Genomic DNA, 57,671 nt, shown 5'->3' with positions numbered 1-57,671 from the left:
CGTGCGGGTTTCAATTTGGCTATCGCTGCCAATATCTTGTGCTGATTTAAGCTCTTTAAAGCTAGCTGTACCTTCGCCCTGTTTTAACGTTATGCTATAAGCAAAGGCATCGGCATCAGTATTATCATAAGCTAAAGACGATAACACCTGCGGTGCGCCGCTAGTTTGGTTGACATAATTTTTCCAATTATCATCAGAATTTTGGTCCGTTCCCGCGATAACATTAATCGCTGGTAATTCTGCGATAGTGAATTTTGCATCAAGTATAATATTGCCAGCGGTTTTTTCAGCACCTTGGATCGTAGCCGCTTCAATCCGGTCAATATATAAGTTTTGTCCGGCACTGATCGTAATGTCATCACCTGACGCGATATTTTGAACATCACGAGCCCATAAGTTGCCACCAGCCGCAATATTAATTGCACCATCGTTGGCACGAACCGATTTAACAAATAGTGAATCCGCTTCATTAATCGTAATAGAGCCACTTAACGTTGAGTTAGCCGTGATAGAGCCAACGAGGGTATTAATATCAATATCACCATTAATAGCGCCGTTAGCGGTAACAGCTAAATCGTCAGCAATAAATACCGATGCGCCGTCCATTGTTAACGACGTTGCTTGTACCTGCATATTGTTAATTGCACCAACAATACCGCCAGTAACGGTTAAAGTTCCCTCAACATCTAACGTGACATTTTGTGCTGAATCATAATTATCAAGGCCACCAATAAAGCCACTTAACACCCAGTTACTGGTTAAACCAACATAAATATCTTCCTTAGCACGTAGGTCAAAATAAGCTGCATCAAGCGATGTACTTTTGATATTAATGTAACCGGTATTTTGTTCTACCACTGTTTTATCAGATGTTTTATTGACATCAACGACTGATGATAATGTGGCAGCGCCCTTTGCGGTAATAATAACGGTGCCGATCTGGTTGTTATCTTTACCTGTAATATCACCAGTCACAATTACACTTTTATTTGAAATTAATTCCAAATGATCTTTTACTGTAATAGTACCGTCTAAAGATAATACTTCTCCCGACTCAATAATAATTGAATCTGACGTTAAGTCGCCTGGTAACAAGCCTGATTGGTTCCCCAAAATGTCAACTGTGCCATTAGTATTAAATGTAGTTGGTGTTGTACCAAATAAGAACTTCTCTCCTGCGCGGTATTCCATTGACTCCGATGCATTAAAGAATTGATACAGATCGACCGTGCCATTAACCGCGCTAAAACCAATGCCTTTTCCATGATTGATACCATAGCTATTAGTGACTGGATTTTTCACTTGAATATCGCCAAATTGACTTTCAAGACGAACATATTGTCCTTGAACTAACGCCGAATTTGTAACCAACAGATTATTTTCTGCGATAATTTCTACACGGCCGTTGCTAGCGATACTAGTTTTTGCATTAAGTACTTTAAGACCGACGGTTTTTTCTAAATGACCATCAAACTCAGTGAGTAAAATATCACCACTATCAGTCTCGGCATTAAGCTCATTTAAGGCTACTTCTAAACCAAAAATTCCAGTACTCGCACTAACATTAAGACGCTTAGCCACAATATCTACCGCTAAGTCAGCGCTGCCCTCAATTACAGAGCCCGTGGTAGAAGTCAGATTAACAATACCGGCTGAAGCAACCGATGTAAGCGTTATATCGTTACTGTATTCAAAGGTAAACGCTGTATTTTTCACACCAGTTACCGTAATTTCTTTCGTTAACTGATCAACAGTAGCAGAGACTATTGATGCGGATTCGACCAGGGAGTGGCCTAATGCATTTAACAAACTCTCCCAGTTAGCTGTAACAATTAAACCGTTAACCGTATCCCCCACTGCTACCGTTACTGGTTCGCCAGCAACATTTACACTCAATGATGTTGTAGCCACAGGAACGTAAGATTCACTAAAACTAATTTTGCTAATCTGCCCCTGATCAATTCCTGCTTGAGTCGTCGTACTGATTTCCTCAGTACTCCCGTTCTCTATAGCACGAGTTTCTCCTTCTTCAAGATAAACCCCTGCCACCAGTGAATTAACTGCTATATCACCAATTGCTTCAATAGTTACATCTCGTGCATCTTTGTTTGAAGCAAGTAAAATACTGTCAACTGTTACCGAACCTGCCGCAGCTAACGTAAAGCTGCCATCAAGTAATTTAGTATCAAAAACGGTTAAGCTGCGAGTGTCTTGCTTTAGCGTTACGTCTCCAGCAACTGTAGTGTTAATACTTACAGCATTAACTTCAGTATTAATATCTATGGGCGCCATGGCATTGATGATTAACTGATCAGCCACAATATTATCTGATCCAACAGAACTACGCGATACCTTACCTTGGGCGCTAATATTTATATCGCCACGCTCGGTCGTTGTTAAGGTACCAATAGATATATCCGCATTTATCGTACTGTCAGAATTGGTATCAAAGGTGGTTAGGTTGATATCATTACGATCGGATGTGCCAGTTGCTTTGACACTAGTTACCGTCAACGCGCCAAAGTTAGTAATGCTTATCGCACCATCTGCTGCTATCACATTACTTAGGGTTAAATTGCCCTGATTGACTAATGAAATATCACCAGAACCTAGCAGCGTTAAATCAACCGTCGTGACATTGCTATTGGCTGTTAGGGTGTTATCTGCGATAACTGATAACTTGTGAGCCGTTATTAGACCTTGTATGTTGACTAAGTTTCCATCTATCAATGTTTGTGAAACTGTTTGTTCAAAGCGTCCTTCTATCGCTGAGATGTTCACATTTGACAACGCACCACCAGCCGTTAACGCCGATTGATCAAGCGTAATATTACCGCCGTAAGTCCCTGCCGTTAACTGAATTAGACTGTCATTTGATGTCGTTACTAGGCTAGCGTGTAAGTTGGCATCGATACCGCCAAATTGACTTACTGACTCTCCTGCTTTTAAATCAATTAAATCATCGGCGATGATCGCCGCTTTTAATGATATTTCACCACCAGCAGTCGCTGTAACAGACAGCGTATTGGTTGTGTCTGATGAGTCTTGCGTGCCAATTTCACCGGCAATAGTCATCGCTTGTGCCGAGTCTAGTGTAATAGTAGCAGCGCTTAAGAAGGCCGAATCAGCCAACACTAAATTATTATTTGTTTGTAAACTCAACTCATTGCCCGCCACCAATTTGGCTTGAGAAGCAATTGCTGCATCATCGGGTAAGATGCCTGAGACAGTTAAGTTATCGTTACTATTAATGGTTAAATTATTTTCTGCACTCAATAAACCACTAACGGTTGATTTACCACCAGCATTGATGGTGATATTACTGGCTTCAATAGAATTATCATTAAATTTTGCACCAGTTCCAGTTATCGTTTTTTCACCTACCACAGTACGATTGACAATTCCGGTGGTCGTTGTCTGGCGAGTTTCCCATACAGTTTGTGACTCTGAACTCTCAACCAACTGCTCTTGAGTTATCTCAGCGTAAATAGGACGATAGTCAAAACGATCATCAGACTGATACGTTATGTTGTACTCTAGCTGAATTCGCTGATCGTAAATATTGTGTAAGTCTGATTTCCACTCATAGGTATAATCTTTAAAGGATTCTGTAACTTTAACTTCTATTTGATCACGGTAACGTACCCAATAATCTTTATTATCTCGTTCGGTCCAGCCTTTTTCGTCAGTTTTTGATCTTGTTTCCACGTCATCATGTTGACTAATAAGAGTTAAAACTGTACCCCAACTTTTCCTTGTTTTCTTATCATCAGTCCAACTCCATGAAGAATAACTATAGCTATTTACATAACCTAAATAATTAGTTGTGTAAGCAGTCCAATATTTGAAACCAGCAGCGTTCTCTTGGTGAGAGCTCTCACTTAGCTTAGTTAAACTCGCAGTATCATATGCCAAGGCATCAAAGTACTGATTATCTGCAGTTATATTGTTAGTAAAATAGGTGCTTTTAAGCCCTTGATATACACCGTCTTTATACCAAGTAGCGCTAGGAGCGACTGTCGATGTAAAAGATGCGTCAACGGCCGGATTTTGAGTTACTGTTGTGGTCGATTTCCAAGTCCATGTCGGATCGTACAGCATTGTGCCGCTTTGATCTGTCGCTGCCATGGTAAACACACGATCACCAGTCTGCCAATCATAACTAGTCTGCCAAATAGCATCACCATACTGATTTTTAGAATCAACATCACTATAACCGCTAGCCAACGAGTTTAATTGACTTGCAGTAAAACGAGAGCCTTGTTGATCATAGCTAACATTGGCATTATCCCGATATTGACCGACCCACTCTCCTATAGTGCCAGAAACATACGCTGAAGAACTCGCCTCAACCCATGAACCGGAAGTGTCGCTACCTGAGACATTACTATCGTTAACTAAATATTTTGCAACACTACTTGAGACCAAACGTAATATATCTGTTTGTGCGCCTTTTGGCATCAGGACATATTTATCTTTCCAGCCATCAACATCAATATGGTAATACTGTTGATCATTGGCATTAGCAGTCCATTCAGGACCATTCCAAACAACTCCCCAAGGGGTCGTTTCACCAACATTGGTGGTATAAGCCGTGCCGTTATAGCTGCCAGTTAATTGCAAATTAGTGTATGCCATTTGGAATACTGGCATATACCCAAGATGGTTTAAGACCGCTTGTTTTTGGGCATCATTTAATTGAGAGAAAGTACGGTAGTCCATCGATTTGTAATCGCCAGTAACAGAGCTGGCTGATCTATTTCTAATTTGCTCGTCAAGACTGCTTGATATGCCTGCGTTTGCCCAAGTAACGTTTTCATTAAAGTAGTCGATGCCTTCAATGAAGAACTCGCGGAACTCCATGCCAGCACTGGCATTAGGGTTGTAATAACCCAATTGTTGCAGCGTCACTGACATTGAAACAACTTCATTACCAACAACAACTTTTTCTTCACCAATTTGTTCAATCGTTGATGTCGTTACCCATTCGATAACAGGCACCTGAATTGTGCCAATCGCGACCTCACGACTACCAGTTACGATATCAATCTCTTCAGAAATCACTTGAATAATCGGTCGTTTAATATCAACTAAACCGCTTACTTCGGCTGAGGCTTGGAGTTCAAATTCGCCCCCCGTATTAATCGTGACATCGCCCTCTGCATCAACAGTTCCAGCAGCAAGCAACTCAATGTGGCCATCACCTAAACTTGCAACATCAATAACACCTTCTAATACATTGCGCGCAGCACTGGTATTAACTCCGGCTTGCAGACGAACATCTCCTTCAGAAGTAACGTTCCCTGTTACTGTCAATTGTGAATCTGCATTTAATAACAATAAGCCATCTGCATTATTCACCTGTATAAGGCCAGCTACAGAGATTAAGGGGGCCGCAAGGTGAACCAGCATATTGCCTTCTATAATTGCTTGATTCTTTTCAACTGGCACATCTGCTGCTGACGACAAAGAAATGGCATTGCGCGCTTGAATAAATACTTGTGATTGATCGGCTGTTGCATACGCATAACCACCCGCCAAGATATTAACTTGACCACCCGAAATTTGGATATCGTCTTTAACATCAATAGTACCGACCAAGGTCACATCGCCCGAACTTGATTGGATAGTTGCAGTGCCGGTTACTGATGGTTCACTGACGTTTGACAGATCAATTTGACCTACTCGACCTTGAATATAAATACCATCGTTGGCTAAAATTGAAATATCACCATCAGCGGCAGTATCTAATAAACCGCCTATGCTGCCTAACACGCTTGGCTTAACCCAAACGCCAATTCGAGAAGAATGCGTTCCGCCAGAAATGGTCAGCTGATCATTTGCATAAATACGATTATCAATCATGACAAGTGAATTAGAAGAAAGGGTGATATCTGCCCCCGTATCTTCAGCGAGGATAATACCGCTTAGTTGTAACTGACCGGTCGAGTTTATCTCGATTGAGCTATCGCTAGTATTCGCCAAGTCATAAAGATTAGCATTGGCTTTTATTGAACTCTCGTCTGAAACCGTAACCCCGACACCGCTGGCATCTTTTCCGGCACGTAAAACGATATCTCCCGTCGCCGTTAGGTGACCACCAAATGCTATTACTGCCTTTGAAGTATCTAGACCTTGACCACCAATATAAGTCGCTTTATTTGAACGTAAGTCCAAAGTAGCATCGTTACCGCTCCAAACAATCGCTTGTTCGGCTGCAGGATTGTGATCGTAATAAGCACCAGCTTGAATACTACCAATCAATTGTAACGTTGAGGCTTTAAGCTTGATCTTACTATCATCGGCCTGAGAAAATAACTGGGCATCAGAACCCAGAATAATTTGACCCGATGCTTCCATTTCTAATAAACGATCAGCTTCAATGATGGTGCCATACGATTGGGTATCACCAGCCGTTGGCTTAGCATTACCTAACAATATGTCTTGACCGGCTTCAACGGTTAAACGCTGATTAGCTGCCGACGTTGCTATATTGGTATTAAAAATACTTAAATCGCGGCCAGCTTTTATTAGCAATGAGCCAGCAAAATTTAAACTACCAGAAATAGATGCATCTTGAGATGCTTGAATTGTTACTTCGTAATCAGCTAACGAATCCGTCGCACGTAAGCTATTTAAGACACCTTCAATAACAACATTTTTACCCTTAAGGTTTAGCTCGCTCGTTGTTTCGATGTCACCAGCTTCTTTCGCTAAAGTTAAAGTGCCCGATTCCGCGGTAATCGTAACTTCGGTTAATCCTGTATTGTCTTTACCAATATTAGAATTAATCGTTACATCATTTAAACCGGTTATAACAATACGGCCTGAATCACCCGTTGATTGCAAGACTGAAGATGAGTGAGTATAAATACTGATTACGTCGGCTTCAACGCCAGTGCCCGCATTAATAATAATGTCACGGTCAGCGGTAAGATCACCACGAACATCGATTGAACGGCTGGCATTAATAATAATATCGGCATCACGACCTGCGGCAATTAAGCTGCCTTTTAAGATTGAGTCTCCAACAGGGTTTAATTCAATGTTACCGCTGCGGGTTTCTAAGGTACCTAATATTTGTAACTCAAGACCATCACCGGTTGAACCCGATAAAAAGTTAACCGCATCATGACCAACAACGTGATTGTTAATCGTAACTTTACCACCTGTTGCTCCTGCTTTGCCCAGATTAACAACAGAGCCTTTGGCACTAGCATCAAGTGCGTATGTACCGTTAGATGCAACATCATTACTCGTGGCCTGAGTAAAACCAAGTCGTTCAAGACCAACTGAACCGCTGTGGTTAAGGCTAAATTCTTTGACGATTTTGGCGCTAGTCAATTTTAAACGACCATCTTCTAAACGAACTTGCAACTGAGTATCATTTAATGTTTGTTCAGTGCCGACAGCCTGAGCACCAGTTAACGATTCAACCACGGTAAATTGAGTCGAATAAAGTGCAGATTTAATATCCTCTTTTAATGTGCTCGTACCCGTATTAGTCGTGGTCGCTGATTTCGGTATCGTGACTAAACCAGAGACCTTGTGAGTGCCCAAGTCAACGGTCAAACTCATAACAACGTCAGCGCTTAAATCTCCATCAGCAAATTCAACGAAAGCATCTGCAAAAATTTCATTGGTCCATGCACTGGCTAAAACAGTTAGGTTGCCTGCTGAACTTAAATTAATTTCGGAGTTTTCAAGGCCAGTTTTAAGTTTACTTGAACCATAAATAACAATACCTTGGTCCGCATAGTTATCAACAGCACTTTGGGCTGCAATACCACCACGTACATCAATAAGGCTTCCTGCATACAAGTCACGACCTAAACGTACCTGACCTTTAGTTGCTTCGACCGTAATGGTCGACGCGCCATTGCCATACTCACGAGTTGTACCAAGATACAAACCACGGCTATCATAATGATCAACTACTTCACCACCAGAAACGATTAAACCAAATAATTGGGCATCATCAGCCGACTTAATCTGAATTTCACCGTCGCTATTGCTCGTCGCAATACGGGTACCACCAGGCATTTTAACCCCGATGCCGTCGCCATCACGGCCCGCGCCACCTTCCAGCTGAATTAATTGATTAGCACGAATGGTTGCGCCAATTTCAACTGAACCGCCTGACTCGGTGCGTGCCTGACCGCCTAGATACAACTGGCCAGAGGCTGTTAAACTAACCTGTGAATCTTCATCGAACCATTCGATAGTCGAGCCTTCACCGGTAAATACGGTATGGCCACCTGAAATAACAGAACCAACTAACTCAACATGACCTTTGGCATCAACAATCACTGAACCACCAGAATTGTCTGAGGTTAAACCCGCAGCCGTCAAGCCACCAGCAGAGGTTACTTTAATCGATACGTCATCGTCTGCACCAGCAACAGAGGTCGTTGTTAAGCTAACGAGTTTACTTGCGGCAATCGCGCTATTAACATAAATGCGTTGGCCAGCAGTTACAGAGACTTCGGAGTCACCATCGCCAAGCCAAGTAACACCAGTACTGCCAATAATACCACCGGCAACAACCGAGCCATTAATGATCGCGTCTTGACCGGCATGTAAAATAATACTTGAGCCCGCTGTTAAGGTATTAAGTCTTGCAGTTTCATGAACGAAAAGACTTACACCTTCAGAGTTAGCGCCACCAGCAGCACCAATCGGGGTGCCATCTAAAGCAACGCCAGCTTGCATTGTAATATTACCGGTGACTGCCGCATTACCTTCCCAATAGATCCAGCTGTCTGACTGTAAGGTCAGGTTAGCGTTAGCGCCGCGTAAATCAATATCACCTCGAACAATAATATCTTGCTCACCAGTAACAGTTATACCTTGTCCATCACCTAGCGTTATCAACGTACCGGTTAACAAGAAACCATAACCACGTTGACCTACTAATTCATGAGGTTGTTGGATCTGAATTTCATCAACAACACCATCAAAGGTTTCATCGTAGGCATAAACTAAATATTCATTGGTGCCATCGTTGATTAACCAACGATTTTCTTTTAATTCACTGGTTTGTAAATTAAGGCTGTCATTTTGATAATGTAGATCCGCGGTAAATCCGCTCATTACATGTTCTTGGAACAACGCAGTGTCTGGTGTTGCATTAAAGTAAACAGGATTTGAATACCACTCAAGTCCTAACGCATCTAATACTCTAAACTGTTGATCTGCAGTTAGATCTATAAACTGAGGTTGTTCGTCTAAGTCTGTAAGTTCAGGAAATTGAACTGCAGTCCACTGCAGTTCTGAATTGCGGTAGTCAAATGCATCAGAACCATCTTGTTGAACTAATGCATAAATGTCTTCATTGGTCGTTTCATCAAGAGTTTTAGATAGCTCACCTTGCACAAACGTTAATTTGAAATCTGCGCCTTTGCTCCACACTTGGCCGTCAAAACGTACGTAACCTAGCTTCGCTAAAATAAGATCCTGCTGCTTGATTGTTAAATCAGCCCATGCTGTTGAGGCAGCAGCCTCTGGTATTTCGCCCCAAGTAATATCAGCAACTTCATAATCGCCAGAACGACCTTCGATAAAGTCGGTGCGAATTAAGGCCTCTCCATTGTCAACATCAGCATTTGCGTTATATAAAACCTGATGTTGATACAAGGTATAATCTAAAGATTCAGCAATAAACTGACGCTGGCTAAAGCCAAGTTGTTCAAAGCTCGAAAATTCGTCCTCAGGCTCGCCAACGCCGCCCCAATTAACGAGGTCGTAATCAACTTGATTGGCAACCACAAAGCCAGTTTTGATCTGTGAACCGATAACGGCATCAGCTTTGTAGTAATTTGTGCCAGTGTATTGTTCATAACCTAGACTGGCCGCTACAACACCTTTTTGTTCAGCGTTTAGAGATTCAAAACTTGCATTTTCACTAGGCACGGTAACATCGCCCCAGAAAATATTATGATTTTGATAATCGGTAACAACACCTTGCTCAAATTCAGTAACAATACGTTTTTCAGGATCTGAAGCACCGAGGTTAGTAAAGTAATAACCAGTTATGGTTGAACCAAAGCCTAATGCATTTGCCACGACTTCTTTTTGCGCAGTAGTCAGATTTTCAAAACTACTGTCACTATCAGGCGTCGCTAAAATACCCCAATCTAATTCGTTGATATCGTATTCAGGGAAGTAAGATAGATATTTAGCTGCATCTATTTTTTGATTGATCGTCAATTGGGATAATGTCGCGTCAGCTGCAGGAGCGCCATCGTCTCCCCAAACAGCGCCAGCATCGAAGTAATAAGCACCAAATGTAGAACGGTTATCATCCGCTTCACCAGTTGCTACGATACGCTGGAATTCAAATGATGGTTCAATGCTATACCCTAATGATTTAGCAACAGCTTCCTTTTGAGCCTGCGTTAAGCTAGCAAAGTTTGCATTATCACTCGGCGCTGACACACCGTATTCAGCCCAATCAATTTGCTGATTACTATAATCAGCCGAGTCACCTTCAATCAAAGTAGACTTTAATGTTCCGGTCACATCATTAAAGAAGTACGTTCCATTAAGCTCTTGATAACCGAGTGTTTGTGCATAAGCTGTCTGTTGTGCTTGTGCTACAGTACCAATTGAAATGTCATCAAAAGATTGATTCGTGCTTGGGTTATAGAACAAACCGTCTTGATAGAAAGTGTAACCTAGCGTAGTGGCAACTTGCAGTTTAGCCTCATCTGACAGCGCGCTAAATGGTGTAAAATTGGCAATCGAAGTAACGCTTGCACCATTTTCCAGTGTCAAACCTTCACCGGCCAGTACTGCCGCTAATTCAGCTGAAATAGTACCTGCTTTTAGGGCATTAATGATCAAGTCATTAGCGTTATCATCTGAAGCCAGGGTCTTACCAGGGATAGTATCGAAGTAAGCGGCGTAATCATTAAATGTTTCGCCATAATTTAAATTCATTTCACCAGCAGTTACCATGAAACCACCTAGGCGTAATTCACCTGCGGTGTCGATATTTAGCTCGGTGTTAGTACCTGAAATAACCCAGTTTTCATTTTCTTCACGCGCACCAACAACAATTGATGCACCAGAATCAAGGTGTAAATAATTATCTGAACGCAAGGTCATCGACGCATTATTGCCTTGCGCTGTTAATGCAGCGCCTTCTAGCAAGATCATGCCAGTGCCAGCGTCCACATTTATACTGGCGCCAGCGCCTTCAACGAACATTGCTGTTGCACTGATAATAGACGCAGATGTATTCATCACAATGCGACCATTATCAGCAGAGGTCATTACTACACTGCCTTTATCTGCAGTAATTGAGTTAGCTTCTTTACCATAAGTAACCAAGGCATCTTGACCGGTCGAACCTTCAACGTCTATTTGAACTAGGTCTTGTCCTTTAATCCAACCCGTAATAACCAACTGTTCCGCTAGATTAATATAAGTTTCTTGAGCTGACACACCTGAGTCAGGAGAGCCCATTGGATCATGAATGTTGGTGCGTAGCACTTCCATTAAACGCGCATTAAACGTTAACGACTCAGTTGACTGAACATCACCAACAATATTAATACGATCGGCATAAAGCGCTGCGTCATCATTAAAACGGGCGCTGAAATCGAAGCTGCCAACGGTAGCATCTTCGACATCACCAATGTACATCACAACACCAGCCGCCTGATGACCAATTTCAACTAAGTTAAAGCCGCTGCTCAGGGCTGCTAAGTCGCCCATCCCTAATTCCATTGCTCCGGTATTACCGCTGACAGAGAAATCACGGCCATAAGTTGACTGACCAGCACCACCAATATTGTAGTTTTGAGATGCGTCTTGAGCTCTTAACAATAAGTTGCCGCTACCACGGACAGCATTTGCACCAGACCGGAAATCGACATCATCAGCAATTAAGCGAATATCACCACCATTAACGGCTGCAATGACACCACTGGCTAAGTCAAGTAATGCCTCTCGGCCAGCAAGCTCGATGTCAATCTGACCACCATTGGCTGCATAAATACCACCTTTAGCACCTCGTTCACCGTCTTGAATAATCAGACTATCAGTTTCACGAATCACAACATCGGCGTTAGCACCCGCACCGGTATTAACTAAAGTAAAGCGCTCAAGTGTGGTATTTAACACGCCGTTAATACCAACTGATTGAATATTAAAATATCCCGTTGGTGCAGTTAGCTCAGCGTTAGTAACATCTAAAAGGCCACTTGCAGTCAATTTAAGACCTGTTGCCCCCCACGAGTAACCAGCATCAGAACGCATAATCGTAGAGTTTGAGATATCTGTTACTTCGATTGAATCAATGTCATTATTGAAACTAATTTGACGATCACGATAAAGGAAAGCAGAATCTTTTAACTGTAAGACATCTGTAGAATTAATTGCATCTAAAACAATACGGTCATAACCCGAGCCCCCAGTTATATCGAGTAAACCACCGAGATCGGCTGTAATTAAGTTATCACCACCTGTCAGTGTTAGCTCAGTTTTAACAGAACCTTCGACCCGAATAGTATCGTTACCTGAACCGGCAATAATGGTGTTTTTACCCGAGCCCATATTGATGCTTGATGAACCAGTACCACCACGGTATTCGTCATTGCCTGCTCCGCCAAGGTAAGTCAGACCACTAACGTCACCACTAACAAAAGTATCGTTACCAGCACCACCAGTTATGGTAGAACCTGAGGCGCCACCTAAAATGATGAAGGTATCGTTACCTTCGCCACCATCAAAATCAAGTAACGCATCGACGCCCTGACCAACAAAAATTGAGTCATTGCCCTTGCCGCCGACAGCGACAATTTTACGTACTCCGGTATGTATAACCTCGACGCCTAAGGCGTTAACTTTTACTTCACCTGAACGGTAAGTGATAAGACCCGAATTTTCATCCGCATCATACAGCGACTCGATGCGGTAAGACTCATGGTAAAGATCGCCATATAATTTACCACCAGAATCACCATAACGGGCAGCTTCATCTCCCATATGCAAATAAAGCACATCATTAATTTGGTTGGTAATTACCGGAGGTTGTCCCCAGCTCCATGAATAACCAGCAGAAATACTAATGCCAGCGACGGTTACCTTAGCAGCTAAAGATGCACTGGCAGCCGTTAATTCAATTTCGCCACTAAAGCCAGCTAGCGTAGTATTAATTTCAAACAAGCCCATATCAAGGCTAACATCTAGTGAGCCATAGACGCTGGCTGCAAATAACTTATCGCTAAATGTCATCGACATTCCGGCTTTAAGCTCGATCACGCCCATATCAATATTTAAATCAACTGAGCCCTTGATTTCGAATTCACCGTTAGAGCGTAAATAACCACTAACATCAACATTTAACACACCAAAGAAATCTAAACCAGCGCGATCAACACGGATTTCAAAGACATCATCAACGATGCTCATGCCACCCTTGAAGTCGATATCAAACGCTAAGATTTTAATCGCGCCATCAAGCTCAAGGTTAAAGATTGTATCTGCCTTGATGACATCGCCGTGAAGCGTGGTGTAATCATCTGAGCCAGTATTAATTTCTAGTATCGCCGCAGCATTAATGCCGATTGCTGCAATACCTAGTTCAACATTAGTTGCTGCACGTAAAGCAAAGCGATCTTGGGTAATCGCTGCTGCCCCTTCAAATTCAAGTTCACCAAAGGCACCTAAGTCAAGCGTCATATCTAAAGCCGCTTCAATACCAGTAGAGTCGACCAACAGGTCAACTCGTCCTGTTAAGATAACTGCATCGGCGATATTGATTTCGCCAGCGCCTGAAATACGTAACGTTGTCGCTTCTATTTCGACATTTTCATATTCGCCAGGAACCACATTGCCATCAGAGTCTAACTTAAGTGCTCTGACTGATTGTGCGGTCGATGTGGTATTAATTTGCAACATTGCAAACGCGCTAATTTCAAAAATACCGGCGCCGTCAATAATGGTCGAGCCGCCAGGTGCGCCCACTTGCAGTCCGCCGTATAACCCAGCGTTTGCGCCAGTTGCAAAACCTAAAGTACCAGCAACAGATACAGGCTCAAGCAATATGTGATCTAGCGTCATATTAACGCTTAGTTCGGTACGTTCAGTGCTTAATAGGATAGAGAAACCGCCATCCATTTTTAAAGCACCACCTAATAAATTAAGATCGCCTTGGCCTTCGAGTGATAAGTAAAAATCTTGAGCAGCTGATTTACCCGGCGGAACATTTGAGATGGTAATGGTTTCAGAACCGATTCGCGCTTGGAATTCTTCTGGCACCTCATAAATGATATTTTCGCCAGTTGCATTGAGGATCAGTTCCATATGATCAACATTTAATTGCGCCACATCTCCAAATCCAATACTGGCGTTTTCTAGTAAGGCACGAGTTGCTACACCGTCACTGTTTGCAACAAGAAGAACCTGTGCTTTTTCAACATCTAAGCCAAAGCCATCAGGGCCAATCTTAGCTGATGCATCAATAAATAAGTTAAATTCTTCATCGGTGATCTTAAGTTCAAATACACCATCAAGCTGCAGTAAATCGAATGCATTGAACTCTGCTTCGCCTTGCACACGTAAAATACGTTCGTTAAAGTCAAGAATAATTGGTTTGGCATCGTCCCCCGTCTCAATTAAATAACCGGTATTAATTGGACCGTCTTCGGTTAACTGATAAGTCGATTTAGAAAAATCGACCACAGCACCATCGCCACTAATTGTTTGGTTAAGGTCAAGCATCGCTTCGCTCAACTCTGCGGTTACCCCGTCGATACCCACTAATCCGGCTTTAGCTAAATCGACTTCAGCTGCAAAATAAGCAGCAGGATCTAGAGGATTGATGTCGAGCATAAATACCGCGCCAACATCAAGATCTTCGACTGCGAATCCAAATGCGTCGCTGTTTGTAACACTTCCGTCAATCCGATCAGTTGACGGATTCTCTTGCCAATAACCACCTACCCCAACAAAACCGTAAACGTCGGTCATGCCTAAAGATAATGAAGTCACTGTACGTGTGTCGCCGTTGGTTAGCGTAACGGTTTCAGTACCACGTTTAGTAAAGGCCATAGAACCGGCAACTTGCATAACACCCGCTAGATCGCCCTGGAAATACTCGACTTTAGCTTGAATTATTTCATCACCAAAATCCAAGTACACTGGATTATCGTCATCGCCAGTATCAATTCTTAAACCTTGCTCATCCCAATTACCAGTAATTGGATTAGTATTAAGCACATTTTTAAAATCGATATGTGGCATTGGCAAGAATAAAGCCATTTCAGGTGTAATAAACTGACTTGAGCTGGTATTGATATTAATTTCAACGCCTTCAACTCGCGCCTCTAAAATAGCATCCATACCAATCAGTTCAGCTGAATCAACCGTTGCTTTAGCTGCAAAATAGGTTGGCATCGCGGCTTTTATTTCATTCGGTATTTTAAGACCGGCAATACCATTTGGCTGCATAACAGCGAGACCAAAATTAGTATTACCTAATTTAAGGCCGATACCATTATCAGAACCACCAACACCGGCGAAACCAGTTAGATTAGCGCCACCGATGGTCATGACTTCGACATCATGAATGATAGTCTCAGGTAAACCAAATTCACTCAATAAACCAGTATCTGCCGCGACTAACTCATACGTTGTCCCTTTAGATATCGCTAATGAACCATCAAGCTCTAAGCAGCCTGCCATATTTAAATGCGCATTTTCAATCCGGGCTGCAATCTCAAGTTTGTCATCAAACTCCAGTGCAATAGAGTCTCCACTTAACGTGGTTAAGACTAAACCATCTTCGCCATAAGATTTGATGTAATCGACGTTTGGTGTTGAAAGATCATAAGGAGCATTGGTTGCAGCGCCAAAATTTGATGCCACGGTGACATTTAATAGAGTCGCTTCTAGAACGTCCTCCATTCCGATAAATCCAGCTTGTTCGATATCTAATTTTAAAGTGCCCAAGGTGTAATCTTGATTACTGAACAGTGCTAAGCCAAAATTTACATTACTTGCAAATACGCCAACAGCATCTGTTTCACCAGTGCCAAAATACGGGGTGCCCATGCCGACGAACGCATTTAAATTAGCGCCCATTAATGTAAGGTAGGTAAATTTATTCGTTTCTTTTAACAGTCCTTGTGGGCCAGTTCCTTCAATAACTAAATCATCTTTAGTACCAACCTGAAGGGAAATATCACCTGACAAGTACACAAAGTTCTCAACCGAAAGCAACGCGCCAGCAAGATCAACGCGTAACATTTGGCCGAGATCACCGTCAATATCAATGGTAATTGAGTTACTATTGCCGCCAGCACTTCCTTCCAAGCCACCAACATTACCGCCAACTCCTATCGGCACAACTAAATTCTTGGCTGAGTAATCAATGACTCGACCAAATGCATCAGCGGTATTAATTAATAGTTGAGCTTGTTGCACTTCAAGATTTACTGAAGGTACGCCGACCATTCCAGCAAAATCAGTGCTGCCTTGAACGGTTAACCATGCCTGTCCACTAAATGGGCTATAAACAAGTGCCATGGCGAAATCAATATCGTCAATCGCTACACCAACGCCATCTTCTCTGGTACCTGAACCAGCAAAAATATCTAGATCTGTATAAGCAAAAGTGAAATAAGTAACATCTTCAACCGTGCCGTCACTCAATACCAAGGTGTCAAATTCAAGGACAATTTCAAAATCATCTTTTGCTTGTAGCAAACCATGCACATCGACATCAAACTCACCAGTAAAGTTAAATATACTGCCTTTACCCGGAGATAAGTCACCTGGGTTAAAGTCTAAATCTAATGAGCCAAAGTCAATATCTGACGTATCAAGATCAATCCCAACTAAATCAACCGGTAGCTTGTAATAAGAAAGATCGAGATCAGTTGCATTTAATTTAACATCGTCTAGGCCAACAAAATCAAATGTGTCGACATGTCCCTGCATCATCGTCCACTGACGAGACGCATCATTACGGTCAACAAACATGCCTAGACCAAAATCAATGCCTTGTGCTTTAAAGCCAAATTCATCATCGGTTTTGTAACCAAATCCGACAAAGCCAACGGCGTCTTCAGCAGTAAATGTCATCGCATTAACAGAAGTCGTTATGCCAGTGTCTAATGTAATATCTTGGATTGATTTTTCGAAGGAGAAATCACCTTCGACAGCCATAACACCAAGTAAATTAACGTTTAGTTCGCCAGCTACTTTAATCGTTTCGCCGCGCATATCAAAAGTGATATTAGTGTCAGAACTAGAACCTACATCAAGACCGCCGACTTTCACGCCAAGCCCGCTCGACAGAGTCAGAGGCGCAACAGAGTAATCTATTGAACGGCCATTATCAGAAGCAGTATTAATCACGACTTCCATTTCATTGGCAGATACTTCCAAAATATCAACGCCAACAAACTCTACGCTCGATGTGGTGGCTTTTGCGCTAATCCAATATTGACTAGGATCAGCCATTGCAATTGCAATACCCAAGCCAAATGAAGCATCCTCTATTTCAAAACCGACACCATTTGCACCAGCAAAGAAGTCTAAGCCTTCTTCGGCAAACGTCATCAGCGCAACGGTAGCCTGCGAGCCATCATCTAAAGTGACATTAAAAAATTCTTGAGATAGGTCAACATGATAAGTTAAATCAATAAAATCGAAAGCGGATAAGGTAAGATCACCTTCGATGCCAAACTTCAACTGTTCGCCATAACGTAAATCAAAATCAGCATCAGTAATTGACGCGGTAAAATCAGTTCCTAACGTGAAAGACATATCGAAATCCACCGCACTAGCGACTAAATCGCCACCGTCAGTAAAGAACTCAATATCACCACTAATTTCTACCACATCAAAAATATTAGCCTGAAGGTTTTCCACGTCAAAGCTAACATCAACGTCACCGACAGTACCTGACACGCCGTGCTCAAAAGTATAACTAACGCCAGCTAAGTTTAACTCTCGTCCAGCAGCGACTGTAATCGCGCCATAGCTATACTGCAACATGGCAGAATCAGCAGTAACGTCCGCTAAATGTTCTATTTCAGCAGAAAATTTGCCATTTTTAGTTTCAAGCGCATAGCCGCCGTCGCCCCAGATAACTGCAATTTCAGCGTCTTCTAAGCGAACATTAGCGGCGCCAACATCAATGCCAGCGGTAACGTCATTACCTACCGCATATAACTCTTGACCAACTTTAGCAAAACCAAAATCGCCTTGCAGTACGACATTATTCGCTAAGTTAACGTTAAAACCATACACTGAAAACGCAACTGTATCTGCTGCTATATCTTGACTAAATTCATAATTAACATCACCAACACTTAACGTGCGACCTTTAGCAATGTTAGTGGAAATATTGGTAAACTGCACGGCTACCGAATCAAACGGTAATAACTCAAATCCATCAATCTCGGCTGATAATTCGCCTTGCGTCAACTCGAACGCCATCTCATTACCGTCAATCAACAGACCAAAGTTAGCATTACTTAAAGCCAGCTCATTCGAGTCTCCAGCACTTAACGAAGCGCTTACATTATTGCCAACAGCTATCATAGCGTCGTCGACTTTCTTAAAGCCTAAGTCACCGCTTAACGTAACAAAGTCAGCCACATTGGCATTAAAACCTTCTACTGCAAATGCCACAGTATTAGCAGCAATCGCCTCTTCGAAGGTGTATTCCACGCTGCCGATTGCTATTTTTCGGCCAGCTGCAATGGTTGTATTCGCCGAGCTGTATTGTACAAAAACACTTTTTGCACTAATCGCTGCTAACGAAGCAACACTGGCAGAAAAAGAACCTTCAGAAAGTTCGAAAGCGGTTTCATTACCGCTCATGAATAAACCGAAGCTTGCATTCATTAAGCTTACTTGAGCCAATGACCCTGCATCGAGGATCGCTGATACATCATTACCGATAGCAACAATATCTTGGCCTGATTTTTTAAAGCCGATATCACCGTCTAAGCTGACAAAGTTTGAGACATTGGCATGGAAGCCTTTCACGGCAAAAGCAACTGTATTTACAGCTATCGCTTGGCCAAAGGTATATTGTACTGAGCCAACATCAATTGTGGTATTAGTCGCAACAGAGCCTGTTGCGTTGCTGTATTGTACTATAACTTCTTGCGCTGAAATCTCGTCCATTCCAGCGATGCTTGCAGTAAATGAACCTTGACTCAATTCAAATACAGTACTTCCCGCATCTGTAATTAGACCAAAAGATGCATCTTTTATACGTACATAATTATCTTCACCAGCTTGTAATTTAGCATCAACATTGTCGCCCACGGCAACAATTTCAGTGCCAACTTTCTTAAAGCCAAAATCACCTTCTAAACTAACAAAGTCAGCAACGCTGCTACTAAATCCTTTAACAGCAAAGGCAACGGTATTAACAGCTATCGCCTGATTAAATGTGTATTGTATTGAGCCAACACCAATAGTGGTATTGGCAGCGACTAGGCCTGTTGCATTAGTGTATTGCACCATGACTTCTTGTGCTGAAATTGCTTCCATTCCAGCGATACTTGCCGCAAAAGAGCCTTCACTTAGCTCAAATACCGTATCACCAGCACCAGTAATCAAACCAAATGAAGCATCATTTAGATACACATAGTTGTCTGCATTAGCTTGCAATTTAGCATCGACATTATTGCCGACGGCAACAATAGCAGTACCTACTTTCTTAAAGCCTAAATCACCTTCTAAGCTAACAAAATCAGAAATATTAGCGCTAAAGCCTTTAACCCCGAAACCAACAGTATTGGCTTCAATTTCCGTTTCAAATGTATATTCTAAATCAAAAATGCTAAAACTAGTGTCTTGAGCAATTATCGTTGTTGCATTGGTATACTGCACCACAACTTCAGCGGCGCTGACACCTGATAAACCTTCGATGCCAGCGGCAAAACTACCATTTTTCAATTCAAACGCGACTTGATTGTCAGTATCAACCAGCAAACCAAAATCAGCGTCATCGAGGCGAACATAAGCTGAGTCTACTTCTAAGTAGGCATCAATATCATCGCCTAAAATCTGTAATTGTTCTGTTTCACCCTGAGAGGCTTTGCTAAAGGCAAAGGTACCTGATAAGCCAACAAACTCAGCAACGTCAAGTTCAACGTCCCCTGCGGCATAAATAATTTCACCGAGTTGGCCATCGATATTTAATTCAAATTCAACACCTGAAACAATTTCAGCGGTTAGTGCATTAGCATCAGAGAAATCAAGTACGCTACCATCTAAATCACTGGCTTGGTTTACCATAACCTGCATGTCACTGCCTGCTAATGTAAAGCCATCAATACCATCTAAACTCAGTGAACCGGCATTGGCCTGTAGTGCAGTCCAATTCCGCTTATCAACTAACTCATTATCGGTACGTTCAGAGAACAGACCCAAAACAAAGTCAGTTTGTTCTAATTGCAAGCCAACCTGATCTTCGGTTCCGCCTTTGACACCAGCAAAAGCATTAACCCCACCACCAGCAATAATAAGCTGGTCGACTGAAATATCGGTGCCGGCGCTGTCGGTCACTTCACCGATTGACTTATCAAGGTAAAACGCACCATCAACCTGTAAAAAACCAAAGACATCTAGTGTCATTTGTGCGCTAATTCGAGTTAACTCACCTTCAGAGCCATCTAGGTTTAAGGTAAATTCACTTTCAATTCCAGTCGCGACATTTAATTCTGTTACGGCAAAATCAACCACTAAATTAGGATTAACATCACCCACTAAATCGGCCTGTTCAACGACCTCACCCACTTGTTCAATTCTTAGTTCTGTATTGGCCTCTGGTACAGTGGCAGTAACAGATAACATCGACAAGTCATGACCAGACAAGCTGCCTTTGAAAGTAATATTGAAAATGCCATCAGCTTTGCCGATAACTTGAACATCGGCATTTTCAATTGACGTTAACGACGTCAGTAGCGCTGCTTTAATATCACTTGAGCCCGCAGAAAAATCAATCGCTGCTGTAGTATAGATTTGGCCTAAATAATCAAGACTTAAAGTGTAAGTTCCAGTCGCTTGTGTTTGCACAGATAATTGCTGGGTTTCACTAATGGCTGGAGATGTGACAGTCGTTGCAACATCACGGGTCAAACCTTCTTGCACACGTTCAAGTGCAACTTGACCTGTAATCGCTGAAATATCACTGTTCAATTGAGTGATGTTTTTACCACTTAATTGACCAATGAAACCGATATTCCATTTGCCATTTGAGACCGTTACATTAAATGTTGCTGTGCTAAAATCTGTTGTAACCGCAGTCAATAAGGCTGATTCAATTTGAGCCGCAGTTGCGCCAAATTGAAGAGTTTGCGTTGTGTATGACTTACCATCAATATCAAATGATAACGTCAAGTCAGCGTTAGCATTAGTATCTAATTGCAACTCTTGCACTTCAGAAACTGATTCAACAATTTCTGTTTTGCTCGCACTAGAACCTTCTTGAACTGTAAAAATAACCACAGTCACGCTGTTTGCTGAAGCCACTTCAATTTTAGGCACATCTTGGTATGCCATCTGTCCGATAAAGCGAACAAAGTAACTTGGACTCGCCGATGTCGATGACTGATCAAAGCTAACTTTAACTTTGTTTTTTCCTAATGCTTTATTTAACGCTTTTTGTAATGTGGTGACATTTTGGGTTGGGCTATTAGCCGAAAAATCAATTTTTGCAGTGGTTATCTCACCAATTTTTAAACTGTAGTTTGTAAATGATTTAGTCGCATTAGAAAAGTCAATTCGTTGCTTTTCACTCGTATTAACACCGGTGCTATCATAACCAGTAACTTTTATTTCACCATCGTTAAGCGTTACAGAGCTTACAGTAGGACTTGGCAATGTTAACGACACGGATAAATCATTTACTGCTTTACCCGCAAGCGAGCCAATAAATTCGATATCAAAGCCCAACGCACGGCTGCCACTAACACTTACATTTCCTAAACCAACCGCTGAAAACCCTTCATAAGCCGAGACAATAGCCGACTTCATTTGAGTGTCCGTCATCGCTGACGTAATGCTAATTTCTGAACTTTGCTGACCAGAACGGATAGTTAACACACCATCGCTGACGTCCATATTTAAATGGTATTGAGCATTTTGCTCGACAATATCCAAGCTGACATTGTCGTAAGCAGCTTGTCCTTTTGTTACTTCGGTTAATTGCGTTGTTACATCTGGCGTACGGGCACTGACACTAATACCAGAGAAGTCTTGCCCTGACAATTCGCCGTTAAATGTAAAGGTAAAGCCTGTCGCTAACGAGCCGCTAATCGCAACATTACCTTCAGCATTAGCTACACCGGAGTCGGTCAATAAGGTTTCTAGTTTGCTTTTTATTTCATTACGCACATTGGCATTACTGCGAGACAGTGCCACAGCAACAACAGCTTGCTGTCCCATATAATCAAATACGAGTTCGCCAGATGTTAAATCTGTTTTTAATGCTAAAACGGTATCAAGTATCAAATCAACTTGCGGTACTGACTCGCCAGATGTACTCAAGTTGCGATTAATCGCCACATTAAGCTCTTGAGCTGATACGGTTAAGCCATCGACACCTATAAACGCAGCAGAAGCAACATTTGATTGTAACGTCATCCATTGACGAAGAGAGTTACTGCTATCAGTCATTAACGCAAGTGCCATATCTGCACCGGTTAAATCAAAACCAAGTGCATCATCACTACCAGCGTTTACCCCAGCAAAAGCGTTGACTTGAGATGTACCCAATGTCAATAAGTCGACTTCGACTTCACTACTGTCTGATAATGTAACGGTTGTCGTGGTTTTTTCGATAGCGAATGCGCCATTAACCACAAAGAAACCAGCAACGTTGACATCTAAATTAGCGGCTCGAACCGCGGTAAAATCAACAGTAGTGCCATAATCGATAGTACCAAAGTCACCACCAAAATCGATGACCTGCATACCCGTTCGGTTATACAATAACTGGAAGGTACCGCTTAATGTAACGTCCGTAACGCCTTCTAATGCTGCATCACCTAATGCATACAATGCATACGTTGTGGTCGTTGCATCAATTTCAAAAATAGCCATCGCTAAATCAGCGTCGGTTATCCGGGCACTTAAATCATCAGTGCCTAGATAAGCCATGACATTTTGACCAGTCATCATCATGACTCTCGTGCCACTAGGCTGAGTCAGTCTAGTAAAGCTAAAGTCACCTGCTAGGCCAACAGCACCTTCAATTTTCGCGCTAAAACCATATACATTTAACGCCATCATTGGCGATCCCACGGCACCGGCGGCCATGGTTAAAGTCTGGCTAATATCGCCAACAGTTAAGGTGCGGTTATTGTCACCACTGTAATCAATCAAACTGGTGTTGTATTGTAAACGAACAGTATCGGCCCAAACCGTATCGGTAATAAAGCCAGCACCTTCTAAGACCAAATCACCAGCAACATCAAGTGCAATAGTAGAGTCTGACTTGATCAATAATGCTAAGTCGCCATCTGTCACACCCGCTTGGAAATCACCAATGCCAAACAATGCTAAGACTTGGTCTCCAAGAATTATGATTTCATCATTAAGTTTAGAGAAACCTAAATTCCCGCTAAACTCAAAAACATCGGCTAATTGGAAATCTACCTCACCATAGACTGAAAAGCCTAACTGAGATAGATCAAAGTCAAGTGCAACTCCCTCAACTGAAACATCTGGGAATGAAAAATCAGGTAAGTTGATATCAAAGAAACTTAGTTCTAAATTAGGAATATTCAACTGAGGTAACGCAAAAATGAAATCAGCTAAGCTCAAGTTTTCCCAATCAATATCGAGATCTGGAAAAGCTGTACCTAAGTTTGGTAGGGTAACATCTGGCCAGTTTAACCCCAGCGCAGGTAAATCAAAATCAAGACTAAATCCAGTTAAGTCTAGCTTTGGCAATGCAAAGATTAAGTCAGCTAACTCAATGTTTGGCCAATCTAAGTTTAATTGTGGAAATTCAATTGCCAAGCCAGATAAAGTTACATCTGGCCAGTCTAAGTCTAACGTTGCTAAATGAGCCTGTAAATCAGGCCAGTTCATATTAGGCCAATCTGCATCTAGGCCTGGCAAATCAAAGTTGAAGTTCAAGCCGGTCAAATCAAGGCTCGGCAGTGCAAACATTAGTTCTGGCAAAGTTAAATTTGGCCAATCGACAGTTAGTTCTGGAAATGCTGCGCTAAAGTTTGGTAACGACAAACTCGGCCACGGTAGTGTTAAATCGGGGAAACTAACGTTAAGACCTGGTAAATTCAGCCCATCTAATGCAAAAATAAACTGCCCAAAATCTATATCAGGTAAGCCAGCATCTGGCCAATCAGGAAACGCTGTGTTAAAGCTTGGCCATGATAAAGACACGTCTGCAAATGTAATCGACATGCCTGGTAATTCAAGCATCTTGATTGCTAATAGCAGATCTGGCAGCTTCATATCACCCCATGAAAAATCCAAATCGGGTAAATCAAAATCAGGTAAAGCAGCACTAATAGCATCAAAATCGAAATCAGACCAAGCAACATCTGGCCATGGCAAGTCTAAAGTTGCCAAATGAGCGGTTAAGTCAGGCCAGCTCATGTCGGCCCAGTCTGCATCTAAGCCGTCAATATCAAAGTCAAACTTGAGAGCAGGTAACTGTAAACGCGGCAACGCAAACATCAGTTGCGGAAAAGACAGGTTAGCGAAATCTAAATTCAATTCTGGATAAGCGAGCGTTAAATCAGCCAAATCTAAATATGGCCATCCCAAGTCGACATCAGGAAAGCTAATATCGATATTAGGCAAACCTAATGATGGCAATACAAATCCCAGTTCAGGAAGTGATAAATTAGATAAATCTAGATTTGGTAACAATCCTGCTAAATCTAAATCAGGTAAATTTAAACTAGGAAGTCCAGGTAAGCTCAAATCAATATAAGGGAAAGCGGCTAAGTTCAGATCAATTTCAGGAAGATTTAGTGACAAATCTAAATTAGGATCTAAATCAAACAGGTTAAAATTGAACGGTAAGTTCAAAGGCAACATGCTTAAATCAGCAACTAAAGGCGTTACACCATCGGCTTCGGTTAAGGCAACAGCACCAACTGTCATCATGCCCACAGCACCAAATTGGTTATCAATATTAGTGATTAAACCGGCACCCTGTAAACCAGACAGTTTTACCATTGCGCCGCCAGGCGCACTACCAACGGTTAACGACGTTTCACCATTTAACACAGACATTAAAATAACATCTTGGGCTGGCGCGCCAGTAACGATCTCCATTGCTGTTTTAGTAAAACCAAATTGACCCGATAAATTATAGGCAACTTCGCCAACCGATAGCCCTAAATCTAAATTCGCGTTTACCGCGAAGAAATCATGAAACTTGCTGTCTGAGTAATCAAAGTATGTATTACCAAGTGTCTCTGTTACTGCCTCTCCGGTTGTATTAAAACCAACACTAACCGAACGAATTTCATTAATATCTAAACCGGGTAATGCTGAGCCATCTAACTGTTCAAGGGATAATTCACTTGCTTGCAATACGCCAGCGATACCTCTGCGGTCAATTAACAATGCGCCATGAATATCTTCAACACTCAGGGCTAAACCGGTGCTGCCGGTTCCCGCTGTTATATCCAATTCACCATTTTCAATATCAACTCTAACTTCGTCCATAACTGATGGATTAAGTGTCAAGTTAATGTCACTTAGTAGAGTTTGGCCAGCTATGTCTAATGACGCTCGACCTGACAGTCCTAAGCTACTTTCGCTGTCTGCGTTGTTAAGAGTGAAATCACCCACTGTAATTGGGTTGAGGCTTAAATTCAGTACATCTGCACTGGTGTCATGGATTGCCTGAGAAAAATCAAACTCTAAATCTGTAGCCTGAAAACTAACACTATCTAGTAAACCACTGCTAGCCGATGCTGCCTGACCTTTGGCAAAAAACCAACTACGATCATCACCGAGATCATTAGTCGTTAAATAACTTAAGCCAAGATTGAAATCTGATAACTCAAGAGTAAAGACGTCATCAATCTCAAATGTAGCGCTAGCATCTGTTACATTTAAGCTCCAAAGGGATAAATCTGTAGGTATACCTTGAGGGTCTAGCAGAGAATAATTTACGTCGTAGCTGACTGAGATGTTGCCGTTTATTTCAAAGCCTGAGAAGGCAAGATTACCGAGGAAGTCGTAAGAGGAAGTGCTATTAAAATAATCAATATTGAGCAATTCCCCATAGGTATTTTGCTGCTCGCTACCTAAAATCTCACTTAAAAAAGTAGAACCACTGTCGATTGATTTAGTAATCAATTTCAGTTCCGTTTCACTTTTTTCAACATCGAGATACAAATCTGTACCACTTATCGCTAAACCCGCAATGCTATCAAAGCTACCAGCAGAAGAACCATAAGTCATAATACTAAACTCATCCCCGACTTCAGGAATAAAGCCATTTAATAATTCAATGCTAAGCGTACCATCGAACACTAAATTATTAGCGATATTAATTTGATCATATTGGCTGCCTGCCGCCAAACCACCGAGTTCAATTATAATTTCAGAAGAATCTGTATTGGTCAAATTGTCAAAATTCTGCACACCAGGGGAATAACCTGGGCTTAATTTACCAATATTAGTTACATCAAGGTTTACAGAGCCACTTCCGCCAAGGGTATCTGCTGCACCGATAATAAAATCACCACCAGCTACATACAGATCATTCGTAATATTCGCCATATCAAACGCCGCATCATCGACTACAAAATCGGTGTCAGCTTCTGGTCTTTCATAGCCAGAAGTTTGTTGCGCAACATCATTAAACTTTTTGAAACTAGATAATGTGTATTGTTCAGAAAAAGCATCAAGTGGCGCATTAGGCTCAACTAAACGAGTGGTAGCCACCTGCATGGCCCCAAATACGGGGTCACCTGAGAGTAAAATTCTAGGCTCAAGAGCTTCGACTTTAAAAGCATTTCTAATCAACTCTGAGAGTTTAGTGCGCTTTTTGAACATGTAATGATATTCCTTGACTTACTGTACGTAATTGACGGATTTGATATCTCAGCATGAAGCAAAACAATAGCTTCCATGATGATCATAATAAGGAAGTGATTTTACACTTGATTTGACCAAAATGAAAATTTCAGTGCTCTATTTCGTTAAATAGAATTGAAATATCTAAATAAAATTATTAAAAAGAGTAAATTACGCGCAATGCCGCTGTATTAGTGGCATTGCGCCAGTGTTGGTTTGATTAATTAAATATACTGAAAGTGATAATAAGGCAAATTACAGAGAAATATTAGCTTAAAAGACACGACAATATGACAAGTTTACCTGTACAAAATACCAGCAATAATTTAAGAGCAATAAAATTATAATTTCTAGTGCCCTAGGCGGCTTAAATTAACGAGCATTTGTATAACAAACAAACGATAAGGTTTGGTTTTGACGGATCTGAACGAAAAACGTACCAAGACTGTTAAATCAAAGAGTTACAAGTTTTCCAAACTAGAGAGCTAGAGCGCGAACAAATTATTTCAAAATAAATTTTACAGAGCCTTACCCACAAACCAGATTCCACCATAAGATACTAATAACAAAGATAAATAACTTCACATCCAGCTTGCAGATATACGATAAAAACCTCTTAAATCATCAAGTTTTTGATTGTATTATGACCATCTCCATAAAAACAGATAGTTTAATCTCCCCCACTTCTTTAGGCTCAAAGCCACCTTGATATATTCCATCAAAGTAAGCTTAATACGGTAAGGATATAGAGAAAGGCTGAAGGTTAATGATAGGTTATGGACGAAATTTTCTCTATCAAAATCAGGTCGGTTATCTGCCCGATAACAACCGGGCTAAGCCATAAATAAATGCGCATAAAGCCTAACAGCTCAGCATTAGAGCTACATTTCATGTTATCATTATAATAATTTTTAGATGCTATCTTGAGTAAAAGATGCCTAGAGTATTGCTCTGAAATTGATAATAACACCTCAAGATATTGATAGTATTAACAATTCAATTGAAGTGCTATCTATACACAGCAAATAGGTATTAATTTCGTATGGTAATTCGTTATATTGATATAAAGATATAACTCATAACAAAAATCTGTTTAAGCGTCCATTTTATACACTTAAGCAATTCAAAAAGATTTAAAGGATAAGTAATGTTTACTAAACTAACCCCTATTAATAAAGCAGCACACGCTAACCACAAAGTAAAAACTGTTGATAACTTTAATTTTGCAAGTAAATTCCATATTGCATCAGTTATGGTCCACGAGTTTGTTCGTGCCGCTTCTGTATACCCAATCGTTTTTTTAGAAGACAAAAATCAGGATGAGTTTCGCCCTGTAACTCTGCTAAGTCTTGATGCTGGTGAAAACTTATTCGTTGGCGAAGACGGAAAATGGCAGGCATCTTATGTTCCTGCTATTATTCGCCGTTATCCTTTTGCATTGGCTAAAATGCCAGAGCAAGATAACTATACCGTTTGTATTGATGAAGATAGCGAGTACGTTGGTACTGAAGATGGTCAACCACTATTTAATGAGTCTGGTGAGCCTACTGAAGTTATCGAAAACGTTAAACGTTATTTAGGTGAATTGCAGCAAATGGAAGCTTTTACCAAAGAATTTTGTAATTTCCTTGCTGAAAACAATTTATTTACCCCGCTAAACATGCGTGTTCGTGCTTTAGACCAAGTTAAAAATGTAACAGGTTGTTACGTTATTAATGAAGAACGCCTAAATAACTTATCTGATAACAAATTTTTAGATATCAAAGCAAAGCGTTATTTAGCTCCTATTTATTCTCACTTAACATCGCTATCTCAAATCGAACGTTTAGCTTTATTAAAGCAAGATGTTAAGGGTACTTCTGAAGCTGAAGCTGATCAAACTGCTTAATTAGATGCGGATCGTTGATAAAGCTGTTCAATACAAATTGATATGTAACTAGTCAATCTTTATCAACGTATAGTCTTCATACTCAATGCCGATTTCTTATCAGGAATCGGCATTTTTATTTCCTAAACACATAAGTATTCGCCATATAACTCGCTGTTAAATAGCGTTAGTTCAAACATGTATATTGTATTGCAGTGAAGTTACACTACATTTTTTAACCGCCCCCGAATCAGCAAAAAAATAAAATAGCTGCCGCCAATGATTGAGACCAAAATGCCAGCCGCCAATTGCGCCGGATACAATACAACCTGACCCAGCCAATCCGAAAATTGTACTAACAGCCCGCCGACTAACGCACTCAATAATAACTGCTGTTTAACACTACGCGCGCCTAACATCGCAGCCATATGCGGTGCCAGCAAGCCGACAAATGCAATCGGGCCCATAGTCGCGGTGACAAATGCAACTAATATGGCGACCAAACAAAGCAAGAGTACAAAGGCAACCGACCCATTTAAACCTCGCGCAAAGGCCATTTCTTTGCCGGCTGAAATAAGGGTTAACCAGCGCGATAACACCATTGCCAGCACGAGCAACAGAGCGACACTGATTGCCAAAATGACTGCTTGCTGCGCGCTCACTCGGTAACTCGAACCTGCTAACCAGGCTAATATGCCATACACATCGTCATTGCCCCGTGCTAATACAAACTGTACTAACGCTTCAATTAAGGCGGTTAATGCAAGACCGGTCAAAATTAATTTCGCGGGTGAATAATCGTGTTTTTTCCCCAACAGCAAAATTACCACTAATGCGGCCATCGCCCCCATAAAAGCAACCCACGGCCCGGCCTCAAAAATCGTAATGCCCCAAAACATGCTGGCCATCACCAGTGCTAAAATGGCCCCTGCTGAAATACCGAGAATGTCAGGACTGGCTAATGGGTTATGAATTAAACGTTGTAAGATAGTACCCGCCACCGCTAATCCGGCGCCAGCCGCGAGCGATGTCAATATGCGAGGCCAACGGACCGACCAGGTGAATGCATCTGGCCAGGCGATAAACCAACTGTTTTCTTGCATCACAAACACACTGGCTAAGATAATTGACGACACGATGCTGACACAAAGAATAACAAAAACTCGCAGCTTCAAATATGGCAGGCCTTGGGGTAATCTAAACACCATTTGGTCATGAGCGGTTAAAGTACAGCGGCTAAACCATATCAGCGCTGGCGCGCCAATGACCGCGGCAGCCGTACCACTGGGAATAAAGTCGAGCGTGAACAGACTTAACCATGCGGCTAAACCATCGGTTAATACTAAAAATAGCGCCCCTAACAATAAGCTATAACACAGTTCATCACGTGCGGTACGCGCGCCCAAGAACCGCGCGACATTCGGGGTTAATAGTCCGACAAACCCTATCACTCCAACCGACGTTATCGCGCACGCGATAAGCCACACGCCCAACACTAATAGCGAGACAAATGCCGGCATAATATTTAAACCACGGGCACTTGCACCTTGCTGACCAATGCGCATCAAGGTTAACAATCGTGGGGCAAACGCAATAATAACTACACCAACAGCTATGCGCGGCAATAACCAGAGCACCCAATCCCAGCCGTTTTGGGCTAAGTCTCCTGCCCCCCAAATAAACAAGTTTTTAGCATATTGATCGTTTAATAAAATAATGGCGGTTGCTAATGCACCCAAAAACAAATTGACCGCCATACCAGCCAAAATTACCGGTAGCCCAGCAATATTCTTAATCCCGGTTATCAAGAGTACCAGCGTCATTGCCAGTAGCGCGCCAAGCAAAGCCATCAGGCTACTGTGGTCACTGTCTAAATCGGGTAAAAACACCGCGGTAACAACCAACGCCAACCAAGCCCCTGAAGAAGTACCGAAGGTTAATGGTGACAGCAAGGAGTTTTGCGATAATTGCTGCATTAAACTACCTACCAGCCCTAACACCGCCCCCACTAACAGCGCGATCACTAACCGGGGTAATACCGCATAAACAAAGTTCACCTCAAAAAACTCAACCGCTTCTTGACCACTGAGCAACGAAAATTGTTGTGCTAGGCTTAAGTTCGTTTGTAACTGTAACGATAAAAACAACGCTAACAATAATGCGAGCACTGTAATTAAATACCTCAACATCCTCTTTCCTATCCTAAAAATTTAATCTAATGACTATTTATCGACACTTGCTGGCGCTAACGCCAATAAGCTGTCGGTAATTGCTTGGGCAATATAGCCAATTGACATCGCGCCGCCGTAACTCCAACTAGGGGCAATGCTATTAACCCGTTTTGCTCTGACAAACGGCATCGATTGCCATAAGCGAGAACGCGCTAACGCCTGCTTACGCTTAAAGGGCTCGAAATATAAGGCGGTGCTATCGGCAAGCGTATGCAAATCTGACATTCGTTTTTGCACCACCCCCCACTGGGTTGAAGGTAAATCAAGTGCTGGCTCAATGCCTAACTGCTTTAACGCATACTGCGGCATTGAATTGCCCCCATACAAATAGACCGAAGTAGTACTGGCAAAACGCATGGTCATTACCTTAGGCAAGCTTCCTTGATACGCTTGTAATAACTGCTGCTTTAACTGCGCTATATTATCATTCATTGCCGTTAACTTTTGCTTGGCAACTGTTTGTTTATTAACGACCTCGGCCAAGTAACCAAAGTTTGCAATCGCCGCTTGGGCATTATCATGCGACGCGCTAAAAGTTTGGTAAAACAATACCGGGGCTATTTTTCCTAGCTGACTTTTTAAATCAACCTGAGGCGATGCAATGATAATGACATCGGGTTTAAGCATGGCGATTTTTTCATAATTTGGTTCAACTCGGGTGCCGATGTCTTGCACTGAAGCTGGCACTATTGGCCGACCAACCCACTCTTTGTATCCGCTAATATCAGGCATGCCAACAGGCGTTACCCCGAGCTCTAATATCTGCTCTGCAATGTCCCAATTTAGCACCACCACTCGCTTAGCATATTGTGGTAACTGATGTTGGCCTAAACTGTCAGTTACCGTGACTTGGGCTTGGGTTGAGAATGTCGCAACGAGCAACATGATAAGATTTGGTATTAATCTATTTTTAATTAACATACAACGGCTACCTTTTCATCCCGATAGGGGTGGTCAATTAATGTAATATTGGTTCGATACAAAGCGGATAATCGCTCGGCATCAAGTAATAAATTTTTCTCGCCAGCAAAGCTCACCTTGCCTTCGCTTAATGCCACCACTCGGGTGGCAAACCGCAGGGCTAAATTAATATCATGTAAAATCACAGTCACCCCTTGTCCGGTTTGCTGGTTAAGTGATTGCAACAAAGCCAACAACTCATATTGATGGCCAACATCAAGCGCCGAGGTCGGTTCGTCTAAAATCAAGACTTGCGACTGCTGGGCTAATAACATGGCAATCCAAGCTCTTTGCCGCTCACCGCCCGACAGGTTATCGGCAATTTGGTCACAAAATTGTGAAGTATCCGTTTGCTGCATCGCGGTTGCAATAATGTCGGTGTCTTGTTGGTTATACCGGCCAAACGTACCGCGCCAAGCAAAACGCCCTAATCGGACTAATTCCTGCACCGTTAAACCGGCAACATCAGGCAAACGTTGCGGTAAAAATGCAATATTTTTTGCCAGTAATTTAGTCGAAAACTTAGCCATAGGCTGACCACAGAAATGAACATTTCCCTTATCTGGGGTTAACTGCCCCGCCAAAACCTGAGCGAGGGTCGATTTTCCTGAACCATTGTGGCCAAGGATCACCGTAAAGGCATTTGAATCTATTGTTAGCTCGTTAATAGATAAAATGTCACGGCCCTGGCGATTGACAACAATGTCATTTAAGTCAAACATTTAGTTCCTAGTTGATAAGCGTTTTAGCGCGAGGCGATTTCAACTTAGGGCAATTACTGCATAAGTCCCCGTCGGCGCGACGATAATGCATGCAGCAGCTGATCCGTTTCACAGCCCAGCGACCATCGGCGTTAGTCGGTTGATATAATGCGCTTAAGTGTTTGTCCGATAAGCCTAACGCCACCATCCAAGCTTGTGCTTGTTGATAAACGTTAAGATCAAGACGTAAGGCCTGGAATGAAATTAGGTTAACCAGTAAGGTATCGGCCAATAAATGCGCCACAAATCCGGGTCGGATACGGTATTGCAGGTCAAATTGCGCTCGTAAATCGTTAAATAACAATTGCAATTGCTGGCCGCTATAAGTGACTAACTGCGCGCTGTCAGCTTCCAATAAAGGCACTTCGGGCAATACATAACCTGAAATTAAACCGTTTTCACCACGAAACTGGCCAACAGCGCTTAACTTAGGCATGGTTTGCGTGGCATATACCCCAACAAAGGCTAAATATAGCGGCTGCCATATTAGCATGGTCCAAGTACGGGTTAACCAATACGACGACCCCGCCTCGGGGTGCTGCTGTTGCCAGTATTGATACAATGATTGAATTGCAACTTGGCTGTCTTGTTGTGGTTTAAAGTGAGATGTTTCAGGCGTGCCAATTCTGCCATCAAGTAAAGGCGTGATCGAGATTGCGGTTTGAAAAAACTGGCTATATTTATCTAATGACATAATCTAATTTCAAGGTGTTACAAAACTCTTATTCAGAACTCAGGTTACATAAAAAGACCAAGCACTCGGCTTGGTCTTTTTAAGGGATAAAAGTTAAAAATTAACGGTTAAATTGGCGGTGATATTACGCTCGGCACCAAACCAACAATTGGTCGTGTCATAACAAGAGTAATACTCTTTACCCAATAAGTTACTTGCTGCAACTGAAATACGTGAGCCATCGAGACTGTGACTCAAATAAGACAGGTCATAAGCAACTGACATGTCCAGTAAGGTATATCCAGATACCTGATCGCTATTAAGCGAATCTAACTGGGTTTTACCTACATAACGAACACCAGCGCCGATAGTCGTTCCTGCTGCAAGGCCGCTATCAATATAATAATTTAACCAAGCACTGGCGCTCTGTTTAGGCACCCAAACCGGTGTTTTCCCTTGCAAACCGCTGTTGTCTTTGGTTATTTCCATATCCATATAGGTGTAACTAGCCGCCAAATCAAGGTTAGCCGTTAACATGATATTGGCTTCTAGCTCGAGACCTTTAGAAACAGTTTCGCCTGTTTGAATTTTATCGTAAGCGGTGCCAGTAGGATCTCTAGTCACGTCATTTTGCTTGGTAATATCAAACAACGAAACAACCAAAGTTTTAGCCATGTCAGCCGACTCATATTTCAAGCCCACTTCCCACTGTTCACCCGTTGATGGCACAAAATTATTGCCTAGCCTGTCTTGACCAGCAACAGGCTCAAAGCTTTGGGCGTAACTGATATAAGGCGCTAAGCCGTTATCAAAGTTATATAAACCACCCAGACGCCAAGCAAAATTGTCTTGCTTGATTGATTCGGTATCATCGACAATGCCAGAGGCATGATCGGTACTTGTAAGTTGATACTCATCGTAACGGCCACCAGCAATGACCACCCAATTGCCCACTTGTAACTGATCTTGCACATAAAGGCCGACTTGACGACTTTCTAAATCAAAATCAAGGTTATAGTTAAAGCTAAGTGCGCTGCGATCTATTTTCTGATGATTAGGCGCAAAAATATCGATGGTCGCAATTGAAGTCGCCGCCTGATAAATATAGGTATCTTTATAGATAATATGTGAATCAAGCTTTTGGTAATCAAGACCTAACAAAACGTTATGCTCAACAGCGCCGGTCTTAAAATGACCAGAGAGTTGATTGTCTATCACAAAGCTCTTTGACGTTTCATCGGTCAGGTAAGCATTACGCCCTAAGGTCCGCATGTCGGCATACAATAATGTACTGTAGGTATTTTCTTGATAAGCCTGCCCGTCCATATAACGTGCATTGATTAACAAACTCCAATCGGCATTAAACTCATGATTGATTTTAGCCCCCAGCATTAACACTTCGCGCTCGTAGGTATTCCAGTTTTCATCACCAGTAAACGTACTTGGATCTAGCTTGCCGTTGGCATTAGGTAATACACTGCCCGCTGCTGGTGCTGTGTTATAAATGCCAGCCGATGGGTCGTTTTGATAATACAGATTAAAGTTCACTAACGTTTGATCTGACATTTGCCAGTCGAGCGACGGTGCAAAAACATAACGTTCTTCTTCTGATGTAACCGCTTGACCTTCTTTGTGACTGCCCATTGCCACAACACGGTAAGATAAATTACTGTCAGAAATTTGCCCGGTTGAGTCTACAGACAACTCTTTGCGCTTAAAATTACCAGTACTAATCGTGACATTGGTGCTCTGTTCTTGCTGCGGCGATTTAGCAATAAGGTTAACCATGCCGCCCGGAGGGATGTTGCCATACAATACCGAGGTCGGCCCTTTAAACACCTCAACCTGCTCTAACGCTATTGAGTCAATTTGTGGCTGCAAATTCCAGCCATTGAACATTAACGGTAAACCATCATAAAAATTCTGATAGTTAATAAATCCGCGAATATTAAATAAGTCTAACCGCGATACCGCACCACCGCGCAGCTCAGTATTAACGGCTGGCACATAACGTAATGCTTGCGCTACTGATTTTACCCCACGTAAATCGAGCGTTGCCCGGTCGATATCAGAAATAGCTTGCGGGGTATCGCTCGGCGCTAGCGCCGTTTTTGTTGCGGTATGACGGTAAGTCTTGCCAAAAACAGTCACTTGTTCGACAGTGCTATCAAGAACAGCATCAACAGCACTAGCCTCGTCTGCTATCGCAGAATTAGATAAAGCGCACAAAACGGCAAATGCCACAGGGGATAATAAACGAGCCGGTTGGTATAACATTAGATCTCCAAATATCAACAACAGATGATAACAATTATCGTTCGCATCATATACAAAGATTTAGAGAAAAAATTAACAATTTGGTGCAAAGTTCAAATAATTACAATTTTTTAAGCAATCGCTTTAATCGGTAACCAATACTCCATCTGAGACTCGGGATCTTGCGAATTATAGTTTGCAGGGTATATTTCTAGTTCATAACCATCAATACCACAGTAATTAGACTGAGGTAACCAACACGACAGCAACCAAATAAGCACTTTGTCTAGTTGATTAATCGGACCAACAACCGGAATAACAGCGTATTCTTGCGCAGGTACCGTTAACTTTTTCAAGTTTGATGAAGCTAAATCAGCGGTACTGCCGGCCCAATAAGGGATCGCATCGACATTGTCATTTGCACTTCCCACGCCAATAACTCCCACCAGTTCAGTGTCAGCATTTACTGCTGTTAGATTCAGTGCCGGTACTGGTTCAAGGTTGACGGCCTGGTGAAATTGCGACCAAATCATCGGTACTTCATGTTGATAATTGGGTTGCTGAGAAAAAATACCTGAGATTAAGCCTGAAACACAATCTACGGTGAATTGGGAGCGGCTTTCAATGCGAATTTGTAATAAGCGTGCTTCTAAATTAAAGCTCTCGACAATACTTGAGCACAGTGTCAGTGGGGTGCGTAAGCCAAGGCGTTGACCGCGCTTTCGATATGCCACAGGTGAACATGCGAACATATTTTTGAACGCTCGACTGAAACTAACCTCAGAGCTAAAGCCAAGGTCTAATCCAATATCGAGCACTTTATTACGCGAGCCCAATAATTTCTCGGCGGCTAAACTCAGTTTTAATTCACGCACATATTGCGCCAGATTCAAACCAGTTTCATGGTGAAATACCCGTTGTAATTGCCAGCGTGACCAACAACTATTCTCTGCTAACTGCTCAACTGACAGTGGCTGGTCGATATTTTCATTAATAAAATCGACTAATTTTCCGATGCGCGTAAAACGATTTTCTTGTTTTTGTGTATGTTGCATCGTGCCTACAATACCTTTACTTTGGCCGCTCCTACAGCAAGAACGTCGTCTAGCTAGCATTATAAGAATAATTCTCATTTATGCAATCAAATGGATAACGCCATTTTGTTATTCACCGATGACGTTAAATCGCTTGCCTGCGATCAATGCACTCCTAATAAGGTTAATTAACCTTGCTCGGGTTGATTGATTACCTGCAACGTAAAATTTGGCAACAGTATTCAAGACAACCCAGTATTATTAAGAATATAGCCATGCGATTAAATCGACTATACATGCCAGTTGCGTTTAAGCGCACTTGACACTACTTTTAATACAGCAGGTATTACTAACAAACTATTAAACATCGAGTAAAAATTTCGTTGAACGCATGACGTTTTAGTTATGCAGCACATAAAAAATGGATTTCATTATGGCTAATCTCATTAAACAGCAATACCCACGCATTACTAAACTACGTGCTATCACCACCGGTACTCATCAAAGTCTGGACGACAAGGTGATGTCGTACCAACCTTTCGAGAGTAACGAAAACTATATTAAATTCTTAAAATTTCAGCATCAATTTATGAATAAAGTGGCTCCGCTTTATCAAAGCCAACAATTAACCAAGGTATTTTACAATTTACAATCTCGCTGTCGCTTGAATTATCTTAAACTAGATTTAGCCGACTTTAACCAATCAGTTACTGCGGTTAATGATAACGAGATGAATACACTTTCATTGCCCGCCGCGATCGGTTGGTTATACGTTATTGAAGGGTCAAAATTAGGCGCTGCAATTTTAGCAAAAGAAGTTGGCAAGCTTAATTTAACCGGTGAGTATGGCGCGCGATTTTTAGCAGGCCCTGGCAATGGTCGAGGCAGCGCGTGGCGTGAATTTATGCAGTCAGTTGAATCAATTGAGCTATCAGACCAAGAAGAACAAATGATGCTTGATGGTGCGCTAAACGCCTTTATGTATGTGCACTCATGTGTTGACAATGTACTAGCACGTAATTAATGCGGCCATTTATCGATTTAAAACAACAGCTCAACCACTGCAAAAAGTCTTTATATTTAGCGCTTGGAATTATTATGGTCGCATGCGGCATTATTGGCATTATGCTGCCAGTAATGCCGACCACTATTTTTTTCATTATCGCTTTGGCGTGTTTTAGTCGTTCTTCCTCACGAATGAAGCACTGGTTGCTAAATCATCCTAAGTTTGGCAGTAACTTAACCGCTTGGACTCAATACCAAATTGTACCTATAAAAGCAAAGTATTGGGCAACGGCTTCAATGGTAGCGAGTGTCGTTATAGTAGCATTAACAACCCAATCAACCCCATTAACCCTGCTGGTAGCCTATAGTATCTTGCTAGTGATTGTTTACTTACTCAGTAAACCAAGTTCGATTGAAACAGCAATAAGGACGCAACAAAAACCTGCGTTATTTACCCCATGGAAAGCAACGATCTGTTCGGTAATATTTCTCTCTTTATTATTTATTAATTGCCCATATTTAGTACAAAACATTTCATAAATACACTTCGAGTATAGCCAATTATAGAACTGGTATTAAATTATTGAGGTCTAGACGCTGAATGAGCAATGGCGAGAAAATAATTATACCAATTCCGTTAAATTAGTGGCCAATTTATTATCGAGGAAAAACGAATGAGAACAAGGCATTTATATACGTCTGTAGTCATTCTACATAGAAAATAAATAACGCGGTTATCATTTGTTTTAACCGTTAAGAATGATCAGTTAATTATCGGAATTGGTATTATTATAGGATCGATTTTTTGCCATAAAAAAAGGTAAGACGGTTAGGTCTTACCTTAATATCGACAGTAATTTACTGTGGTTAGCGCAATGCTAACTTGTCACTTTATAGCGCGACGATGTTCTCGGCTTGTGGACCTTTTTGGCCTTGACCGACTACAAATTCAACTTTTTGACCTTCGGCTAATGTTTTAAAACCGTCACCGCTGATTTGACTAAAGTGAGCGAAAACGTCAGGACCGTTTGCTTGCTCGATGAAACCAAAACCTTTAGCTTCGTTAAACCATTTTACAGTACCAGTAGTTGTATTAGACATAATAAATCCTATTAATTAAAGAGTAATTTTATAACCTCAGTTGAGGTTGACGTGCTGAAAGTGCTATTACTTATAAAAACAGGACGAAGTGCAAATTGAACATCGTTGTTTTAACCATAAATATAGGTGGTGCCTTAAAGCTGGGCAAATTATAACCAAATATTTAACCAAGTCAACACCCCTGTTCATTAAATGACCAAATGAGTGATCTGGTTAGCAAAATTTTGGTGCTGATGGTCTTGGGACGATATTAATAGTTAGCAATATTAATATATTTATTAACCATTGGGTTATCGAGTCGATTAATGCTGATCTTATCAATGATATCGAGTGTTTTAATCGTATTAGACATGTCGACCTTGTCCTTGAGCTCCATCTCGCTAAATGCGGTGCTATTTAACAGTTCAGTCAACGTTTGCTTGGTGGTTGCTAAATTGGACTTAAAATTAGGCTCTTTTTTGGCCTGCTCAATATCATCAAATATAGTACTCGCGTGCTCAAGAGCCTGCTTAAGCGCGACAACGCTACTATTGTCTGAATCTTCATAATCGTCAATATTACTGAGTCGTTGATCTAAGTCGGTTAAATATTGACTAAGGCTTTGGGTCGATGTTTGCTCGTCCTCGGTAGTATCTGCAATACCATAGTTGTTATCCGTAAGCGTGGCATACTCTTTGTTAGACATTAAACCGTACTCATAAACTCGGTCAATTAGGCCAGCAGTATCGACAGATGCAAATGATGTACCGCTAAAAAATTCACTGGTAATTGCGCTTAGCTTTTGTGCTCTGGTTGAAAGCGACAGGTTGCCTTGCTCTTGCAACTCTGAATTGGCAACAACTTTAGCTTCTTCAATCTTAGTAAGTTGCTCTGACGCGTTGATATTCGCAGATTGGTTGCCAAGCAGCGAATTGTACATACTAATATTACTGAGCATAGAGAGTTCCATTCAAATTATTGACGACTACTATACTTAAGCAAAAACTAGACCATTGTGCTCATTGAATGAAATGGGTATTACTTTATTTCTAACAACAAAAAGCCCGCACGAGGCGGGCTTTTAAAACTAACTAGATAAGCTTGTGCTTACCAGCCGGTTTTATCTTTAAGAGCGATACCAATGTCGGCAAGGCTGCGTACGGTTTTAACACCAGCAGCTTCTAGTGCAGCAAATTTCTCATCTGCAGTACCTTTACCGCCAGCGATAATTGCGCCAGCGTGGCCCATGCGCTTACCTGCAGGTGCAGTAACACCAGCAATGTAAGAAACAACAGGCTTGGTCACGTGGTGCTTGATATATTCTGCTGCTTCTTCTTCCGCGGTACCGCCGATTTCACCAATCATTACGATTGCTTCAGTCTGTGGATCATTTTGAAACATTTCCAAAATGTCGATGAAGTTAGAGCCAGGAATAGGGTCGCCGCCAATGCCAACACAGGTAGACTGACCGAAACCAGCATCTGTTGTTTGCTTAACCGCTTCATAAGTAAGCGTACCTGAACGCGATACAATACCTACTTTACCCGGCTTGTGGATATGGCCCGGCATGATCCCAATCTTACTTTCACCAGGTGTGATAACACCTGGGCAGTTAGGACCAATCATGCGTACGCCAGTTTGTTCAAGCTTAACTTTAACATCAACCATATCGAGCGTTGGAATGCCTTCAGTAATGGTGATGATTAGCTCAATGCCTGCATCGATAGCTTCTAAAATAGCATCTTTACAAAATGGCGCCGGCACGTAGATAACAGTTGCCGTGGCACCTGTCACTTCGACGGCTTCACGCACGGTATTAAATACCGGTAGACCAAGGTGAACTTGTCCACCCTTGCCTGGGCTTACGCCACCAACCATCTGTGTGCCGTATTCCATCGCTTGTTCAGAGTGGAATGTACCTTGACCACCAGTGAAACCCTGACAGATTACTTTCGTATCTTTATTAATTAATACAGACATTATTTGCCCTCCGCAGCAGCAACAACTTTTTGTGCAGCGTCGGTTAATGACTCAGCCGCGATGATGTCTAGACCTGAGTTTTTAAGCACTTCTCTACCTAGTTCAGCGTTGGTACCTTCTAAACGAACAACAACAGGAACCTTAACGCCAACTTCCTTAACAGCGCCAATGATACCTTCAGCAATCATGTCACAACGAACGATTCCGCCAAAGATGTTAACTAAAACAGCTTTAACGTTTTCGTCAGACAAAATAATCTTGAATGCTTCAGAAACACGTTCTTTGTTCGCGCCGCCCCCAACATCTAGGAAGTTAGCGGGCTTGCCACCATGAAGGTTGACGATATCCATCGTGCCCATCGCCAGGCCTGCACCGTTAACCATACAACCAACAGTACCATCAAGAGCTACGTAGTTTAGCTCCCATTGTGCTGCATGAGCTTCACGTTCATCTTCTTGCGAAGGATCGTGCATTGCGCGGATTTTAGGTTGACGGTATAACGCGTTGCCATCGATGCCTATTTTGCCATCAAGACAATGTAAATTGCCTTCATCTGTAATAACTAATGGGTTGATTTCAAGTAGTGCAAAATCAAAGTCGTTGAACATTTTGGCCAGACCCATAAAGATCTTCACAAATTGCTTCATTTGAGTCGGATTAAGACCCAACTTGAAACCCAGCTCACGTGCTTGGTATGCTTGAGGACCAACTAACGGATCAATCGTGGCTTTGTGTATTAGTTCTGGTGTTTCTTCAGCAACGGTTTCAATATCAACCCCGCCTTCAGTAGATGCCATAAATACAACTTTACGAGTGCCACGGTCAACAACAGCGCCTAGGTATAATTCGTTAGCGATATCGGTACAGCTCTCAACTAAGATCTTTGAAACAGGCTGACCTTTTTCATCTGTCTGATACGTAACTAAATTTTTTCCTAACCAGTGTTGGGCAAATTCTTTTATCTCTTCCTTTGATTTTACCAGCTTAACGCCGCCAGCTTTGCCGCGTCCACCAGCGTGTACTTGGGTTTTAACAACCCAGGTATCTCCGCCAATTTTGTCGGCCGCTTCTGCAGCCTCTTGAGGGGTGTCGCACGCGAACCCTTCAGATACCGGTAAACCATATTCTGCGAATAACTGCTTCGCTTGATACTCATGCAAATTCATGATGATTTTCCATTCCGTTAGTTAAATACTTCAAACCAAACCCAAAGGTTTGGCAACCATAGCACCTGTTACAAGGGCCAATTCTCTACTACTTGTCTAGCTACACTTCTAATACATCCACTACTAAACTTTTGGCTCTTCTAATATGTAATACTTTTTCCTTTTAATTACTGACCATACTGTACTCGTTAAAATCGACGATAACGTCGTTTCTTACGTCGCACAGCAAGATCATATAATTAAGGAAATTGTATAAATCGTTTATACGTCAAGTAATAAACGAGCTGGATCTTCAAGTAACTCTTTAATCGTTACTAAGAAGCCAACTGATTCTTTGCCGTCAACAATACGGTGATCGTAAGACAGGGCTAAGTACATCATTGGTAAAATTTCTACTTTACCGTCAACCGCCATTGGGCGATCTTGGATTTTGTGCATGCCTAAGATAGCACTTTGTGGCAGGTTAATAATAGGGGTTGAGATCAAAGAACCGAACACACCACCATTAGTGATGGTGAAATTACCACCGGTCATTTCGTCAACAGTTAACTTACCATCTCGACCTTTGATTGCCAACTCACGAATTTTCTTTTCGATGTCAGCCATGCTCATCTGATCAGTATCACGTAATACTGGCGTAACCAGACCACGAGGAGTTGATACCGCAATGCTGACGTCGAAGAAGTTATGATAAACAATATCATCGCCATCGATTGAAGCATTAACGCCAGGGAAGCGTTTAAGCGCTTCTGTAACCGCTTTAACGTAAAACGACATAAAGCCTAAACGAGTATCGTGACGCTTTTCAAAGGCATCTTTGTATTGCGCACGAAGATCCATGATTGGCTTCATGTTGATTTCGTTAAACGTCGTCAACATAGCTGTATCGTTAGTTGCTTGCAGTAAACGCTTAGCAATTGTTTTACGCAAACGAGTCATTGGTACACGTTTTTGTGAACGTGCGCCTAAATCAACTACAGGAGCCGCAGCTACAGGTGCAGCAGCTGGAGCTGAAGCAGTTTTGATGAAAGCTTCAACGTCTTCTTTAGTTAAACGACCACCAACACCAGTGCCTTTGATTTTATCGGCTGACAATTTGTGCTCTGATAATAAACGGCGTACTGACGGGCTAAGTGCGTCGCTAGCTTCTTGATCCGCCGCAGGCGCAACAGTTGAAGCAGTTGTATCGTTAGATACTTCTTGACCCGCTACTGGGCCAGGTTTAAGAATAGCAATAACGTGCTCACCTAATACGGTTGCACCTTCGTCTTCACGAATTTCAATAATTACACCGTTGTCTGGTGCTGGTACTTCTAGTACTACTTTGTCTGTTTCGATATCAACTAAGTTATCATCACGTGATACAAAATCACCGACTTTTACGTGCCATGTTGCAATTGATGCGTCTGCCACTGATTCAGGTAATACAGGAACCTTAATTTCGATATTCATCGATTTTTCCCTTAAATTTAAGTAATCGACCTAAGCCAGGTTTAGCAATTGTTTTCAATCACTAAACCAAACTTAGGTGTGCCGCAGCACTTATTTAGTAGTTAGAGCTGAAGCGATCAGCGCTGCTTGTTGTAATTTATGCATTGCAGGATAACCACAAGCCGGTGCTGCTGATGCTTCACGACCAGCATAAGTCAACTGTGACCCTTGCGGAATCGCGTTCCAGAAATGATGTTGGCTACAATACCAAGCGCCCTGGTTTTGTGGTTCTTCTTGACACCAGACGTAATCAGTAACATGAGCATATTGCTCTAGCAACGTCGTCACTTCTTCATGTGGGAACGGATAAAGCTGCTCAATTCGGATAATCGCGACATCAGTCTGATTATTCTCACGACGTTTTTGCAGCAGTTCGTAATAAACCTTACCGCTACAGAATACGATGCGCTTAACCTGTTTAGGGTCAAGATCGTCGATTTCACCAATCACGTTTTGGAACGTACCGCTCGCTAGCTCTTCAAGCGTTGAAGTACATAACGGATGACGTAATAGCGATTTCGGTGTCATAACCACTAACGGACGACGCATTGGGCGTACAACCTGACGACGCAACATGTGATAAATCTGTGCTGGTGTTGATGGCACAACAACCTGCATATTATGATTAGCACACAGCTGTAAGAAACGCTCTAAACGGGCTGATGAATGCTCAGGACCTTGGCCTTCATAACCGTGTGGTAGTAACATAGTTAGACCACATAAACGGCCCCACTTCTGCTCACCAGATGAAATAAACTGATCAAATACTACTTGAGCACAGTTAGCGAAATCGCCAAATTGCGCTTCCCAGATATTTAAACCAGCTGGCTCTGCTGTGGTATAGCCGTACTCGAATGCCACCACTGAATTTTCAGATAATACTGAATCGAACAGTCTAAACTTACCTTGATTTTCAGATAAGTTTTTCAGTGGCGTATAGGTGCTGGCATCTTCTTGATTATGCAATACAGCATGACGGTGGAAGAATGTTCCACGCGCACTGTCTTGACCGATCAAACGAATATTTGTACCTTCATCAAGGATCGTGGCATATGCCAAGTTTTCAGCAAAACCCCAATCAACCGCTTTATCACCATTAGCCATAGTGACACGATCGTTATAGATTTTAGCGACCCGCGATTGCAGCTTGTGTTCTGCTGGGTAGTGACACATTTTATGGGCAAGCTCAGTCACTTTATCAAGTGGCAGCGTTGCATCATAAGGAATGTCCCAATCATGACCAATGTAAGGTGCCCAATCGGTTGAATGCAACGTCATTGGACGCCATTCATCAACCACACAATCACCGTGATCTAAACGGTCACGGTAATCATTAATCATACTCGACAAATCCGCTTGCTCAACCAAATTGGCGGCCAGTAACTTGTCTGCATAGATCTTACGCGGGGTAGGATGACGTTTAATTTTCTGATACATCAACGGCTGTGTTGCATTTGGCTCATCAGCTTCGTTATGGCCATGGCGGCGATAACAAACCAAGTCAATCACGACATCGCGCTTAAACTTGTTACGATAATCAACCGCAATGCGTGACACAAAAGCAACCGCTTCAGGATCATCACCATTGACGTGGAAAATTGGTGCCTGGACCATTTTCGCAATATCAGTACAATACATCGTTGAACGGATATCTTCTGGGTTATTGGTGGTAAAACCAACTTGGTTATTGATCACGATACGAATCGTACCACCGACCTTAAAACCACGGGTTTGAGACATATTAAATGTCTCTTGTACCACGCCCTGACCTGCAATAGCACTATCACCATGAATGGTAATTGGCATCACTAACTTGCCATCTTTACACTCTAATCTGTCTTGACGCGCGCGAACACTACCGATAACAACAGGGTTAACGATTTCAAGATGCGATGGATTAAAAGCGAGTGCCACGTGCAATGCACCATGGGGAGTTTCATAATCGGCCGAGAAACCTTGGTGATATTTAACGTCACCAGAACCATGCACTTCGTCATGGGTGCCGGCAAACTCATCGAATAATTCCGACGGTTTTTTACCCAGCAAGTTAACCAGGACGTTCAAACGGCCACGATGTGCCATGCCCAATACGATTTCTTTCGCGCCATGTTCGCCAGCTTTGTATAAAATCTCGCGTAACATCGGGATAAGTGCACCGCCGCCTTCAAGAGAAAAACGTTTTGCACCAGGAAATTTAGCACCGACATATTTTTCAATACCTTCGGCTGCTGTTAAGCCTGCTAAGAAACGGAGTTTTTCATCTTTGCTGTACGCGGGATTACTTTGTACTGACTCAAACTGCTGCTGTAGCCATCGCTTCTCATCGGTATCGGTAATGTGCATATATTCCACACCGACACTGCCACAGTACGTTTGTTCAAGCGCGTTATGAAGATCACGAAGTTTCATCGATTCTTTGCCAACAGCAAAAGAACCAACGTTAAACTCGGTATCCATATCGTCTTGAGTTAATGAGTGAAATGCTGGATTTAACTCAGCTACCTTGTCACGCTGCCACAATCCTAATGGATCAAGGTTGGCGTGTTGATGACCGCGGAAACGATAGGCGTTGATCATCTGTAGTACTTTTACTTGCTTAGAAGCCGTTTGCGGATCAATTTCGCTCGCTGGACCACCACGGGTCTCTTTTGCTGCTCGGCGGAAGTAATCACGAATTTTGGTATGATTTACATCTTGAACGTCACTACTTTCAGGACTAACAGCTAACTGTTCAAAAACAGTTCGCCACTCGTCTGAAACAGCAGTTTCATCTTCAAGATATGCTTCATACATCCCTTCTATGTAGCTTGCATTAGCACCAGCCAGATGAGACGACTCTAACCACGTCTTCATTATGCCTTCATGCATTTTTTGCCCTTTTTTATAAAAACGCTATTTTAATAGTTATGACTTTGAATGTTGTTATAGAAAAACATTCTAAGTCACCCAATTACACTTTTCAATAACCTAACGTATTAACAACATAATGTTTACAACTGTTATGTCTAATACGAAAAAAGCCACACTCCCTTGTGAGAGTATGGCTCTATATCTTTTATGCTTTTAGTGCTTGATCAAGGTCCATAATGTTAAACCGCTCGGTTTAACAACATAGATTTAATATGACCAATGGCCTTAGTAGGATTTAACCCTTTAGGACATACACTTACACAGTTCATGATACCGTGACAACGGAATACACTAAATGCATCATCAAGATTGCTCAAACGCTCTTCTGTTGCTGTATCGCGACTATCAATTAAGAAGCGGTACGCATGAAGTAACCCAGCAGGCCCGATGAACTTATCTGGATTCCACCAAAACGATGGACAAGAAGTTGAACAACAAGCACATAAAATACACTCGTATAAGCCATCTAACTTGTCTCGTTCTTCAACCGTTTGCAAATGCTCACGTGCCGGTGGATTCTTACCGTCATTAATCAGGTAAGGTTTAACCTTTTCATACTGCGTATAAAATTGGCTCATGTCGATGATGATGTCACGAATAACTGGTAAACCAGGTAACGGACGCAACACAACTTTTTCACCTTTAAGGTCTGATAATGGCGTGATACATGCCAGGCCATTTTTGCCGTTCATGTTAACACCATCACTACCACAAACACCTTCACGACATGAACGACGGAATGATAACGTTGGATCTTGTTCTTTTAACAAAATCAACGCATCTAATACCATCATGTCAGAACCGTCTTCGATTTCTAACGTGTAGTCTTTCATGTAAGGCTTGCTATCAACGTCAGGATTGTAGCGATAAATTGAGAATAATTTTTTCATCACACTCTCCTTAGTAAGTACGAGCTTTAGGTGGGAAGGCTTCACGCTTATGCGGCGCGAAGTTAACGTCACGCTTGCTCATTGTTTCAGTAGCAGGGTGATAAACACTGTGACATAGCCAGTTTTCATCATCACGATCTGGGAAATCTTCACGTGAGTGAGCGCCACGAGATTCTTCACGGAAGTTAGCTGCTACTGCTGTTGCAAATGCTGTTTCCATCAAGTTATCTAATTCTAGACATTCGATGCGCTGGGTATTGAACTCAGCTGAATTGTCAGACAACTTAGCGTTTTTAAGGCGCTCGCGAATGCTCTTCAGTTCAGCTAACCCTTCTGCCATCGCTTTACCTTCACGGAATACCGAGAAGTTAAGCTGCATACAAAGCTGCATATCTTTTTTGATTTGAACGGGATCTTCACCGTCTTTGTTGTTTTCCCAACGGTTCAAACGCACAAGTGCGGCATCAATATCGGCTTGAGACGCATCTTTATGGCTTAGTTCGTCCGTCAGGTATTTACCCAAGAACTGACCAGCACTACGACCAAATACAACCAAATCAAGTAATGAGTTACCACCTAAACGGTTAGCACCGTGAACCGATACACAAGCAATCTCACCAACAGCAAACAAACCTTCAATGACACTATCAGTACCATCTTGATTACGTTGCAGTGCTTGACCGTGAATGTTGGCTAATACGCCGCCCATCATGTAGTGACAAGTTGGCAATACTGGGATTGGTGCTTCAACGGGATCAACGTGAGCAAAGGTTCGTGATAAATCACACACACCCGGCAAACGAGACTCTAGCGTTTCTTTACCCAAGTGATTAAGCTTTAATAATAGATGTGGACCTAAAGGACCATCGAGACCACGACCTTCGCGAATTTCGTTCATCATAGAACGAGCTACTACGTCACGCGACGCTAAATCTTTAGCGTTCGGTGCATAACGTTCCATGAAACGTTCGCCGTCTTTATTTAATAAGTAACCGCCTTCACCACGACAACCTTCAGTAACTAGTACGCCAGAACCAGCGATACCTGTCGGGTGGAACTGCCACATTTCCATGTCTTGCATGGCGCAGCCTGCACGAATAGCCATGCCAACACCGTCGCCAGTATTGATATGAGCATTAGTGGTTGAAGCATAAATACGACCCGCACCACCAGTAGCCAGTACTGTTGCGCGACCTTTGAAGTAAACGACTTCGCCAGTTTCGATGTTCATTGCGGTACAACCAACAATGGTACCATCTTCGTTTTTAACCAAATCTAACGCGAACCATTCGCTGAAAATATTGGTTTCATTTTTTACATTTTGCTGATAAAGCAAATGTAACAACGCGTGACCAGTACGGTCAGCTGCTGCTGCTGTACGTGCGGCTTGTTCGCCACCAAAAGACTTCGATTGACCACCGAACGGACGCTGGTAAATTTTACCATTGTCTAAACGAGAGAATGGTAGCCCCATCGTCTCAAGTTCGATTACCGCCGCAGGACCGGCCTCACACATAAATTCGATAGCGTCTTGGTCACCGATAAAATCAGAACCTTTAACGGTATCGTACATGTGCCATTGCCAATCATCTTCGTGGGTATTACCAAGTGCAACGGTAATACCACCTTGAGCAGATACGGTATGTGAACGCGTTGGGAATACTTTTGAAATCAACGCACAAGTTTTACCTTCTTGCGTGATTTGAAGTGCTGCGCGCATGCCAGCACCACCGGCGCCAATAACAACCGCGTCAAATTCTAAAACAGGAATAGCCACTTTTAGACTCCCAATAAAATAGCAACGCCAGCGATAACATAGCTAAACGCCATGACATTTAGTGCTAGCTGAAGAACAAAACGAAGACCAACAGGTTTAACATAATCTGTTAGTACCTGCCACATACCAATCCACACGTGAGCCAGTAATGACAACAAGGTGATGATGGTAAAGACCTGCATTGCAAGATTGGAGAATAACGATGTCCATGAGACGTAAGTAACATCATTAGTCAGAAAGAAACCTAACATGAAAAATGCGTACACAGCCAAGTTAATGCCTGCGACACGGATGATTATGTAATCATGAACGCCACTGCGCCCAAGTGTTGCTGCGTTAGCTACCATACCCATACTCCTGCTAAAAACGATAGAATTGCGGAAATGATCATGGTTACTTGTGCTGATTGGGTGGCAGTATCAAAATCTTCACCGTAGCCTAAATCCATAACGATATGTCGTATTCCGACAACTAGGTGATATGCTAATGCGGTTAATATACCCCAGAAGACAAACTTAGCCAGAAAACTGCTCATTAATTCCTGCACGTGTGCGAAGCCCAATGGCGACGATAACGATTCAGCAAGGAACCACATCAAAATACCAGTAGCGAAAAACATAATAACGCCACTAACACGGTGTAGGATTGATGCAATTGCAGTTAACGGAAAGCTGACAGTCTGTAAGTCAAGGTTTACAGGTCTTTGCTTTTTCACGATTTGCTCTCTTAGCTCTAAGAAATTGAAGCCCATTATTTTTATTGATAGAGGAGGTCCCGGACTTCGACAGGAATAAAAATTAGCTAAATCGTTGACCGACCGCCATTTCCCCTTTCATTTGGTTATCAGATTGTGACAAAAAACTCACCCTGATTAAACCCGACGAAAGTATACTGGGACTAAGGAGCAAATACAATTATTGTAATAATCTAAATTAGTTATGAGCCGAGTTTTATTCGTCGTTAAACGACAGTATTTGACGAAAAATATTTTAACAACAGCCGAAACTGCTGAATTTTACAACTACCGCTCATTAAGCAACCAAAAATTAAATAACTTTTTAACAAAATTTATCTTAAACACTCATTTAAATTGACAAGTTATGTTCTTTTTAGGTTAAATACACGCTTTTATTATCTGCTATTAATAAAAGCTGAATAAGAATATTCAATAATTGAGGAGCAAATCGTATGACACAGCGTCACGCCACCCTAATGGTCGACGGTAAGGAATTAATTGAATTACCAATTAGCTCAGGTACTGCCGGCCACGATGTAATCGATATTAGCAAGCTTGGTGGCACAGGCCATTTCACGTTTGATCCTGGCTTTATGGCAACTGCATCTTGTGAATCAGAAATCACTTACATTGATGGCAATAAAGGCATTTTATTACATCGCGGTTACCCAATCGATCAGTTAGCTAAAAACGCTGACTACTTAGAAGTGTGTTACATCCTTCTATACGGTGATAAGCCAACAAAAACACAATACGAAGAATTCGTAAAAATTGTCAAAAACCATACTATGGTTCACGATCAGTTAATGCATTTCTTTAAAGGCTTCCGTCGTGATGCTCACCCAATGGCCATCATGTGTGGTGTTGTTGGTGCCTTGTCATCGTTTTACCACGATTCACTAGACATAAATAATCCACGTCACCGTGAAATTGCCGCGTTCCGCCTAATTTCAAAAATGCCAACACTTGCCGCAATGAGCTACAAGTACAGCATCGGCCAGCCATTTATTTATCCTAAAAATGAGCTAAATTACGCAGAAAACTTCTTGCACATGATGTTTGCAGTACCAACTGAAGAATACCAGGTTAACCCTGTTGTGGCTCGCGCCATGGACCGTATCTTCACTTTACATGCAGATCACGAGCAAAATGCATCAACATCAACAGTGCGCCTAGCAGGTTCATCTGGTGCGAATCCATTTGCTTGTATCGCAGCCGGTATCGCGTCTCTTTGGGGCCCTGCTCATGGCGGTGCTAACGAAGCATGTTTGGCGATGTTAGAAGAAATTGGCAGTGTTGATCGTATTGAAGAATACGTTGCAAAAGCGAAAGATAAGTCAGATCCATTCCGCCTAATGGGCTTTGGTCATCGTGTTTACAAAAATCACGATCCACGTGCAACGGTTATGCGTGAGACTTGTCATGAAGTATTAACAGAGCTTAACGTTAATGATCCTCTATTAGACGTTGCGATGGAACTTGAGCGTATTGCGCTTGAAGACCCTTACTTCATCGAAAAGAAACTGTACCCTAACGTTGATTTCTACTCTGGTATCGTTATGCGAGCAATGGGCATTCCAACGTCAATGTTCACCGTAATTTTCGCATTATCACGTACTGTTGGTTGGGTTTCACATTGGAAAGAAATGTTAAGTCAGCCAGGCCACAAGATTGGTCGTCCTCGTCAGTTATACACCGGCGAAGCAAAACGCGATTTCACCTCTGAAGTTAAGTAAACTTTAAGACGTTTAATCGGATTTTAAAAGCGGCTAATTAGCCGCTTTTTTTATGTTCAGGATGAACGGTATATCGCGGTGCCATGGATGGCAAAGAGCGATGATGTTTAGGATTGATGTTGCCGCCCAATGTTAAGTAGCGACTTTAATCAAAACCCTGATCTTATCAAGCTCTGCCGGTCGCTTTAGCGGCAGCTTCAAGAATAGCAATCGCTTTTTTGTTGCGGTCCGATTTCGCCGCTTCTTCTTGCCACAACTCCTTAGCGGCCTCACGTAAGCGAGCGGAGTCTGCTTCGTTTAATGAATTAAGTTCAAACACGCCGCTATTACCCGCGTCAATCGAACCACTGATCATCCAGGTATGCATTTTGCTTGCATGTTTGGCAAACGACGTTTCAATTACAGCCTGTTGTGCTGGGGTCAACGATTTCCACGTATCCATATTGATTAACATTTGGTCGGTATAACCCGGACTAATCATATTAAGCGACGTGTAGTGCTTGGCGGCTTCGTAAAGCTTCATACCCACATATTCATTAGTACCCGCATAGATTACGCCATCGATCAAACCAGTCGACAACGCCCGATGTAGCTCAGAGCCTTGAATGAAAATAGTATCTATACCAAATTTATTAAGGATTTTAGCAACACTTGGGGTAGCACGGATCTTCATTGCTTTCAAATCATCTAAGCTGTTTACCGGTTTTTTTGTTAGAAGATCAAACGGTCCCCCCATAATAGCGCCAAGGTAGTGTACATTTTGCTCTGCATACGCTTCACGGATAAGCTTACCAAGACCTTTGGTTTCCATGATATACATTGCTTCATCATAACTGGTCCATGCGCCAGGTATGCCTGATTCGATGGTCGCTATATCGAGCTGTTCAGGCCAATAACCGGCATAGCCTTGACACATATCTAGCGTGCCTTTACTCACAGCTTGCAACATTTCGGCATCAGGAACCAGAGTGCTGCCAGTGTATTGGTCAATAGTTAATGATTTATTCGACGCATTGCTAACGTCAGTCGTGAACGTCTTAAATATTGCGTCAGCTTGTTCGCCCCAGTAAGTTTGCATCCGCAGTGTCTTTTTTCTGACCTTAGCACTTACAATATGCGCTACTGGCGCTGTCGCCAAACCTGCGACTGCCGCTTTGATAAAATTCCGTCTTTTCATCCATAATCCCTTATTATATTTAAGCCAACCACTCATTATTAAGTCTTAATATATCACTCGCTATCAGTTAAAGAGTCCATTTCCCTTGTGAGTGTTAATACATAAAATGTAATCATATTGTTAACGAAGATAAAGCTTACTTTCAATCGATGCAAGTGAGAATAAAATTAAATCACTGCGCTAGAAACTCAACCCGCCCTTGGCTGACACTCGCTAATTACCCCATCAAACAGCGACTACCAGCCGACAAAAGTAAAGCAGGTGCTAACGGTTGTAACGTGTTGGCTCTACTGTGTTTGGTTAAAAATCTCATAATCTAAAATGTCATGCTTGCTTTCAACACTAGGAGATAACCACTTGGATAATAAGAAGAATAAACCTCAACAAGGGATCAACCAACTCTATCAAAACGATCCAGTTAAAGCCGTTTTAGCCGTGTTTGGCCGCTTTATGCCAGGCGGGTTAATTCCTGCCGCCTATGCCGGTACCACTGAAGATTTCACCATTGCTGGCAAGCACCCAGGTTTGACCATTCTTAACGATCGACCGGTTAATGCCGAAGTGCCACCGCACTTATTAAACGACTTAATTACCCCAGCAGATCGGCTGTTTGTCCGTAACAATGGCATACCGCCACAACAGGTCGATGTTGCTAACTGGACCCTTACCATTGATGGCGAATCGGTAAAAACCAGCAAAACCTATACCATTACCGAGCTAAAATGTAAATTTAAACACCACACTTATCAACTCACACTTGAATGTGGTGGCAATGGTCGTTCTGAATTTAATCCACCGGCGAAAGGCAATCAGTGGTCGACCGGTGCGGTTGGCTGTGCGCAGTGGACCGGGGTCCGGGGTCCGGTTACGCGATGTGCTAAAAGATTGTGGCATTAAAGACGATGCGGTTTATATTGGCTACCACGGCGCTGATTCGCATTTAAGTGGCGATCCAAATAAAGCAGCCATTTCTCGTGGTGTCCCCATGGGTAAAGCGCTTGAAGATGAAGCTTTAATTGCTTGGGCTGTTAACGGCGACGACATTCCGGCAATGAACGGTTACCCATTACGACTGGTTTTTGGTGGTTGGCCCGCGTCGACCTCGGGTAAGTCGCTAACGGGTATTTCAATTCGTAATAAGGTTCACGATGGTAAAAAAATGGGTGGGAAAGCTTACCGTACCCCCTGTAAACCCGTCGCGCCAGGCACTAAAGTTCCAAACGAAGACATGTGCATCATTGAGCAAATGCCGGTTAAATCATTAGTTACCTACCCTAAATCAGGGGTTTTACATCAATTAAAGCAACAACTAACCGTTGAAGGTCACGCATGGGCTGGCGATAAAACCGTTGAAAAAATGGCGGTGTCCATCGATTTTGGTCAAACTTGGCAAGAAGTGAAGCTATCGAGGCCTGCCATTCGGCGGCATTGGTGACCCAAATAGAATGAGTCGTGATACTTGGCTTGAAACCATTCGTTGGATGCAGCAAACCCAAGGTTTTTGGCCTCTAGGCACCAATGATCCCATTATCTTGGATTATTTAGCCAAGCACTACAGCCCAACGGATACGGGCCGGCGAAAGAGTTTACCCAATCATTTAATGCCACCGGAATCAAATGAATAACAGTAAGATAATAACCGTAAAATGGCACAGTTACTCAACAGCGTCACCGCCTTTGCGGTGACGCTGTCTGTTATATAAGTTTATCACTAAAACAAACGCGTATTAACGTAGCTCCTGCCAAAAAACCAGCCGATCATTACCGCGATAGCGGCCAAACGTTGCATGCCCTTGCGGGTCGTCTTGGTCGCCATCATTGTCCCAATCAAACTTCAGCCAGACAGGTACCGGTAGTTCCACACTTACATTGCCTACTGTGGTTTGTGGCGCTGGCAGCAACAAACTATTGACACCGTTAGTCACATGATCAAGTTCGCCAAAGGGTGATGGTTCTAACGTTGCGCTGGCTGCGTTGTAAGCCGTACATTGGTCTGCGCTATGCAATTTAAACGCGCCGTCATCAAAATATTGGACCTCAAGTGGCATTCTTAACGCTTCAAGCTCAGAACCAAAGGTATTACTGAGCTTTACCCGGCCGTAATAAAAGCTAATCGGGGTATTATTGAGTTTCTTCGCATTACAATTGCCCCCGATGCAATCTTCTGTAGTAAATGGATTAAAATCGAGCGAGCTTAGCGTAATATCGACACTTTCTTTTGCGTCAATCATTAAGCCAAAAGTCGTGCTCGGTAAAATATCAGGCGGGCTAGCTCGACTTATTGCTAAGCCATAGGCCGTTTGATCATATATGCCCTTGTCCCAAGTAATTGTCACCGGCAGCACGGCACTAAAACGTGGTGCGAGTATCTGCCCACTATTACTCTCTTGAGCAACTAGGCTGACTATTGCCTTCGCATGCCCTCCTTGATAATTTTGGGTAACAACACCTTCTTTATTAACCGCGCTCACTTGATACTTCGCCGAAAATGGTTCGCCCATATAATTATAATTACGGTCCGTACACGCTGGGTTGAGGTTGATGGCGTCAACGTCAGCAAGCTTAAAATGATCAGGCACAAAGCGGCCAATGTTGTCGAGCTTACCTATTACATCACCAGTACCTAAGTAATCACTTACCACCGCATCGAGTCCGATGACGCCTACTTCACTCCACGTTCGGGTGGCCTGTGCAATACTATTGGTGAATGACTCAGTGCCCGGTAATAATACGCCGACTTCACCACCACTCGGGCTAATTAAACGATGAGTTAGTACTAATGTCTGACCACTAAAATTCCCTGCTACGGGGTTACCGTTCAGCGCTAACAAATTAACAGGCTGACCGTCGTTACCAATAGCTTGTCCCTCAACCCATTGAACAGCTGTCGCGGTTAGCTTAAAATCTTCGCCGGCCTTTTTAAATACAGTGCCAGTACCTGTGATAATCGGATCTGTTACAAAACCATTGCTAGCATTCGGATCCGATGCCAGCGATAGCTTAAGTCCAAAAGGTCGCACCACAAATTGATTCGAACTGCCTTGCAATAAGCTGCTTGTACCATTGCCTAAATCAACCGACTTTTGTACCGCTAGCTGTAACCGGCCGACATCAGGGTAGTGAAGCGCTATCTCGGCAGTCGAATCGCTGCCAAAGCGTAATGTCTTTGAGGTAAAGTATTTAGATATCGACTGGCCATTGTTGTTATTGGTTAGGGTTAATCGATCATCAGCGCAACTATTGGGCGAGATACATTGGTATTTAACCTCAACATCAACATCGCCGCCATTCGTAAACAAATTGTCGCAAATTCCGGTGGTGCTATTAGTCTTTACCGCCTTAATGATGATATGTTTTTTATTGTAACCTTGATCTGACCGCTTACCGGCAAGCTGTGTTGGAATAGTAGGGGTAGTACCCTCTACATTGCTAATAATAAAGCCGCTATCAGAGAAATCAATTTGGCAAGTATTGTCTATTACCCCATTGTTGTAACAAACATAATCAGCAATCTCCGACATATCGCTTAAGCCGAGTGTTTCCGAAGTCACTGTTGTACTGGCCAAATTATAACTAGCGTTCTCAGTGAAATTAATGGCCATGCCATCAACCCAGCCAGTCGTCGATAATAAGTTTCCGCTCACCAGCTGGTCAAATTCGTTGTCACAGTTGGTGTCGGCACAAGCTGTCACGGTAACTGTGGAGGCCTGACAGGTTAAGCCGGGACTATTGTAAGCGATGCGATAATGGTCAACTGTTGGCACACTTTCACACATCGTGGAAAAGTCGGAGTCCTTTACAAATTTTGAATTACTGGTAACAGTGAGGCCTGTAGGATGAAATTCATTTGCAACAATAGTCCCTTCTATTACAGTAGAATTATGAGTATGAATTTTCGTTTCACTATATAAAAAGCCGTTAAACGTTACGCCGTTTCCTAAAGAAATATCGTGCTTACTGACAATAATTAAGTTCTTATTATTATAATTTATTGTCGAGTCTTGTTTGACATCTAATTTGCTATTTAGATAAATTCTAACAGCCTCATTAGGGGACTGGTTATTTATTACTTCAACCTTGCTTTCCTTGCGGAGAGTAAGCTCTGTGATAAAATAATCGCCTGGAGAAAAATTCAGTTTTGAATTAACATTTTTAGTCTCTATTTTTTTTATATAATAGGTGCCACCAACCGTATCAAATGTCAACGTGTCACCTGCTGATACGGTGATTGTATTGTAATACTTACCCGCCTCTACTACAAAATCACCATCAGTGACAATATCATTGATGTTAAGTGAACTATCCTTAAACGTCGGAATATTAAAGCCTGGATTCAATCCGTTTTTATCATTAGGAAATAAATTATAGCAACCAAACGCAAAGCCCGCCGCAGAGTAACCTGATAACAACAAAATGAAGATACAATGAAATAAGCGCATTATTCAATCCCTGAATTTGTATTAAATAACTCTGCTGGTTATCTTTGTGATGTGGCTAATGTTGGAAATTGTAATGATGAACAGCATAGACACTTTAAGTATGCACTAATGAATATGACGCTATAGACAATGCCGCTATTGAATATGGAGCAGGTGAATATGAACTCGTTTATTTTAAGCTACGTCAGCGGTGTGATAAGTGCTCTATATCAGTAGAATAAACAGTCGGCTAAATAGAGTCAATTGAATAAAACGACAAAGATTTGACAGTATAGTGTCAATAATAGACATGGCTATTTTAGATATAACAAGGTTTAGTTTACGATGAACAATTTTTAACTCGGGATAATAATAACAGATGTGTAACAAGAAGAGTTGGTGCCCGGAGCGAGACTTGAACTCGCACACCCAGAAGGCGAGGGATTTTAAATCCCTTGTGTCTACCGATTCC

24 protein-coding genes and 1 pseudogene (1 of these 25 running past the window's edge) are annotated in these 57,671 nt (G+C 42.3%); 6 read left to right on the top strand and 19 right to left on the bottom strand.

Features of this window, described 5'->3' with window-relative positions:
- On the bottom strand, window positions 1–27,030 hold part of the coding region annotated (locus HRU23_17585) for an LEPR-XLL domain-containing protein (GenBank protein ID NRA55953.1) (this coding region is incomplete at its 3' end). The annotated region extends 9,110 nt beyond the left edge of the window; 27,030 of 36,140 annotated nt are visible.
- A gap of 1,168 nt (window positions 27,031–28,198) precedes the next feature.
- Here HRU23_17585 and HRU23_17580 point away from each other — a divergent pair.
- Window positions 28,199–28,939 (top strand): SapC family protein, encoded by a 741-nt coding sequence (locus HRU23_17580; GenBank protein NRA55952.1) that lies wholly within the window; start codon window positions 28,199–28,201, stop codon window positions 28,937–28,939.
- A 200-nt stretch (window positions 28,940–29,139) separates the two neighbouring features.
- Here the strand turns inward: HRU23_17580 and fhuB are convergent, their stop codons facing one another.
- The 6 genes from fhuB to HRU23_17550 all read right to left on the bottom strand — a co-directional run bounded on the left by fhuB (window position 29,140) and on the right by HRU23_17550 (window position 36,854).
- Complete coding sequence (gene fhuB, locus HRU23_17575) at window positions 29,140–31,107, bottom strand: Fe(3+)-hydroxamate ABC transporter permease FhuB (GenBank protein NRA55951.1); 1,968 nt, start codon at window positions 31,105–31,107, stop codon at window positions 29,140–29,142.
- 33 nt (window positions 31,108–31,140) lie between these two features.
- Window positions 31,141–32,070, bottom strand: coding sequence for an iron-siderophore ABC transporter substrate-binding protein (locus HRU23_17570; protein NRA55950.1), 930 nt, complete (start codon window positions 32,068–32,070; stop codon window positions 31,141–31,143).
- Window positions 32,064–32,831, bottom strand: coding sequence for an ABC transporter ATP-binding protein (locus HRU23_17565; protein NRA55949.1), 768 nt, complete (start codon window positions 32,829–32,831; stop codon window positions 32,064–32,066). Before HRU23_17565 ends, HRU23_17570 begins: the two co-directional genes overlap by 7 nt.
- 7 nt (window positions 32,832–32,838) lie before the next feature.
- Window positions 32,839–33,564, bottom strand: a complete 726-nt coding sequence (locus tag HRU23_17560) for a siderophore ferric iron reductase (GenBank protein NRA55948.1) — start codon at window positions 33,562–33,564, stop codon at window positions 32,839–32,841.
- 93 nt (window positions 33,565–33,657) lie between these two features.
- Window positions 33,658–35,820 carry a TonB-dependent siderophore receptor gene (locus HRU23_17555; protein ID NRA55947.1) on the bottom strand — a complete coding sequence of 721 codons (2,163 nt, stop codon included), beginning with the start codon at window positions 35,818–35,820 and terminating at the stop codon, window positions 33,658–33,660.
- A 110-nt stretch (window positions 35,821–35,930) separates the two neighbouring features.
- Window positions 35,931–36,854: an AraC family transcriptional regulator gene (locus HRU23_17550; protein NRA55946.1), complete on the bottom strand. Its 924-nt coding sequence runs from the start codon at window positions 36,852–36,854 to the stop codon at window positions 35,931–35,933.
- Window positions 36,855–37,266: 412 nt separating this feature from the next.
- Between HRU23_17550 and HRU23_17545 the strand changes: the two genes are divergently transcribed.
- Both HRU23_17545 and HRU23_17540 read left to right on the top strand, forming a co-directional pair.
- Entirely contained in the window at window positions 37,267–37,857 is a 591-nt protein-coding gene (locus HRU23_17545) for a biliverdin-producing heme oxygenase (protein NRA55945.1), read from the top strand.
- Complete coding sequence (locus HRU23_17540; protein NRA55944.1) at window positions 37,857–38,378, top strand: YbaN family protein; 522 nt, start codon at window positions 37,857–37,859, stop codon at window positions 38,376–38,378. The genes HRU23_17545 and HRU23_17540 overlap by 1 nt, the downstream gene beginning before the upstream one ends.
- Window positions 38,379–38,729: 351 nt before the next feature.
- Here HRU23_17540 and HRU23_17535 read toward each other — a convergent pair whose 3' ends face one another.
- The 10 genes from HRU23_17535 to sdhC form a co-directional block, all read right to left on the bottom strand.
- Entirely contained in the window at window positions 38,730–38,939 is a 210-nt protein-coding gene (locus HRU23_17535; GenBank protein ID NRA55943.1) for a cold-shock protein, read from the bottom strand.
- A 250-nt stretch (window positions 38,940–39,189) separates the two neighbouring features.
- Window positions 39,190–39,876, bottom strand: coding sequence for a hypothetical protein (locus HRU23_17530; GenBank protein NRA55942.1), 687 nt, complete (start codon window positions 39,874–39,876; stop codon window positions 39,190–39,192).
- A gap of 149 nt (window positions 39,877–40,025) precedes the next feature.
- Window positions 40,026–40,898: a succinate--CoA ligase subunit alpha gene (gene sucD / locus HRU23_17525; GenBank protein NRA55941.1), complete on the bottom strand. Its 873-nt coding sequence runs from the start codon at window positions 40,896–40,898 to the stop codon at window positions 40,026–40,028.
- Window positions 40,898–42,064 carry an ADP-forming succinate--CoA ligase subunit beta gene (gene sucC / locus HRU23_17520; protein ID NRA55940.1) on the bottom strand — a complete coding sequence of 389 codons (1,167 nt, stop codon included), beginning with the start codon at window positions 42,062–42,064 and terminating at the stop codon, window positions 40,898–40,900. Before sucC ends, sucD begins: the two co-directional genes overlap by 1 nt.
- A gap of 261 nt (window positions 42,065–42,325) precedes the next feature.
- On the bottom strand, window positions 42,326–43,516 hold the full coding sequence (gene odhB, locus HRU23_17515; protein ID NRA55939.1) for a 2-oxoglutarate dehydrogenase complex dihydrolipoyllysine-residue succinyltransferase: 1,191 nt from the start codon (window positions 43,514–43,516) through the stop codon (window positions 42,326–42,328).
- A 90-nt stretch (window positions 43,517–43,606) separates the two neighbouring features.
- The gene (locus HRU23_17510) at window positions 43,607–46,423 is read right to left on the bottom strand and encodes a 2-oxoglutarate dehydrogenase E1 component (protein NRA55938.1); all 2,817 of its coding nucleotides are present in this window, start codon (window positions 46,421–46,423) and stop codon (window positions 43,607–43,609) included.
- Window positions 46,424–46,644: 221 nt separating this feature from the next.
- The gene (locus tag HRU23_17505; GenBank protein ID NRA55937.1) at window positions 46,645–47,355 is read right to left on the bottom strand and encodes a succinate dehydrogenase iron-sulfur subunit; all 711 of its coding nucleotides are present in this window, start codon (window positions 47,353–47,355) and stop codon (window positions 46,645–46,647) included.
- Between the two features lie 10 nt (window positions 47,356–47,365).
- Window positions 47,366–49,132, bottom strand: a complete 1,767-nt coding sequence (gene sdhA / locus HRU23_17500; GenBank protein ID NRA55936.1) for a succinate dehydrogenase flavoprotein subunit — start codon at window positions 49,130–49,132, stop codon at window positions 47,366–47,368.
- Between the two features lie 2 nt (window positions 49,133–49,134).
- Window positions 49,135–49,479, bottom strand: a complete 345-nt coding sequence (gene sdhD / locus HRU23_17495) for a succinate dehydrogenase, hydrophobic membrane anchor protein (protein ID NRA55935.1) — start codon at window positions 49,477–49,479, stop codon at window positions 49,135–49,137.
- Window positions 49,473–49,883 (bottom strand): succinate dehydrogenase cytochrome b556 subunit, encoded by a 411-nt coding sequence (gene sdhC, locus HRU23_17490; GenBank protein NRA55934.1) that lies wholly within the window; start codon window positions 49,881–49,883, stop codon window positions 49,473–49,475. The genes sdhD and sdhC overlap by 7 nt, the downstream gene beginning before the upstream one ends.
- A gap of 437 nt (window positions 49,884–50,320) precedes the next feature.
- On the opposite strand from sdhC, the gene gltA reads away from it, so the two are divergent.
- Window positions 50,321–51,604 carry a citrate (Si)-synthase gene (gene gltA / locus HRU23_17485; GenBank protein ID NRA55933.1) on the top strand — a complete coding sequence of 428 codons (1,284 nt, stop codon included), beginning with the start codon at window positions 50,321–50,323 and terminating at the stop codon, window positions 51,602–51,604.
- A 166-nt stretch (window positions 51,605–51,770) separates the two neighbouring features.
- Here the strand turns inward: gltA and dctP are convergent, their stop codons facing one another.
- The gene (gene dctP / locus HRU23_17480; protein NRA55932.1) at window positions 51,771–52,781 is read right to left on the bottom strand and encodes a TRAP transporter substrate-binding protein DctP; all 1,011 of its coding nucleotides are present in this window, start codon (window positions 52,779–52,781) and stop codon (window positions 51,771–51,773) included.
- 321 nt (window positions 52,782–53,102) lie between these two features.
- Here dctP and HRU23_17475 point away from each other — a divergent pair.
- Both HRU23_17475 and HRU23_17470 read left to right on the top strand, forming a co-directional pair.
- Window positions 53,103–54,216 (top strand): annotated as a pseudogene (locus HRU23_17475) (sulfite oxidase).
- Window positions 54,217–54,226: 10 nt separating this feature from the next.
- A complete protein-coding gene (locus HRU23_17470; GenBank protein ID NRA55931.1) occupies window positions 54,227–54,406 on the top strand; it encodes a hypothetical protein in 180 nt (59 codons plus the stop codon).
- 102 nt (window positions 54,407–54,508) lie between these two features.
- Here HRU23_17470 and HRU23_17465 read toward each other — a convergent pair whose 3' ends face one another.
- Window positions 54,509–57,220 (bottom strand): hypothetical protein, encoded by a 2,712-nt coding sequence (locus tag HRU23_17465; protein NRA55930.1) that lies wholly within the window; start codon window positions 57,218–57,220, stop codon window positions 54,509–54,511.
- Window positions 57,221–57,671: the final 451 nt, after the last annotated feature.

The organism is Gammaproteobacteria bacterium (genome assembly GCA_013214945.1).
Classification (GTDB): Bacteria; Pseudomonadota; Gammaproteobacteria; order Enterobacterales; family Psychrobiaceae; genus Psychrobium.
The sequence above is the reverse complement of the archived record's forward strand: the minus strand, read 5'-3'. Positions and strand labels throughout refer to the sequence as shown.

Bases quoted from the DNA above. Each gene is read 5' to 3' on its own strand.
- HRU23_17580 (NRA55952.1), top strand. From the start codon at position 28,199: ATGTTTACTAAACTAACCCCTATTAATAAAGCAGCACACGCTAACCAC.
- fhuB (NRA55951.1), bottom strand. From the start codon at position 31,107: ATGTTGAGGTATTTAATTACAGTGCTCGCATTATTGTTAGCGTTGTTT.
- HRU23_17570 (NRA55950.1), bottom strand. From the start codon at position 32,070: ATGTTAATTAAAAATAGATTAATACCAAATCTTATCATGTTGCTCGTT.
- HRU23_17565 (NRA55949.1), bottom strand. From the start codon at position 32,831: ATGTTTGACTTAAATGACATTGTTGTCAATCGCCAGGGCCGTGACATT.
- HRU23_17560 (NRA55948.1), bottom strand. From the start codon at position 33,564: ATGTCATTAGATAAATATAGCCAGTTTTTTCAAACCGCAATCTCGATC.
- HRU23_17555 (NRA55947.1), bottom strand. From the start codon at position 35,820: ATGTTATACCAACCGGCTCGTTTATTATCCCCTGTGGCATTTGCCGTT.
- HRU23_17550 (NRA55946.1), bottom strand. From the start codon at position 36,854: ATGCAACATACACAAAAACAAGAAAATCGTTTTACGCGCATCGGAAAA.
- HRU23_17545 (NRA55945.1), top strand. From the start codon at position 37,267: ATGGCTAATCTCATTAAACAGCAATACCCACGCATTACTAAACTACGT.
- HRU23_17540 (NRA55944.1), top strand. From the start codon at position 37,857: ATGCGGCCATTTATCGATTTAAAACAACAGCTCAACCACTGCAAAAAG.
- HRU23_17535 (NRA55943.1), bottom strand. From the start codon at position 38,939: ATGTCTAATACAACTACTGGTACTGTAAAATGGTTTAACGAAGCTAAA.
- HRU23_17530 (NRA55942.1), bottom strand. From the start codon at position 39,876: ATGCTCAGTAATATTAGTATGTACAATTCGCTGCTTGGCAACCAATCT.
- sucD (NRA55941.1), bottom strand. From the start codon at position 40,898: ATGTCTGTATTAATTAATAAAGATACGAAAGTAATCTGTCAGGGTTTC.
- sucC (NRA55940.1), bottom strand. From the start codon at position 42,064: ATGAATTTGCATGAGTATCAAGCGAAGCAGTTATTCGCAGAATATGGT.
- odhB (NRA55939.1), bottom strand. From the start codon at position 43,516: ATGAATATCGAAATTAAGGTTCCTGTATTACCTGAATCAGTGGCAGAC.
- HRU23_17510 (NRA55938.1), bottom strand. From the start codon at position 46,423: ATGCATGAAGGCATAATGAAGACGTGGTTAGAGTCGTCTCATCTGGCT.
- HRU23_17505 (NRA55937.1), bottom strand. From the start codon at position 47,355: ATGAAAAAATTATTCTCAATTTATCGCTACAATCCTGACGTTGATAGC.
- sdhD (NRA55935.1), bottom strand. From the start codon at position 49,479: ATGGTAGCTAACGCAGCAACACTTGGGCGCAGTGGCGTTCATGATTAC.
- sdhC (NRA55934.1), bottom strand. From the start codon at position 49,883: ATGGGCTTCAATTTCTTAGAGCTAAGAGAGCAAATCGTGAAAAAGCAA.
- gltA (NRA55933.1), top strand. From the start codon at position 50,321: ATGACACAGCGTCACGCCACCCTAATGGTCGACGGTAAGGAATTAATT.
- dctP (NRA55932.1), bottom strand. From the start codon at position 52,781: ATGAAAAGACGGAATTTTATCAAAGCGGCAGTCGCAGGTTTGGCGACA.
- HRU23_17470 (NRA55931.1), top strand. From the start codon at position 54,227: ATGAGTCGTGATACTTGGCTTGAAACCATTCGTTGGATGCAGCAAACC.
- HRU23_17465 (NRA55930.1), bottom strand. From the start codon at position 57,220: ATGCGCTTATTTCATTGTATCTTCATTTTGTTGTTATCAGGTTACTCT.